Source organism: Gottfriedia sp. NPDC058432 (assembly GCF_042721555.1).
GTDB lineage: Bacteria > Bacillota > Bacilli > Bacillales > Bacillaceae_G > Gottfriedia.
The window spans coordinates 1-57,671 of sequence record NZ_JBHXLC010000017.1; the positions used below are offsets into that span (position 1 = coordinate 1).

47 protein-coding genes and 3 pseudogenes are annotated in these 57,671 nt (G+C 32.6%); 8 read left to right on the forward strand and 42 right to left on the reverse strand.

Annotation, left to right across the window (positions count from 1 at the left end):
• Nucleotides 1–92: 92 nt before the first annotated feature.
• A pseudogene (locus ACFWM3_RS16455) lies at nucleotides 93–452 on the forward strand (DUF421 domain-containing protein); the annotation flags it as partial.
• 224 nt (nucleotides 453–676) lie between these two features.
• Here the strand turns inward: ACFWM3_RS16455 and ACFWM3_RS16460 are convergent.
• From ACFWM3_RS16460 to ACFWM3_RS16495, 8 genes are all read right to left on the reverse strand, one after another.
• A complete protein-coding gene (locus tag ACFWM3_RS16460) occupies nucleotides 677–1,141 on the reverse strand; it encodes a DUF2231 domain-containing protein (RefSeq protein ID WP_390312130.1) in 465 nt (154 codons plus the stop codon).
• A gap of 345 nt (nucleotides 1,142–1,486) precedes the next feature.
• Entirely contained in the window at nucleotides 1,487–2,275 is a 789-nt protein-coding gene (locus ACFWM3_RS16465) for a sulfite exporter TauE/SafE family protein (protein ID WP_390312131.1), read from the reverse strand.
• 65 nt (nucleotides 2,276–2,340) lie between these two features.
• Complete coding sequence (locus ACFWM3_RS16470; RefSeq protein WP_056465673.1) at nucleotides 2,341–2,568, reverse strand: sulfurtransferase TusA family protein; 228 nt, start codon at nucleotides 2,566–2,568, stop codon at nucleotides 2,341–2,343.
• 26 nt (nucleotides 2,569–2,594) lie between these two features.
• Complete coding sequence (locus tag ACFWM3_RS16475) at nucleotides 2,595–3,722, reverse strand: MBL fold metallo-hydrolase (protein WP_390312132.1); 1,128 nt, start codon at nucleotides 3,720–3,722, stop codon at nucleotides 2,595–2,597.
• A gap of 67 nt (nucleotides 3,723–3,789) precedes the next feature.
• Nucleotides 3,790–4,362, reverse strand: a complete 573-nt coding sequence (locus tag ACFWM3_RS16480) for a sulfurtransferase TusA family protein (protein ID WP_390312133.1) — start codon at nucleotides 4,360–4,362, stop codon at nucleotides 3,790–3,792.
• 41 nt (nucleotides 4,363–4,403) lie between these two features.
• Nucleotides 4,404–4,763, reverse strand: a complete 360-nt coding sequence (locus ACFWM3_RS16485; RefSeq protein ID WP_390312134.1) for a rhodanese-like domain-containing protein — start codon at nucleotides 4,761–4,763, stop codon at nucleotides 4,404–4,406.
• A 13-nt stretch (nucleotides 4,764–4,776) separates the two neighbouring features.
• Entirely contained in the window at nucleotides 4,777–5,256 is a 480-nt protein-coding gene (locus ACFWM3_RS16490; protein WP_390312135.1) for a DsrE/DsrF/DrsH-like family protein, read from the reverse strand.
• A 120-nt stretch (nucleotides 5,257–5,376) separates the two neighbouring features.
• Nucleotides 5,377–5,637, reverse strand: coding sequence for a metal-sensitive transcriptional regulator (locus ACFWM3_RS16495; RefSeq protein WP_390312136.1), 261 nt, complete (start codon nucleotides 5,635–5,637; stop codon nucleotides 5,377–5,379).
• Between the two features lie 681 nt (nucleotides 5,638–6,318).
• On the opposite strand from ACFWM3_RS16495, the gene ACFWM3_RS16500 reads away from it, so the two are divergent.
• Nucleotides 6,319–6,774, forward strand: a complete 456-nt coding sequence (locus tag ACFWM3_RS16500; protein ID WP_390312137.1) for a CBS domain-containing protein — start codon at nucleotides 6,319–6,321, stop codon at nucleotides 6,772–6,774.
• A 226-nt stretch (nucleotides 6,775–7,000) separates the two neighbouring features.
• Here the strand turns inward: ACFWM3_RS16500 and ACFWM3_RS16505 are convergent, their stop codons facing one another.
• The 9 genes from ACFWM3_RS16505 to ACFWM3_RS16545 form a co-directional block, all read right to left on the reverse strand.
• A complete protein-coding gene (locus ACFWM3_RS16505; RefSeq protein WP_390312138.1) occupies nucleotides 7,001–8,218 on the reverse strand; it encodes an MFS transporter in 1,218 nt (405 codons plus the stop codon).
• Nucleotides 8,219–8,316: 98 nt separating this feature from the next.
• On the reverse strand, nucleotides 8,317–9,567 hold the full coding sequence (locus tag ACFWM3_RS16510; protein WP_390312139.1) for a Zn-dependent hydrolase: 1,251 nt from the start codon (nucleotides 9,565–9,567) through the stop codon (nucleotides 8,317–8,319).
• 248 nt (nucleotides 9,568–9,815) lie between these two features.
• On the reverse strand, nucleotides 9,816–10,265 hold the full coding sequence (locus tag ACFWM3_RS16515; protein WP_056465692.1) for a nucleoside deaminase: 450 nt from the start codon (nucleotides 10,263–10,265) through the stop codon (nucleotides 9,816–9,818).
• Between the two features lie 77 nt (nucleotides 10,266–10,342).
• Nucleotides 10,343–11,791, reverse strand: a complete 1,449-nt coding sequence (locus ACFWM3_RS16520) for a cytosine permease (RefSeq protein WP_390312140.1) — start codon at nucleotides 11,789–11,791, stop codon at nucleotides 10,343–10,345.
• Between the two features lie 11 nt (nucleotides 11,792–11,802).
• Nucleotides 11,803–12,753: a carbamate kinase gene (gene arcC, locus ACFWM3_RS16525; protein ID WP_390312142.1), complete on the reverse strand. Its 951-nt coding sequence runs from the start codon at nucleotides 12,751–12,753 to the stop codon at nucleotides 11,803–11,805.
• Entirely contained in the window at nucleotides 12,753–13,943 is a 1,191-nt protein-coding gene (locus tag ACFWM3_RS16530) for an ankyrin repeat domain-containing protein (RefSeq protein WP_390312143.1), read from the reverse strand. Before ACFWM3_RS16530 ends, arcC begins: the two co-directional genes overlap by 1 nt.
• 222 nt (nucleotides 13,944–14,165) lie before the next feature.
• Complete coding sequence (locus ACFWM3_RS16535) at nucleotides 14,166–15,593, reverse strand: YlbE family protein (RefSeq protein WP_056465702.1); 1,428 nt, start codon at nucleotides 15,591–15,593, stop codon at nucleotides 14,166–14,168.
• Between the two features lie 2 nt (nucleotides 15,594–15,595).
• Entirely contained in the window at nucleotides 15,596–17,140 is a 1,545-nt protein-coding gene (gene fdrA / locus ACFWM3_RS16540) for an acyl-CoA synthetase FdrA (protein ID WP_056465704.1), read from the reverse strand.
• The gene (locus ACFWM3_RS16545) at nucleotides 17,137–18,018 is read right to left on the reverse strand and encodes an oxamate carbamoyltransferase subunit AllH family protein (RefSeq protein ID WP_056465706.1); all 882 of its coding nucleotides are present in this window, start codon (nucleotides 18,016–18,018) and stop codon (nucleotides 17,137–17,139) included. The genes fdrA and ACFWM3_RS16545 overlap by 4 nt, the downstream gene beginning before the upstream one ends.
• 361 nt (nucleotides 18,019–18,379) lie before the next feature.
• On the opposite strand from ACFWM3_RS16545, the gene ACFWM3_RS16550 reads away from it, so the two are divergent.
• Entirely contained in the window at nucleotides 18,380–20,098 is a 1,719-nt protein-coding gene (locus tag ACFWM3_RS16550) for a PucR family transcriptional regulator (protein ID WP_056465708.1), read from the forward strand.
• A 33-nt stretch (nucleotides 20,099–20,131) separates the two neighbouring features.
• Nucleotides 20,132–21,013: an alpha/beta hydrolase gene (locus ACFWM3_RS16555; protein WP_390312144.1), complete on the forward strand. Its 882-nt coding sequence runs from the start codon at nucleotides 20,132–20,134 to the stop codon at nucleotides 21,011–21,013.
• 88 nt (nucleotides 21,014–21,101) lie between these two features.
• Here the strand turns inward: ACFWM3_RS16555 and ACFWM3_RS16560 are convergent, their stop codons facing one another.
• The 4 genes from ACFWM3_RS16560 to ACFWM3_RS16575 form a co-directional block, all read right to left on the reverse strand.
• The gene (locus ACFWM3_RS16560; RefSeq protein ID WP_390312145.1) at nucleotides 21,102–22,457 is read right to left on the reverse strand and encodes a L,D-transpeptidase family protein; all 1,356 of its coding nucleotides are present in this window, start codon (nucleotides 22,455–22,457) and stop codon (nucleotides 21,102–21,104) included.
• 661 nt (nucleotides 22,458–23,118) lie between these two features.
• The gene (gene fumC / locus ACFWM3_RS16565; protein WP_390312146.1) at nucleotides 23,119–24,495 is read right to left on the reverse strand and encodes a class II fumarate hydratase; all 1,377 of its coding nucleotides are present in this window, start codon (nucleotides 24,493–24,495) and stop codon (nucleotides 23,119–23,121) included.
• Between the two features lie 267 nt (nucleotides 24,496–24,762).
• Nucleotides 24,763–25,416, reverse strand: coding sequence for an NAD(P)H:quinone oxidoreductase (gene wrbA, locus ACFWM3_RS16570; RefSeq protein WP_390312147.1), 654 nt, complete (start codon nucleotides 25,414–25,416; stop codon nucleotides 24,763–24,765).
• 108 nt (nucleotides 25,417–25,524) lie between these two features.
• Nucleotides 25,525–25,923 carry a DoxX family protein gene (locus ACFWM3_RS16575; protein WP_390312148.1) on the reverse strand — a complete coding sequence of 133 codons (399 nt, stop codon included), beginning with the start codon at nucleotides 25,921–25,923 and terminating at the stop codon, nucleotides 25,525–25,527.
• Nucleotides 25,924–26,610: 687 nt separating this feature from the next.
• Here ACFWM3_RS16575 and ACFWM3_RS16580 point away from each other — a divergent pair.
• Entirely contained in the window at nucleotides 26,611–27,396 is a 786-nt protein-coding gene (locus ACFWM3_RS16580; RefSeq protein WP_390312149.1) for a TMEM164 family acyltransferase, read from the forward strand.
• A 118-nt stretch (nucleotides 27,397–27,514) separates the two neighbouring features.
• Here ACFWM3_RS16580 and fabF read toward each other — a convergent pair whose 3' ends face one another.
• Nucleotides 27,515–28,747, reverse strand: a complete 1,233-nt coding sequence (gene fabF / locus ACFWM3_RS16585; protein WP_056465722.1) for a beta-ketoacyl-ACP synthase II — start codon at nucleotides 28,745–28,747, stop codon at nucleotides 27,515–27,517.
• A gap of 108 nt (nucleotides 28,748–28,855) precedes the next feature.
• On the opposite strand from fabF, the gene ACFWM3_RS16590 reads away from it, so the two are divergent.
• Nucleotides 28,856–29,695, forward strand: coding sequence for a helix-turn-helix transcriptional regulator (locus tag ACFWM3_RS16590; protein ID WP_390312151.1), 840 nt, complete (start codon nucleotides 28,856–28,858; stop codon nucleotides 29,693–29,695).
• 283 nt (nucleotides 29,696–29,978) lie between these two features.
• Here the strand turns inward: ACFWM3_RS16590 and ACFWM3_RS16595 are convergent, their stop codons facing one another.
• The 6 genes from ACFWM3_RS16595 to ACFWM3_RS16620 form a co-directional block, all read right to left on the reverse strand.
• Nucleotides 29,979–30,161 (reverse strand): hypothetical protein, encoded by a 183-nt coding sequence (locus ACFWM3_RS16595; RefSeq protein ID WP_056465726.1) that lies wholly within the window; start codon nucleotides 30,159–30,161, stop codon nucleotides 29,979–29,981.
• Complete coding sequence (locus ACFWM3_RS16600) at nucleotides 30,158–31,180, reverse strand: TIR domain-containing protein (RefSeq protein ID WP_390312152.1); 1,023 nt, start codon at nucleotides 31,178–31,180, stop codon at nucleotides 30,158–30,160. Before ACFWM3_RS16600 ends, ACFWM3_RS16595 begins: the two co-directional genes overlap by 4 nt.
• Nucleotides 31,181–31,426: 246 nt before the next feature.
• Entirely contained in the window at nucleotides 31,427–35,371 is a 3,945-nt protein-coding gene (locus tag ACFWM3_RS16605) for a S8 family serine peptidase (protein ID WP_390312153.1), read from the reverse strand.
• A gap of 1,078 nt (nucleotides 35,372–36,449) precedes the next feature.
• On the reverse strand, nucleotides 36,450–37,016 hold the full coding sequence (locus tag ACFWM3_RS16610) for a hypothetical protein (protein WP_390312154.1): 567 nt from the start codon (nucleotides 37,014–37,016) through the stop codon (nucleotides 36,450–36,452).
• A 591-nt stretch (nucleotides 37,017–37,607) separates the two neighbouring features.
• Nucleotides 37,608–37,898, reverse strand: coding sequence for an SAV0927 family protein (locus tag ACFWM3_RS16615; RefSeq protein WP_056465735.1), 291 nt, complete (start codon nucleotides 37,896–37,898; stop codon nucleotides 37,608–37,610).
• 308 nt (nucleotides 37,899–38,206) lie between these two features.
• On the reverse strand, nucleotides 38,207–38,767 hold the full coding sequence (locus ACFWM3_RS16620; RefSeq protein ID WP_390312155.1) for a GNAT family N-acetyltransferase: 561 nt from the start codon (nucleotides 38,765–38,767) through the stop codon (nucleotides 38,207–38,209).
• A gap of 168 nt (nucleotides 38,768–38,935) precedes the next feature.
• On the opposite strand from ACFWM3_RS16620, the gene ACFWM3_RS16625 reads away from it, so the two are divergent.
• Nucleotides 38,936–39,733: a formate/nitrite transporter family protein gene (locus ACFWM3_RS16625; protein WP_390312156.1), complete on the forward strand. Its 798-nt coding sequence runs from the start codon at nucleotides 38,936–38,938 to the stop codon at nucleotides 39,731–39,733.
• A 118-nt stretch (nucleotides 39,734–39,851) separates the two neighbouring features.
• Here the strand turns inward: ACFWM3_RS16625 and ACFWM3_RS16630 are convergent, their stop codons facing one another.
• The 10 genes and pseudogenes from ACFWM3_RS16630 to azlC form a co-directional block, all read right to left on the reverse strand.
• A complete protein-coding gene (locus ACFWM3_RS16630; protein ID WP_056465740.1) occupies nucleotides 39,852–40,874 on the reverse strand; it encodes an NADH:flavin oxidoreductase/NADH oxidase in 1,023 nt (340 codons plus the stop codon).
• A 286-nt stretch (nucleotides 40,875–41,160) separates the two neighbouring features.
• Complete coding sequence (locus ACFWM3_RS16635; protein WP_390312157.1) at nucleotides 41,161–43,614, reverse strand: Ig-like domain-containing protein; 2,454 nt, start codon at nucleotides 43,612–43,614, stop codon at nucleotides 41,161–41,163.
• A gap of 423 nt (nucleotides 43,615–44,037) precedes the next feature.
• Nucleotides 44,038–45,672, reverse strand: coding sequence for a hypothetical protein (locus tag ACFWM3_RS16640; RefSeq protein ID WP_390312158.1), 1,635 nt, complete (start codon nucleotides 45,670–45,672; stop codon nucleotides 44,038–44,040).
• A 2-nt stretch (nucleotides 45,673–45,674) separates the two neighbouring features.
• On the reverse strand, nucleotides 45,675–46,472 hold the full coding sequence (locus ACFWM3_RS16645; RefSeq protein WP_390312159.1) for an ABC transporter ATP-binding protein: 798 nt from the start codon (nucleotides 46,470–46,472) through the stop codon (nucleotides 45,675–45,677).
• Nucleotides 46,473–46,742: 270 nt separating this feature from the next.
• The gene (locus ACFWM3_RS16650) at nucleotides 46,743–48,860 is read right to left on the reverse strand and encodes a HelD family protein (protein ID WP_390312160.1); all 2,118 of its coding nucleotides are present in this window, start codon (nucleotides 48,858–48,860) and stop codon (nucleotides 46,743–46,745) included.
• Between the two features lie 352 nt (nucleotides 48,861–49,212).
• Nucleotides 49,213–49,662, reverse strand: a complete 450-nt coding sequence (locus ACFWM3_RS16655) for a Ger(x)C family spore germination C-terminal domain-containing protein (RefSeq protein ID WP_056465747.1) — start codon at nucleotides 49,660–49,662, stop codon at nucleotides 49,213–49,215.
• Nucleotides 49,649–50,236: pseudogene (locus tag ACFWM3_RS16660) on the reverse strand (spore germination protein). Before ACFWM3_RS16660 ends, ACFWM3_RS16655 begins: the two are co-directional and overlap by 14 nt.
• A gap of 467 nt (nucleotides 50,237–50,703) precedes the next feature.
• Nucleotides 50,704–52,461 carry an adenine deaminase C-terminal domain-containing protein gene (locus ACFWM3_RS16665; RefSeq protein WP_390312161.1) on the reverse strand — a complete coding sequence of 586 codons (1,758 nt, stop codon included), beginning with the start codon at nucleotides 52,459–52,461 and terminating at the stop codon, nucleotides 50,704–50,706.
• An 18-nt stretch (nucleotides 52,462–52,479) separates the two neighbouring features.
• Nucleotides 52,480–52,812: a branched-chain amino acid transporter permease gene (locus tag ACFWM3_RS16670; protein WP_056465752.1), complete on the reverse strand. Its 333-nt coding sequence runs from the start codon at nucleotides 52,810–52,812 to the stop codon at nucleotides 52,480–52,482.
• Complete coding sequence (azlC, locus tag ACFWM3_RS16675) at nucleotides 52,809–53,528, reverse strand: azaleucine resistance protein AzlC (protein WP_390312162.1); 720 nt, start codon at nucleotides 53,526–53,528, stop codon at nucleotides 52,809–52,811. Before azlC ends, ACFWM3_RS16670 begins: the two co-directional genes overlap by 4 nt.
• 226 nt (nucleotides 53,529–53,754) lie before the next feature.
• On the opposite strand from azlC, the gene ACFWM3_RS16680 reads away from it, so the two are divergent.
• A complete protein-coding gene (locus ACFWM3_RS16680) occupies nucleotides 53,755–55,152 on the forward strand; it encodes an aminotransferase-like domain-containing protein (RefSeq protein ID WP_390312163.1) in 1,398 nt (465 codons plus the stop codon).
• 82 nt (nucleotides 55,153–55,234) lie between these two features.
• Here ACFWM3_RS16680 and ACFWM3_RS16685 read toward each other — a convergent pair whose 3' ends face one another.
• From ACFWM3_RS16685 to ACFWM3_RS16700, 4 genes and pseudogenes are all read right to left on the reverse strand, one after another.
• Nucleotides 55,235–55,714, reverse strand: coding sequence for a GNAT family N-acetyltransferase (locus tag ACFWM3_RS16685; protein ID WP_056465758.1), 480 nt, complete (start codon nucleotides 55,712–55,714; stop codon nucleotides 55,235–55,237).
• Between the two features lie 463 nt (nucleotides 55,715–56,177).
• A complete protein-coding gene (locus tag ACFWM3_RS16690; protein WP_390312164.1) occupies nucleotides 56,178–56,288 on the reverse strand; it encodes a nucleotide-binding domain-containing protein in 111 nt (36 codons plus the stop codon).
• A gap of 34 nt (nucleotides 56,289–56,322) precedes the next feature.
• On the reverse strand, nucleotides 56,323–57,309 hold the full coding sequence (locus ACFWM3_RS16695; protein ID WP_056465760.1) for a proline dehydrogenase family protein: 987 nt from the start codon (nucleotides 57,307–57,309) through the stop codon (nucleotides 56,323–56,325).
• A 32-nt stretch (nucleotides 57,310–57,341) separates the two neighbouring features.
• Nucleotides 57,342–57,521 (reverse strand): annotated as a pseudogene (locus ACFWM3_RS16700) (L-glutamate gamma-semialdehyde dehydrogenase); the annotation flags it as partial.
• Between the last annotated feature and the right edge of the window lie 150 nt (nucleotides 57,522–57,671).

The window sequence follows — 57,671 nt, forward strand, 5'->3', positions numbered from 1 at the left end:
TAACTCTTTTAGTCATAGTAGATTCTCCCCGAATAATTAATAGCTTTAGTCTACTTGACCTTAAATTAATTGTCTAACTCAGTGTAGCCGATTCAAATCAACAACTAAGGGAAAAAGGAATTTTTAACATAGAAGAAGTTCTCTATGTAGTAGTTGAAACAAATGGTAGAGTATCTTTTTTACAAAAACCTCAATACCGAAACGTAACAAAACAAGATTTAAATATACCGACAATACAGGAAAGTAAATTACCTATTGAGTTAATTATGGATGGGGAAATTATCTCAAAAAATTTAAGAGAAAATAATCTATCAGAATTAAGGGTAAAAGAAGAGCTAAAAAAACGTAATCTTCAAACGAAAGAAGTAGTATATGCTGTGCTGGCAGCAAATGGAAATATTTATATCGATACCTACAAAGATCAGATTGCTTCTCCAATTGATCAAGAATGAGCTATTTATTTTTTTGATACGATTATTGAATAGAGTTCAAATAAAAAAGAGCCAATTTAGGCTCATATATTATATAGTCATCATTTAAATATTCAACTAGCATAACTGGTGCAGTAGTAGGTCGCCTTTGCACTAGTTCCTGATCATACCTACCACCAATTTTAATCGATTAACAATTGTTTTTCTTATTCATTTTGTACTACGTTAAAAATTAAGAGGTAATATTATTTAGGAGGATTTACTAATTTATTATGAACTTTAACATTGATACCATCAGTATAAACCATTTTCCCACCATAATATCCTACTGTTAATACTAGAATAAGTGAAGCCAGTGAAAAGATTAAATATAAAAACTTAAGCTTATTAAATAGTTCTTTTTTCTTGAAATAAGTAGAATAAATCCGAAATGCTGCGACAATTGTCACAAACCAACTTGTAAGTATTGCTAATTGATCGTGTATATGCAAGAAAGTAGTATTCCCTCTAGCCATCTCTTCTGGCCCAGTGGAAACAGAAAGCCAAGCGCTAAGTGCTGCAAAAATCCAAAGCCACATACCATGATCTGCTTGAAAGTTAACTTTCTTGAAAAATGCACTCCAAAAATCTTTTAAAACTGCTAAAGTAATAAATGCAATTGGGAAATGAACAAGAATAGGATGAAGATGAGAAGTTACTTCGTTAATCATGTGAAATCCTCCCATTTAAAAAAGTTGTGTATTCCCTTTACGATTACTTTTAATGAGTTTGATTAAAGTGTAAACAATAATTATGAAAATAATATGAAAAATAAATTAAATTTCCCGAAAAAATATTCCAGTGATTATTGCAATTTTTAGGAGGAGAGAATCACTTATTCCAAAAAATTATTTAGTTTTGACCTTGCTCATTAATAGATGGCTGTTCATTTAATCATATAGAACTCCATTCAATATTTATTTAGGAGGTTTCTTCAAAAAATTGTCTAATGCATTTATGGAATAAAATGATAAAGATCTTCTAAAATTTAGAAGATCTTCCTTTTGTATTTTCATTTAAATCCATGTTGCTAAAATAGTAATCCAAATCTTTAAAGCTGTTATCCCAATTAATATAGCAAGAATTAGTTGCAACATTTTTACGTTCAGTTTTTTTCCAATTTTTGCTCCAAGAGGAGAAGCAACAAGACTTGCAATCACAACTATAATCGTTGGGATTATATCTACCTGACCTGTTGTGACCTTACCAATCGTTACTCCTATAGATGAAATTAACGTAATCGCAAGTGATGATGCGATCGTTACACGGGTTGGAATTTTTAATATGGTCAACATAATTGGAACTAATAAGAATGCTCCTCCAGCACCAACAACACCAGCACTTCCTCCAACAATGAATGCTAGTGAAGCTGCAATCCATTTATTAAAAGTAAGATCTTTTTCAATATTTATGTCAATTTCCTTTTTTGGTACAAACATCAATACAACAGCAATCAATGCTAGAAAACCATAAACTAAATTAATCCCTTCTTCAGAAAGAAGGTTTGATCCAAATCCTCCTATAAAACTTCCGACTAATACACTAATTCCCATATATAAAATAATTGTTTTATTTAGATATCCACTTTTACGATAACTTAAAACGCCACCAATCGTAGCAAAAAAAACTTGAATAGCAACAATTCCTGATACTTGATGCGCTGTAAAGGGTGAAAAACCTAATATTGGCGGAACATATAATAGCATAGGGAAGTTTATTATGGCTCCTCCAATTCCAACCATCCCCGAAATGAAAGAACCGATAAAACCAATGAGTAATAATAAAAGAACAAAAGTCCACTCCATTTTTTAACCTCCCTTAATAAAGAAAGAAAGGCGCCTTTTTCTATGCGCCTTTTTAATTATTTTAATTAACACTTCTTAATCCAAAATTTAAAAATATCATTATCTTCTTCATATTTAAGCAACTCATGACCTCCAGATTTTGCCCATGCTGAAAGATCATTTTTCGCTCCTTTATCCGTAGCATGAATTTCTATTACCTCACCAGATTCAATTACATTAATCGCCTTTTTTGTTTTTACGATTGGCATAGGACATGCTAAGCCTTTTGCATCTAATACTTTTGTAATTTTCATTTTCTATATCCTCCTAAAAAATATTATTATCGAACTGCGCAACGATTTGGTCCAATTTCCATTTCACGTTGTTTCTCAACATCTGGAGTAATTTTCCCCATATTCGTTTCACGAATTTCTTGATATGCATTTGGTTGTGGTGGTAAGTTTTCAGTTACAATTTTTCTAAATTCATTTTCATCTGCAATGTTTAAACCGTGGTTTTTTGCAAACAAATTACCCAATTTTTCTGAAATACTTCCATCGTCATTTAGCTCATCAATAATCATAAAGTGAGCAGGAAGTACAATTAATTCCTCTGATAATTCTCTATAACGTGTATATAAGCTTTCTCTTAAATCACCAACCCAATCTTCAGCCATACCAGCTAAATCAGGGCGTCCAATTGAATCAATGAATAAAATATCTCCAGATAATAAGAACTTTTCATCTACTACAAATGAAGTTGATCCAATAGTATGACCTGGTGAGTAGATTGCATGGATGTTAATTGATGTATTACCTATCATCACATTGTTACCACCTTCTAATGGTGAGTATTCGAATGTAACTTCTGTTGCATCTTTTGGTGGTAACCAATATGTTGCATTCGTTTTTTCTGCAATAACACGTCCACCTGAGATGTGATCCGCATGTAGATGAGTATCAAATACATGTGTAATTTTTACACCTTTGTTTTCAGCAAAATTTAGATAAACATCAGCCATTCTTGTTGAGTCAATAATAGCTGCCTCTCCATTTGAGACAACCATATAAGAAAGACATCCTTTACCGATTCGAACAAACTGATATATTTCACCACCATCATTTAAGTTCCCAATTTTTACAGGCTCTAAATACTCACTCCACTCTTTCATACCACCTTTTAAATATGAAACAGTTAAACCTGCATCTGATAGCATATCTGCAACCATAATTGATGAACCTTCTTTTGCGCATACAACTAAAACATTTTTATTAGAAGGAATTTTATTCAAAATTTCTTCAACACCATCTAGTAAATCAAAATATGGTACATTTAAATGGTCAAAATTCTCTCCTTCAATTTTCCAGTCATGAAAATCTGTTTCATTTCGCACATCAAGAATAAATAGTTCTTCCTTATTAAAAACTTTTTTCGTTACTTCTTTTGCTGTCATTGTATTTACAGTCACTTCATTACCCCCTACGGTATATTTTAATTTAAAAAAATATAACAAATCTTCATTGTCTAAATAATAATTAGTTTGTGATTGAATTTGTCTCACCAGTCCACTGACTCATACCTGGTAATACATTCGATACATTTGAAAAACCATTTTCTGTTAACTTTTGTGCTGCTAGATCACTCCTACTTCCAGTTCGACAAATAACATAAATTTCAGTTTCTTTCTTTAATTCATGTAATCTTTCCTCTAATTCACCTAATGGAATTGAAATAGCATTATGAATATGATTAAAAGCATATTCCGCTGTTTCTCTTACATCTAAAATGATCATGTTTTCATTACTTTTTAATCTCTTATCTAATTCTTCATTCGTTACAACAATTGGATGCTGTTTTTCAATTGTTTCAGTACTTGATAACTTTCTTAAATAATGTTTTAGAACTTCTCCTTCTTCAATTGTACCTAGATATTGATGTCCTGCACTTTCAGCCCATGCTTTTAAATCAGCCTTTGATCCTTTATCCGTTGCCTGAATTTCTAACACTAAACCTTCCTCAAGCTCTTTCATCGCTTTCTTTGTCTTAACGATTGGCATAGGACATGCCAATCCCTTTGCATCTAATAACATATTCACTCTAATATTCATCGTTTAATCTCCTCAATTTAATAAAATTATAATGAAATCTTTTATTTCCAAAGACTCATGCCGCCTTTTACATTTGTAACTTGATTAAATCCTTGTTTCTTAAGCTTTTTACTTGCCTTACTACTTCTCATACCACTTTGACAGATCAATACAACTTCTTTTTCTTTTGAAAGTTGATTTAGTTTTTCATCTAATACTCGCAGGGGTATGTTTTTAAATCCACGAATACTTTTCGCACGATACTCAGCAGGTGTTCGTACATCGATAAATTGTTTATTTTTATCATTTAATTCTTTTTTTAACTCAGTTGTAGAAATTTGTCTAACTCCTTTTACCGATAGAAAACTTCTAACGATCAATACAATTAGAAGACTTGGGATGATATATTTTAAATATTCCATCTACTCCCCCTTTTTAAATAAATAAATTGACATTTCCTTCTTCTGCATCAGCCAAATAAGCTGCTACACCTGCATACTCAATTTGATCTAATAGTTCTTTTTGTTGTAGCCCTAACAAATCCATTGTCATCGTACAAGCTACAAGCTTTACATCTTGTTCTTGTGCCATTTCAATTAGCTGAGGAAGAGATAGGGCATTATGTTTTTTCATTACATTTTTTATTAGCTTTGGACCGATTCCAGAAAAATGCATTTTAGAAAGTCCCAATTTATCTGCACCTTTTGGCATCATTTTACTGAACAATTTTTCCATAAATCCTTTTTCTACTGCAATATTTTCATCCTTTCGCAAAGCATTTAATCCCCAAAAGGTATGGAAAATCGTTACCTCATGGTCATAAGCAGCTGCTCCATTTGCAATAATATAAGCTGCCATTGCTTTATCGTAATCTCCACTGAATAACACAATTGTTGTTCTTTTCTTTGCTGACATTTGATTACCTCCAAAAATATTTATATACCCATAGGGGTATTGAATTAAACAAAAAAAATATACCATATACCCCTATAGGTATAATATAAGCTAAAAAAATTTAAAGTCAATAATTATTTTTTATCTACTTTTTACTAGCATGTTGACTGCATCTTTAATAACTTCTTTCGTCTTAACCCCATTTTTTTCTGCGACTAACATACATTCAACCAAGTTAGAACTTACTAATACTCCAACCGTACGATCGACTGCTGAGCGAACAGCTGATAATTGAGTTACGACTTCATTACAGTCTTTATTTTCTTCTATCATCCTCAATATTCCTCGTATTTGTCCTTCAATTCGCTTAATTCTATTTTTCATCTTATCGTCATATCTCATATATTTCCTCCTTCCTAACATTTTATATTACTTACAATCACATGTAGTCAATGAATACCCTATAATTTTAAATCCTTTTTTTCTAAGAAATCGAATACTTATATTTTTTTCAAGTTTATTTGAAGCGACAATATGAATTTCATTAATTGAAATATCTACATATGATCTTTTTAAATAGCCGATAGGAATATTCAATGCATTAATAATAGGCATTTTATTAGATTCATTATAATCTCTTACATCTATAATTTGAGTTGATTTTTTACTTATAATAGAAGATAAATTTGTACATTTAATATGCCAAATTGGAAAATACCTAATATACAGTTTTCTTATGATTAGACCAATTATTAATGTAAAAATAACAATCAATTTGATACCTCATTTTCAAAAAAAATATATTACAAAAATGATTATATACCCCGCAGGGTATTAAATCAATTAATTATTATTAAACATAAAAAAATCTTTTTTAAAGTAAGCATCGCACAATAAAAACGAAACTTCATGACGCTCCTTTTTAATTCTAATTGTGATTTTTTTTACTTATCCTTTTTTATAATTAAGTCCAGAAGAGAAACAATTCAATATTCTCAAACGCTTTTAAGAATCACTAAAACATATTCTGCAAAAATTAGGCAAACTTATAAAATGAAGCAAAAACTTATTAGGAGAATGTTTATGAAAGCATATGAAATAATGATTGAAGATGTTTTTAAAGTAAACGGAAATGACACGGTTAGATCATTCATTGAAATATTTATTAACAACCGGATTAGCGGCCTTCCTGTAGTCAATGATCGGAACGAAATTATAGGGTATGTAAGTGATGGTGATATACTTAGATATATTGGAAAGCATGAGGATCGTATTATTAATGTTTTCGCCTACATGGCATATGTTCAAGGAGATAATGAGGCATTTGAGGATAGAATACAAACATTGTTAAATATGAACGTTCTTGAAATCGCTAAAAAAAAGGTTATCAAAGTTTCATGGGACGAAGAAATAGAGAATATTGCGGCTATTTTAGGAGAAAAACGAATAAAAAAATTGCCAGTAGAACGTAATGGAATTTTAGTCGGGATTATTAGCCGTGGAGATGTTATTAGGCATTCATTCAAATCACTTATGTAACATTCATTTAAGAAAAAGAAACAACGAAAAATCTATTTACATAGTTTTTGCATTAAAAGGAAGGTAGTATTACAAATGTAGGAGTTGATGCTGACTGACATGCATCAGCGGCCTCTCAGTAGGCTCAACCCCTACTTTCTTCATAGAAAATTGTCAGCTTATCTACCAAAAATTCCAAATAAAATAAAAGGGGAAATCCTCCCCTTTTTTTCACCTATTCTTTCAATTATAATGCCTGATCCTTTACTCCTCTAATATCTTGAGTGATTTTTCTACTCTTCTTCCCTACCCACCTATAAGAAACAAAACTACTAATTAGTAATACGAATGCTCCAAACAGATAAGGAAGATTGATATGTATATCGAATAAAAAACCAGCAAGTATTGGCCCAAAAATTTGGCCAAGGCTCATATAGGCATTGTTTAATCCTGCTACAAATCCTTGTTCATTTCCAGCTTCCCTCGAAAGCAATGTGTTAATTGTTGGACGTAAAATGTTATTAAATGTGAAATACAACATTGTTATGACCATTACATAAAAGAAATTTCCCGAAAATAGCAAGCACACAAGTGAAATGCCTGATAATAAGAGCATGCTGCTAATAATCGACTTTTCTCCAAATCTTTTTGAAAGACGGTTCGTCAATACCAATTGGTTGAATGTACCAATCAATGAACAAACCATAAACAAGATGGATATTTCTCTAGTCGAAAATCCATAGCTTTGAGTTACGAACAATGGATAGATTGCTTCAAAGTGAGTTAGTCCGAAACTTAGTGCGAATATCAATAACAATAAGATAAAATAACGAGATTTAACGGATTGTGCAAGTTGACGAAAAATATTTTCTTTCTTCGGTTTTGATTTTAAATGCACAAGACGTTCCTCTGCAGTTTTGGATTCGGATAATAATCGTAAGCAGCTAATTACCGCTAAAGAACCAATCGTTGCAGACGCGAAGAAAGGAGTCCTCGTACCAAACTCAGCTAGTAATCCACCTAAACCCGGACCAACAATAAAACCAGACGACATGGAAGCACCTAAAAATGACATCGCTCTTGGCCTCTGCTCTTCTGTCGTGATATCAACGACATAAGCCATGATGGATGGAATCAATGCAGCAGCGCCCATTCCTCCTATTAATCTTGAAACAAGAAAAATTGAAAAATGATCTGCAGTAGTGGCCAATATATTTGAAATAACGAATAGACATAGTCCAACAACAATCATCGGCTTCCGTCCGTATTTGTCCGAGAAATCGCCTGCAATTGGCGAGAACAAAAACTGTGTTAAGCCAAAGGCAGATACTAAGTATCCTGCTGCTTTTCCGCCTGCTCCAAAATCTATTAGAAGCTCAGGAAGGATTGGAATGACAAGACCAATCCCAAGCATTGCAAGAAACATATAAGTTAGCAAAAACGGTAACGCAGATTTTGTTGACATGTTTTTTTCCCTCTTTTACTTGTATTACTAAAAAACAAATATAATAGTCTTTGTCTTTGTGAAGAACTCCGAATTCTGCTACATTTGGTTTGATCTAATTAATTTGAAACCGAAATATCGGCTTTTGCATAATGTAAAACCGCTTCTTCTAAAACATCGATACCAATTAAAATATCATCAATATCAGTAAATTCGTCAGGATGATGGCTAAGACCATCCTCAGATGGAACAAAAATGAGACCTACTGGGGCAAGTCTAGTCATATTCATTGCATCATGTCCTGCACCGCTTTGCATCACTTGAAAAGGAAGATCCTTTTTAATACAAATGGATTGTAGACCATCAATCAGTTCAGGCGAAAGCAATACAGGCTCTTCGGAACTAATAATGTTCTTTTCTATTTCTAACATTCTATTTTTTTCAACATTTTCGATTGTTTTTAATAAATGATCCAAAACGAACTTTCTTGATTGTACTGAGGAAGATCGAATGTCGATTTTCATTAGTACTTCTCCTGGAACTACATTCATTGCACCAGAATGGATATCCAAAACACCAACTGTAGCAACAGTACCATGTTCTTGTTCATGAATTGCAACTTTCTCAAGCTCTAATGCAATTTCAGAAGCACCAAGAAGAGCATCTTTTCTCATATTCATTGGAGTCGTACCAGAATGAGACGCTTTTCCGTTTATGTTTACTAGTAATCTAATAGGTGCTGCAATTCCAGTAACAACCCCAATTTTTTTATGATTATTGATTAATATTGGACCTTGCTCAACATGAAGTTCAAAAAACGCCTTAAATTCATCATTTACTCTACTTGCTTCATCAATACTATTAAAGTCAAGGGCACAGTGAGCAAATGCTTTTTCCATTGTAATACCATTACGATCTTCTAAATGACGGTACTTCTCTTTTTCAATAAGCCCAGCCATCGCTTTACTCCCTACAGTTGATACCCCAAAACGAGATGATTCTTCACAAGCAAATGAGATAATTTCAATTGGATGATCAGTCACAATATTTTTTTCATTTAATCGACTAATAACTTCGAGTGCCGCAATGACGCCTACTACTCCGTCATATTTCCCACCTTCGTAAACTGAATCTAGATGAGACCCTATAGCAACCGGAGCTAGATCCTCTACTTTACCTTCTCTTCTTGCTATAACATTTCCACATTGATCCATTCGGATATCTAATTTTTCTGCTTTACACATACGAATAAATGCGTGTGTACAAGTTTGTTCCATATTCGAATAAGCCAGTCTTGTAATTCCTTTTTCCCCAGTGTTATATTGACTAATTTTATTAAAAAGTGTTAAATATCTTTCTTTACGATCCATGAGATATCTCCTGTCCTGTTATTTATCTTTTTTCCTTCACTTAACGGGAAGTAACCCTCCACAAATAGAAATTTCATTTTATTAAAGGGATATTGGTTGCAAGATGTCCCTCATGAAAAGTTTAATTTTGAAATGGTAAAATCCGACTCCAATATCGAAAGAGCCGGACCGTGGTTTTTTTTGTAAATGAACCAGTAGTAAAGCTCTCATAATGCCAGCTTTACTTAAACAGGTAGTGTATAAAAAGATTATTTATTTATTTTGTGAAAATGTTCAAATAAATTATCACATTCTTCTCTCTTCTCAACTTTAATCATGTCAAGAACGCTTTTATCTTCACCAGTTAAATATTTGCGAAGATGTAAATCAGAGAAGCCGTGAACATCAGCATCTTCTGAAGTGTTGCAATAGTATACTTTCTTAATGCCAGACCAAATAATTGCAGCTACACACATTGGGCATGGCTCACATGTTGCATAAATTTCACAATCAGATAAGTCCATCGTATCTAACTTCTTGCAAGCTTCTCTGATTGCAACCATTTCTGCGTGTGCAGATGGGTCAGTATCTCTCATCATCGTGTTACTAACAACTGCGATAATTTCATCGCCTCTAACAATTGTTGCGCCAAAAGGTCCTCCAACTTTATTATTCATTCCTTCGATTGTTGCTTCTGCTGCCATTTTCATGTAATCCATTAGTAAATTCCTCCTATTATAAATGGATATAGATGTGTCATTTGTTGCCTATCAACCTATGAATCTATACTACTCAACTATTTCAATTTGTTCTTTTTTCCAACTATCGAATATAAAATTAACGAGACAATTAATCCACTAAAGAAAGCGAATTCGTTCATTTTCACTAAAAAAGGAACATTCTTAAGAAAAGCACCTGACATCGGAAGGATAAAACTAATGGCCAAAACAATCATCGCACTAGTATTGTAACCATTCTTATATTCCCCATTACTGCCATTTGGTATATAAATATGATTTAGATTCATCTTTCTTTTTCGGTGAATATAGAAGTTTGAAAGCATAATACCTGTTATAGGTCCGAAGATCGAACCAATAAAGCTATAAAAGTAAAATAGTGTCGCCGGGCTAGATACGAGCTTCCAAGGTAAAATTAGTGTTCCAATAATAGCTGTTAAAATTCCCGCTGATTTTACTGTAAACACTTTTGGGAAAAGCGCTGTCATTTGTAAACCAGATGGTAAAAGGTTAGCAAACACAACAAACGCTATAGCACCAACGTTTAATGCTAATATTAAAACAAGCACAGAGAAAGTATTTTCAATTTTATCAATCGCATGAACAATATTGAAAATTGGTTCACCAAAAGCAATTTCAGTTCCTGCAATTAATGAAACACAAGTGATGGCAAAAAGAATATAGGATAATATAAATCCTAATGGTAGTCCAATAATGAAATCCTTTGGACTTTTCGCTCGATGGGTAAAATCTGAAATATTTACAATCGGACCCGCCCAGTTAGATACTAAGGCACTCACACAGGCAATAAATACTAATGGGCTACTTGTTGGATGCTTTGGAACATAATCAAAAATTGGTCCAAATCCCCCAGCCATATTAATCGCCCAAACAGCTGCACCAATGATAAAGATGTAAACAATAGGTGAAGACCAGCTACCAAATTTGTTAAGAACATTCATCCCACCTAAGAAAAGCAGAACCGTAACTGTCCATAATATTACGTATGAAATCATCGTTGGAACCGTTAATCCAAGTAGATTAAAGTCGCCACCTATCGTCATATAGTTTGGGAAAAATCTTGCAAAAATGACATTCAATGATTCCGCTCCGACAACAGTTGTCGTACCAAAAAATACGATCCCCGCGATCAGACCACGACATAATGCTGGGATTATAGCTCCTTTTTCCCCAAACGTTTCTCGAAGTAACATTGTAAATGGCATGCCATACTTGGATGCAGCATAACCATTAAGACAATATAATGTTGCAACGATAATCGCTGATAATAAAACAGCTGATATAACTTGCTTCGTATTTAGGCCGAGAACAAAAAATCCTGCTACTGTCATATATGACATAATATTATGAACTGCACCCATCCAAACGGTTATATAGTTGGACATTCCCCAATCTCTTTGATTTGGCAATTTAGGTAACAGTTCTTCAGAATATCCATAAGATTTATAGATTTCATGATCACTGGTTGCTAATTTAGCTTCTTCCATCATTAACACCCCTAATTCACAATATGTGTACCTGCTTGCTCATTCATTGCTTCTTTCAAGCTTTCAGGATTCGTAATAATTACTCTTTTTCCATTATTTTGTAAGAAACTTAAACTAGCCTCAATTTTTGGTAACATACTTCCTGGGGGAAAATGATTTTCAAGGACATATTGTTTTGTCTCTTCTACTGTAATTTTTTCAAGTGCTTTTTGATTTGGTTTACCAAAATTGATACATACCCTTGGAACTCCAGTTGTGACAATTAACGTCTCCGCATGAATTTGTTCTGCTAAAAGGCTTGTAGCAAAATCTTTATCAATTACTGCGTCAATACCTTCGTATGTTTTATCATCTTTTTTCACGACCGGTATTCCACCGCCACCTACTGCAATTACCACGTAACCATCTTCAATTAATGAATAAATTACCTCTTTTTCAACGATATCAGTTGGTCTCGGTGATGGAACTACTCTTCTATATCCGCGACCAGAATCTTCAACAAAAACCCAGTTTGGATGATCCTTTTTCATTTCTTCAGATTGTTCTAATGTAAAGAATGAGCCAACAGGTTTCGTAGGATTTTTGAAATTAGGATCATCTGCACTTACTTCAACTTGTGTTATAACAGTAGCTACTTTCTTATTGATCCCTCTTTTTGCGAATTCGTTCGTTAACGCCTGTTGTATTTGGTATCCAATACCACCTTGTGTATCTGCTACGTTGTTAACAAGAGGAACCGTTGGCATACCTGCTACCTCACTAGCAATCTCAGATCTTTGTAAAGCAAATCCAACTTGTGGACCATTACCATGAGTTACGACAATTTCATAGCCTTCTTCTACCATATCTGCGATGTTGACAACCGTTTCTTGAACGGCTTCATATTGGTCTTGGGTTGTGTTGCGGCCATTTTCTCTAACTAGAGCATTGCCTCCGATCGCAACGATCACTAATTTCCCCATTATTTACCCCCTAAATGTTTAAATTCTTTAATACTTAGCAAATTGAGAGATTGCTCTTTATGAAGATGATATAAAGAATTAGTTGGATCATTTTCAATAGCATTTTCAATTGCTTCTACAGCTTCTTCATGTCTCTCTAGCGATCTAAGACTATTCGCTTTATGAAACGAAAAATCATATCGATTTGGTTGTAGTGCAAGAAGTTTATTCATTTCTTGTACAGCTTCTTCATGTCTTCCAAGTTCTCTTAAATAATTTGATTTATGGTAAAGATAGAAAGTTTCGCTAGGATCGAGTTGGACAGCTTTATCATATTCGCCTAAAGCTTCATTCGGTTTATTCATTAATCTTAAGCAATTTGCAGTGTAAAAATAAAAATCAAGATTTTTTGGATCAAGAGCTAGGACATTGTTGTATTGTTCAAGTGCTTCTTCGTATCGTTTTAATTCTTGTAAGAAATACCCTTTGTAGTAGAGTAAATCAAAGTTTTTACTGTCTAATTCAAGCGCACTATTTATTTCTAAAATGGCTTCCTCATATCGATTTGCCTTTGCCAGTACTTTTGCTTTCTTAATCGACTCATTCGTTTCGACGTATTCTTTATTAAGAATTTTTACAACCTTTTGCTGATTCAGGTCAATAGCATGTTGTAAAGATGATTTTCCGTCTCGATCTGCTAAGTTACAATCTGCACCAGCATCAACAAGTAATTCGATTACGTCAGAATATAAACGGCCTCCATTACCTAAAATAACTGCCTCAAGTAATGCCGACCAGCCTAATTTATTGGCATGATTAACAGGAACTCCTGCATCTAAACAAATTTGTACAGTCTTTAAGTAGCCTTTTTCACTGGATGGTAATAAAGCAGTTCCACCAAATCGATTTACGCTATTTAAATCTGCCCCATACTTTAACATCATGCTTACTATTTCATGGAATCCATTTGCTCCAGAACAAATAAAAGGTGTTAATTGGGTGATATCTCTCGTATTAACGTCACTACCAGCTTCCAATAACCGTTTTACAATTTCGATCTGATTTTTTTGGGTAGCCGCCATTAATGCTGTACGACCATCAGAATCCTTATACTCAACACTTACTCCTTTGGATAAAAGCAGTTCGACTGCCTCTAAATCTCCTCGTTGACTTGCGAGAATTAATTCTGAATTTAAGGATTGATTTTCCATAACATTTCTCTCCCTCTGTTGTTTTCTTATATGAAATGGATGGCAACATTTAAAATCCAAGGATTGAATTTTAGGGCCTGACACTTATTTTTTTGGTCAGACCCTAAGAATTAACTAAGACAATCTGCATGGACTACTCCCCTAAAGACAACAGTTGGAGAGTTGTTTAAAATTCGAATGATTCAAAGTACGTTTTCGTAAAATCACTCGAATAACAGGTTATTATTGGATGTTTTCACTTAAAGTTAATAAAGCCTTTTCAAACGCTTCAACTGGTGGATACGTGATCCCTGCACCAATCATGCCAATACCTGCTTCCTTATGTGCAATAGCCGTGTTGATGACTGGCATAATACCTGTTTGAATTACTTTTCTTACATCTATTCCTGTTGAGATCCCCATGAAATCTAATAAAGGAATCGTTACATTTGGATTTTCATCCGTTGTGATTTCTTTCATTTTTGTAGAAAAGCCAATTGCTTCATCAACTGTTCCACCTACTAGTGCGACAATCGCAGGAGCTGTCGCCATCGCAAAACCACCGATTCCGTATGTTTCTGTAATCGCACTATCTCCAATATCTAAACCTGAATCTTCTGGTTTGTATCCTGCAAACATTGGTCCTACAACCTTTTGTGCTGGTCCAGTAAACCAAGTGTTTCCAGGCATACCACTTACACGAATACCGAATTCTACCCCATTACGTGCCATCGTTGTGACAATCGTACTATTTTCAATACCATGAGCAGCATCAAGAGCACATTTACAAAGCGCCATCCAAGTTGGACCTGAGAAATAATCACTGCTAGCAACGAAATCAAATACTTCACGCTTTTGTTCTGTTGTAAAATCTGTTTCCAAAATATATGGCGTCAAAGCTTGAATTAACAAAGCTGTACCTGCATTGTTTCGATTATGACACTCATCTCCCATATGAAGAGCTTGTGCAAGCATTAATCGTAAATCAATTCCATTTTTATTTAATTTCATCGCATCTCTTAAAATAGGTCCAAATACATCGCGCATCCAGATTAAACGATCAACAACACTTTGATCATTTGCACCCATTCTTAAGATTTTTGCCATCTGTTCACTTAAGTTTGTATAAGCGATATTTCCGTATGTTTTATTCTCAACAATGTGCATGAACATGGAAGCGGATGTTACACCGGCCATAGAACCTACACAATTGTGTTCATGGCATGGTGAGAAAGTAATTGCACCTGAAGCTGCAACTTCGTAAGCTTCCTCTAAATCTTTTGCTAATCCTTCATACACAATTGCTCCTGTAACCGCCCCTTTCATCGGGCCGCTCATCTTATCCCAAGTAATTGGTGGACCAGCATGAAGAATCGTATGCTTTGTCATTCCTGGAACACAATTAATTGCTTGGTCGAAGCCAATTAATACTGGTTGTGAATTAATAATACGTTCTACTGCTAATTTATTTGCTGCTTCAATTTTTTCCATTACGCTTGGATCTTCTAATTTATCTAAAGCTGCAATTAGTTGAGGGTTTCCTCCACCTGGTGGTGTCCATTCTAAATGAGTTGCACTAGCATTTTGCTTTAAAATATCATCTTTAAAAAATTCAATTCCAACGTTTATAGCAGAAATTTTACTATTAAAAAGTTCGTTAATTTTATTCATGACTATTCTCCTTTCACTACGAATTCTCTTGCTAACAACCCAGCGTTAGTACTGCTACTAGCGTGTGTAACCCCTGCAGCTAATAACTTGTTCACTTGTTCATCGAAGTTTTGAGGGTCTAAATCTGTTCCAAGTACGTATCCAATAATCTCTAAGTGTCTACCTTCTTTTTCAGCTAAGTCCTTCGCTTCGATTATTGCAGGAAGCATTACGCCAACTGGATCCTCGTGAGAACCATAGCCTAAAACAAAGTCCATTACGATAACACCAACTGATGGATCCTTCGCTTCTTGTAAAAATCTAGCGATACGAGTGGACGGATCAATCATTGGATGAGGTTTTCCTTGTGTAAAATCATCATCACCTAAGTCAATAAAAGTATGTTCCTGACTAACATTAATGTCTTTTAAAAGGTAATCAGGATTTTTTTGGATATTGCTATATACATTGTCAAATTTATCAATCGCTGCATACATCGCTTCGTCACATAATGTACCGCCACAAAATAATCCACGAATATATTTTTGTTCTGGCGTTAATTTTGCACGAACCTCTTCAATTAGAGGAATATTTAAAGCACGTTTGTTCAAACTGCTTTCATCAGCTCCAGCTAAAAGTACTGCCTTAAGCGCTGCTTCTTTAGACATTTTCGCAAAATGTCCTCCAGCTTGAACTACTTTTTCTTCATCTCCACCAATGAACCAAACGACAACTGGCTTTTTGCATTGCTTAATTTGGGCTAACACTTTCTCTTCTACACTTGGTGCTGGTGGCTTAGAAACTAGTACGATTACTTTAGTAGACTCATCTTCGTCTAACGCTTTAATCGCATCTAACATCATAATTCCGCCAACTTCTTCGCTTAAATCACGACCACCAGTTCCAATTAACTGGGTAATTCCACCACCGAAATCATGGATTCGAACACTAACCTCTTGACTACCAGTTCCAGATGCACCGACGATTCCGATATTTCCTTTTCTTACAGCATTAGAGAATGCTAATCCCACATTACTAATAATCGCTGTTCCACAATCAGGACCCATCATTAATAAACCTTTTTCATGAGCAAGCTTTTTCAATTCGATTTCTTCTTCAACGCTTACATTATCGCTAAATAGCATGACATGTAGATCATTTTCAAGTGCTTTTCTTGCTTCTCTAGCAGCAAATGCACCATTAACAGAAATCACTGCTAGATTTGCTTCGGGAATACTTGTTGCAGCAGAAGTAATCGTTGAATAAATGATCTCGCTTTTCGATTTTGATGTATTTTTTTTCGTTAATAATTCTTCAATTTCCACGAAAGCGTTTTCACACAATTCGTCAGTTTCAGCTTTTACAACAATGATCAAATCACTGTTTTTTGCTTCTTCAACTTCAGGAGTATTCAGACCTACATTTTTAATTACTCCTTTATTCATTTCAGTACCCATCGCAATGATCGCTTGGTCAATACCTTCTATTTGGTTCGCTTTCGTTGATAAAGACATTAAAGATACTGAATCAAAAAATGTATTTGGCTTTACCACAACTTGTACAGTCATACTCTACCTCCAACTTTCATTTTTGCTTCTAACCCACAGATAAGTCCTAAGGCTATATCTGTTCCGGATGAAGACCCGATATTTAATACTTTAGTTAATGCGAGAATCAAATCTCTTTCTGTTCCGTTTAGTAAGGAATGAATTAAAAGAATAATAGACTCTCTCACTTTACCGATTGATGCTTTTTTAATAGCCATATAACTTATTTCATTTGTTAAGCTTTTCGCTTTTTTAACCACTTCTTCACAAAATGCTTTATGTGAAAAGCAAGGGCTCGTATTAAAAATGGTTAATAATCCAACTAGAAAATCATCACCAGATGGAGTTAAGCCAGGACCGAGGCCAATTAGTGAAACGGCATGCTGTAAGGTACTAGTCGTCTGGTTGTTTACTAAATCATTCATTAGCAAACCCGTTCTTTCTTGAAGCAGTTTCGACATTTGCTTTTCAAAAGAAGTCTGAAAAATAGATGCTTCTTTTATTCCGCCGCTTTTACCATGGTGGTCGATGAAATTCTTCATGAATTCGAAATTACCTTTCAAACCTTCGATATTATCTGGTAATAACGGAAGGATGCTCTCCCATTGTTCAACATTCACAATGTGGATCGATAATTTATTAGCGATGTGTAGAATTTGATTTTCTACATAAACAGTGTCGTTTATTTCTAAATCCAGCTTGTCAAAACATTCGACATCAATAACTAGTGTATTTGGCCCGTTATCAATTTCGTTGCATGCGACGGTGTACAATTCACCATCTTCTATGCAATGAAAATTGAATGTCCGTTTAAATAAACTGTGAACAAAACCACTCATATTTGAATTTTTAATTTTTTGGATAAAATCGACATCGCCAGATTTTGCTGTAAATATCATTGAAGTCACCCCATCATTCTGGAAGAAATCTTATTTTCAAACCTGTACACCACTCTTCATTTCTTGTAAAATCCATAAGCGGCTTGCATATGATAAAATTCGCTAAATTGTTACAAAATAAGCTAGAAAAAAAACATCTTTTAGTCAATTTGTAGTAATTTGATTATTAAACTTCTTTGCTTTTTAGAAAAAAAAACAAAGATTTTCTACAAAATAATTGACGATTAGCTAACCTTACGTGATTATTTTAGTATGCAAACCTCATATCGTCATCGTTTAGAAAAACCAAAAAACAAGGATGTCATTTAGGCATATTGCACAAATATATGTGAGTAAATTTTGTCGAAGGAGTTGAAAAAAGATGTTGACAATAAAAAATCTATTAGAGATAAAAGCACTTGCTGGAATTAAAATTGTTGGAGGAGAAAAGGGCATTAATAACGTTATTTCTCTCGTTAATATTATGGAAAACCCTGATGCGTTTGACTGGTTGTCGTCGAATGAATTACTTCTATCAACTGGTTATATATTTAAAGATCAGGAAGAACTTCAAAATAAAATTATTAAAGAGTTATCAGAAATAAACTGTTCTGGGCTCATTATTAAAATGAAACGATACTTTGATCAAATTCCCCAAAATATGATTGATCAAGCAAATAAGTATGGTTTACCTCTTTTAGAGCTACCATTCGAATATACATTATCAAATGTAATATCGATTATTAATGAAAAAGCATCAGGTAGATATGATTTGTTGAATCGAAAAACGTTAGACATGCATAATACACTCTTTAGTATTGCGTTAGAAGGTGGAGGAATTAACAGAATTGCTTCTACATTGTCTGAAACTGTAAACAATCCAATTCTGATTGTAGACGAAAATTGGGATTTGATTCACTCCTCAGAACACAAAGATAATCCGATCTATTTAGACTATTGTCTTAATCTCGTAAAAGATCGCCAAGTGTTCCATAAAGAGTTTATCGATTCAATTCCGCATAGTATTAGTCAAATGAAAAAGCTAATAAAACGGATCTATTATCTAGAGGATTTAGAAATTAAATGTAGAATCCTGCCTATTGGGGTTGCTAATGATATTTTTGGATATATCGTTGTTTGGCAAACTGTACATGAATTAACAGAATTTGACTATATTGCTTTAGAGCAGGCATCTACGATTATAGCGCTTGAGATGATCAAGCAAAGAGAAATAGAAGGTGTGAAACAAAAAATTAGAAATGATTTCTTTGATGATTTATTAAATGGAAAAATAACATCAAAAGAATCGATTAAAACTCTTAGCGACTTACATGGACTAAATCCAAACTATATGTATTACTGTATGGTAATTAATATAGAATCTGATGAACTCACAAAAATTGAAGACATGGTTGACAGAAGATATAAACTAGAAAATACAGCAAGAAAATGTGTGGATCTTGTTTATGAGAATTCGAGTCTTACAAATGGAGAAATTACATGCTTTCATCGAAATAACCGAATCATTATTTTGATTGGACAAAGCGAATACAAACCTTCTATTTCCTTAAATGAAGCAAAATTATATGCTAATTCTATTCTGGAAGTCCTTCATAAAAACATTAACAAAACGACTTTTTTAATTGGAATAGGTCGCCAGTTTAAGACGATTAGTTCACTTCACAAAAGTTTTTCCGAAGCTCATGAAGCCATTAGACTAATGCAAAAATTTGATAAAAATGAAGGAATATCCCATTTTGAGGATTATGCTGTTTATCACTTTCTAGATTCAAATATAAAAGATTTGCAGTTAGAAAATTTTTTTATGAAATCACTGGGAAAGGTACTAGAACATGATAATCTTCACGAAACTGGTTATATTCAAACACTAGAAAACTATTTCAATCACAACCAAAATTTAAGTGAAACAGCAAAGGCAATGTTTTTGCATAGAAACACTCTTATTTACAGAATTGAAAAAATCAAGGAAATCTTAAATACAGATTTAAAGAATCCAGATGATTTGCTTCAAATACAGTTAGCTTTAAAAATTTATCAACTTTTACAAAAAAATCTTCCACATATTAACAATGACATATAATTTATTTTAAAACTTTTAGTTGGACGTGAACGTATGAAAAAAACAGTTATTTACAAAAAAAATGATCAATTTTCACTTAAGGCAGACTTTTATGAAACGAATCGTGAAAACGCTCCTGTGGTTATTTATATCCATGGAGGCGGCCTTATTTGGGGAACAAGAGAAGACATTGCAAATGAAATGATACAGCTATACACAAGCAACGGGTTTTCGGTGTTTTCGATCGATTATAGGCTTGCACCGGAATCTAAACTACCAGACATACTTGAAGATATTCAAGATGCACTGCTTTGGATTGTAACTGAAGGACCAAATCATTTTTCGATCGATCCAAAAAAAATCGCTGTAATAGGAGGTTCTGCTGGTGGTTTTCTTGCCCTTTGCACTGGAACATTTAAACTTAAGCCGCGTGCAATCGTTTCTTTCTATGGGTATGGAGATATTAGTGCTAGTTGGGCGACAAATCCAAGCTCTCATTATTTGCAATATGATTTAGTTCCGAATGACATTGCTGCAATGCTTCAATCTAATAGGGTCATCTCAGAAGGTTCGATTGAAAAGCGCTTTTTAATCTATTTACATGCAAGACAACAAGGAGTTTGGGTTCAAAAATTAACAGCGGTTGATCTAAATACAAATAGAAATCAACTTCTTAATTTTTGTCCCATTAATCACATCACAAAAGATTACCCACCTACTTTTTTTTTACACGGCACGAATGATAAAGATGTTCCGTACGAACAATCTGTATTCATGAGAGGTGCCCTTTTAAAAAATGGAGTGAAAACAAAGCTCATTACTATTCCAAACGGAGAACACGTATTTGAAAAAGATTTCCATCTCCCAATCGTTCAAGATGCATTAAAACAGATGATTGAATTTCTCAAACTGACTTTACTAGAAAAAGCTCAATAAGAGTCCTAAGTTTACTTTCGGGCATTAAAACGTAAAAAGGATGTCTCATTGTCAAAAAATTCGACTATGAGGCACCTCTTTTCTTTACTCATGCGATTGAAATTCCATAAGAACGGGCAATTTTCCCATTCGAAATTGGAGAATTTGCAATAATGACTGTTGTCCCTACGTTAACTTGTTCAAAAAGCCATTGGATTTCACTATTATGCATTCGAACACAGCCTGAACTTACTGATTGTCCAATTGAAGTTTCTTTATTGTTTCCGTGAATACCATATGCAGCACCAACGCTTAATCCTAGCCAGCGGTTACCAAGTGGATTCCTAGGATCGCCTCCAGGGATATTTCCCTTGTACCATGGGCGGTTTTTCACTTTGTTTGAGATTACAAATTTCCCAGTAGGTGTAGGTGTTGATGACTTACCTGTTGCAACAGTAAAGGTTTTTACAAGGTTACCATTACGATAGAAAGTTAGTTTATTCGTCTTTGAATTGATAATAATCAATTGGCCAGTTGATAACGATGGATTATTTTTAATCGTACTTACCTCTGGTGTAATATAATGTGATACGCGCAAAGTAAATGGTTTACTCTGATTGTTACTTTGATCCAAAACGATTACCTTGAGAATTGAATTTGCTTTTTGTTTACTAATTTTAACAGTGAACTTTCCAGTTGAGCTAACTGTATTATTACCGATTAGATTTTCATTCATATATACTTTAACAGTTGCGAAAGGCTCAGATCTTCCTGTTACATTCTGTGATTGATCAGTTATAGTAGAAAGAGAAGTAATGGATGGTGCAATCGAATCTTTTACAATTACAGTAATTGGTTTACTTTTTATTCCTTCACTAACCCCAATGATGCTTATTTTAGTAAATTCTTTCAATGGTTTAATAGCATCATTAAATTCACCTTTATCATTTGTTATCACGGTATTAATTAATCTAGAATCTTCATATATTTCAACCTGACTATTCGAAAGAAATAACCCCTTTATAGTTGTTGATTGATTTGTTACTTGATCAATAGTTGGTGTCGGTAAATCTAAAATTGTGAAACTGATTTTTTTATCAGGTATTACTAGATTTTGATGATCAAATCTAATTGAATCAAGTTTATATTCCCCTCTTATAAATGAACTTGTAATCTTCATTTTTCCAGAAAAAGAGTTCTTAGATGTTTTTATTAAAGAAATATCTTTTCGATTTGTACCATTTAAAAATGATAATGAAACTTTTTCACCTCTTTTTTTCGTTGTTAAACCAATCTCAATTGTCTGACCATATGTAGACTTTGTCGTGCTTAAGTTCACATGATCTATATAATTAGAGAACTCATTATTGTTAAAATTAAGCTTAAATGTAGTGGCATTCGCTTTCTGTATGAGGATGAGAATTAATAACATTCCCAGAAGCATCCATATAATTTTGTTAGGCATTAGCTCTCTCCTTATTTATATTAAATTACTTAACTAAAAGCATTTTAAGATTCCAAAATTCACTTTTGTTAAGTGTAGAAACGTAAAATTTCAGCAATTTATATTTTCATGTATCACACTGCTGAAAACTTATATATGTATCATAGTTTTTAAATGTATCAATTTTTGTCATCGGTTGTTTCAAAGTTGTAAACATTTCGCATTTGGCTTAAAAGAAAATTAAAAATAAAAAAGCCCAGAAAAGATTCTTGGCTTTTTTATTGACGTATTCTTTTTTGGGGGGCATATGTAAAAAAGAAACATTATTAAGTCTTTTCTTTTTTTTACAAGTTACTTACTATAAATGGGATCGTGATTACTGTTATTAACATTAAAATCCAATTGTGTTTTTTAAGTTTATCTTCAAATTTTTGCATCTCATCTGCTGAAATTGTTTTAATGGGCTTCAATTAATCCGCCTTCTTTCTGTTTAATTAATATTTAAGGATAAAGTGATTATAATCTATTGATGTGAACTTAATGTGAATTTGTGATAATTTTTTTAATATTAATTTACTTCTTTTATCTGTTCCCACATAAAGAATGTGAGGAATGATAAAAAACCTGTTGCCTCTTTAGTGGGCATCAGGTTTTTTGATTCTATATAATGATCAATCTCTGACTAAATCATATTTTCTGGTTTTATCATTCGATCGAATTCTTCTTCCGATAAATAACCGGTTTTTAATGCAGCTTCTTTAAGTGTCAAATTTTCGTTATATGCTAACTTCGCTATTGTTGCTGCTTTTTCATAACCAATATGAGGATTTAATGCAGTTACGAGCATAAGTGATCGATTTAGATTTTGTTCAATCACTTCTATATTTGCTTCTATGCCTTTTGCACAATGATCGTCAAATGAACTGATTACGTCTGAAAGTAATTTAACTGACTGTAGAAAATTATAAATAATGACTGGTTTGAACACATTCAATTCAAAGTTTCCTTGACTAGCAGCAAAGCTTATTGTCACATCATTTCCCATAATTTGAGTTACAACCATTGTTAGCGCTTCAGATTGGGTTGGATTTACTTTTCCTGGCATAATTGAACTTCCAGGTTCGTTTGATGGAATAGTTATTTCACCTATACCACTTCTAGGACCGCTTGCCATCCAGCGGACATCATTCGCAATTTTCATTAAATCTGCCGCCAATGCTTTTAAAGCACCATGAGTATAAACGATCTCATCATGACTAGTTAATGCTTGGAATTTATTTTCAGCAGAAATAAAATGAATTCCAGTTAGCGAACTAATTTCCTCAGCCATCATCTTTCCAAAATCCGGATGAGCATTGATTCCTGTACCAACAGCAGTCCCACCAATAGCTAACTCTGCAATAAATTTCAAACTATCTACGATCATTTTTTCACTTTTTTCAAGCATACGATACCAACCACTTATTTCTTGACCTAGAGTTATTGGTGTTGCATCTTGCAAATGTGTTCGGCCTATTTTAATAATCTGTTTAAATTTATTCATCTTTTCATTAAATGTAATTTGTAAGTTTTTTAATGCAGGAAGCAACTGTTCATTTACTGCAAGTGCACTTGAAATATGCATTGCTGTAGGGAAGGTATCATTCGAACTTTGAGACATATTAACATCATCATTTGGATGAATATTTTTATTGTTTCCTTTTTCTGCTAAAAGCTCGTTCCCACGGTGAGCGATCACTTCATTAACATTCATATTTGTTTGTGTACCACTTCCCGTTTGCCAAACAACAAGTGGAAAATGATTGTCAAGCTTACCTTTTAATATGTCATCTGCGGCACCAATGATTGCATCTGCTTTTTCACTATCCAATTTTCCTAGTTTTTTATTTGTAATTGCTGCACTCTTTTTAATTAGAGCTAAAGCATAAATTAATTGAATAGGCATTTTTTCAGTACCAATTTTAAAATTCTCAAAACTTCGCTGCGTTTGAGCTCCCCATAGTTTATTTACGGGTACTTTTATTTCACCAATTGAATCTTTTTCAATTCGATAATCCAATTTTTTACCTCCTAGTTTATAATCAGTAAATCATATGTAAAAAGATGGATTCCAAGTAATCATTTTGACAATGGTTACAGTAATGTTATGTAAGAATCGAATGATTTTTACTATTATTCGAAAGTATTAAGATGTAAAGTTGACTTCAATTTAGAAATTTACCTTTTAAATTTTAGTGAATTTAAAACTTTAATTAACTATATAAATTATGTATTTTAAAATATAAGTAAAAGCTAATCGAAAAAATCTCGATTAGCTTACTCATAATTATTGATTTACTTTTTTTACCATTTCAGCTATTGTAACTGTACGTTTTGACTGATGTTTTACAGCGGCTTCTACATCCTCAATCATTTTTCCATCTTGACCAACAGTAACACTAGTTCCATATGGATTTCCACCTGCTCCAAATGTTACTGGATCTGTATATCCAGGAGTAGCTACAATTGCACCCCAATGATACATAGTTGTATAAATCGATAGAATTGTTGCTTCTTGGCCTCCATGAGGATTTTGAGCAGAAGTCATTGCACTAACCACTTTATTTACAAGTTTTCCATTAAACCATAGACCACCAGTTGTGTCTAAAAACTGTTTCATTTGTGCTGGCATACCACCGAATCGTGTAGGTACACTAAAAATAATTGCATCTGCCCATTCTAAATCTGCTAAAGTAACTTCCGGAACTTCCTTTGTAGCTTCTAAATGTCCTTTCCAAACCGGATTACCTTCGATCACTGATTGTGGGGCAAGTTCCGGTACTTTAAGCACCTTTACTTCTGCTCCAAGTTCTTTCGCTCCATCTTCAGCCCATTTTGAAAGCTGATAATTTGTTCCACCCATACTATAATAAATCACTGCTAATTTTACATTTGTCATCTTTTCCGTCTCCTTACCAAATAATTTGGATAAAAATCCCATTTAGTACACCACCTATTATTACTCTTTTTTATAATCTAGATTCATTTTTAAATAAAATATAATTAATTTGATTTATTTTTGTAAAATCAATGTTGCTACTGAGTTAAATTAGAATAAAAATGCATCTAAAGCATATTTACCAGGACCGATTAAAGCTATACCAATCGCAACTGATAGCAATGTTAAGTTGTATTCATATCCGTTAGCTGTTACCCATAAACCATTTGGCCCATGAACTTTAATAATTGCCATCACCATTGTTCCAGCAATCATGATTCCTGCAAGTGGAGTTAATAATCCTAAAGCCAACAATAATCCACCAATTAATTCTGCTAAACCTGCGAAAAGTGCAACAACTACCCCCGGTTTCATGCCAATTGATTCAAACCATCCTCCTGTACCTTTTAAACCATGACCACCGAACCAACCAAATAATTTTTGAGCACCATGACCCACAAAAAGTAAACCGATTACTAAACGAATAATTAATAAACCAATATTTATCATATTAAAATCCTCCTATTTTTATCTCTAATTCGAGATATTATATTAAAAAAATGATAGCTTAAACACATTATTACTTACTTTTTTAAGTTGCACTATCTTTAGCTCATCAGAATAAATGAATCAAAAAATTTTTGAGTAGACTCATCCTATATTCAATAAAATCCCTTAAACTGTTAATGTCACATGTATTACACAATTGACTTTAAGAACAGTAATTACTTATAATAAACCTCTTTGTCTTTATTATTTATGTGCACCTCCTGAAATTTGTTTCGAATTAAAATATCTTGAATCTGAGATAATAATAATACGTATAAACTTGATTGTCAATATGATTAATCTAATTTGAACTATATAAAATTATTTATTTTATGAAATGAACTCAAGTTTACCTATTTTTAGTTTTCTTATTTCATTTCTTAATACAATGAACTGATACATATTAAGGAAATCGCTTTGTTCTCCCCTTTTCTATAAATAACTATTTTTGTACAAGTTTAGAGTGATCATTCTAGGTTCTTTCTAAAATTTTTTTGAATAAATCATTAATAGGTGTTGATTACTTGATGTTTTTAGTTTGATCGCTTAATGATACGTTTTTTGCCGGACGAATTACAATTAGAAGTAATGGGGGTAAATCGCGTTGAAAACAAGTGTATTTTACTACATGAAGGATAGTATAGTTCAATGACCTTTCAAATGTGGAGTCCATTCCATTTTTTATTTATGGCAAGTCCATTTCTATTTGTCACTTTGTTTTATTTTCTATTTAGGCGCTGTAACCATCAGACGTTACGTTTGATTGGGATGGGGTTCTCTTTTATTGGGATCGCTCTTTTAGTTGGTCGGAATATAGAAATTTATCACAAAATGAATCAGATCTCACCTGAAGAAATCCCATTACAAATTTGTCATTTCGCTAATTTTATTTTATTTTTTGCTTTTTTATTTGAAAGTGAATTGCTATTTTCAATTGCATTTTGTTTCAACTTTCCCGCTGCTTTAGTAAGCATAATATTTGCTAACGGTCTTTCAAACTATCATACTCTCCTTACATGGCAAGGAATGGCGTATCTTTGGGGGCATATGCTAATCGTAGGAATTGTTTTGTGGGCGTTCTTCAATAATATGGTTGTAATTAATTTAAAAATTTTGCGAAAAACAATGACGCTCATCATTGCATTGTACATTTTATCAATCTTTGTAAATAATTTGTTTATGAAATGGATGGAGCCTTTTACATCTAATTACTTTTACACAATGGCTCCAGAAAAAGGAACACCATTAGAATATTTTTACAATCTAGGTAAAGAAACAACAACTTTCGGACTTCACTATAATCTAGTGTATTTATTGCTCCTACTTCTAGTTGGGCTTTTTGTTGTTTTTTTCTTTTATTTAAACTATCTATTTTTGAATTTATTAAAAAACAGTAAAATGAAGAATCTTAATGAGCAGCTTTATATGAAGTAGGCATAGAATTATGGTCTATTTAAAAAGCAAAAATTTTTGTTGTATTTTTTCACTAATATAAAGCCTCTTACTTATAAGAGGCTTTTAGACTGTTGATAAATAGAAACTACAATTTAACTTAAACGTACTTTTTCAATACAATGGCAGAATTATGACCACCGAAGCCGAATGAGTTTGAAATACCAATGTTTAATTCTTTTTTCCTTGGCCCTTTTGATACATAGTCTAAATCACAAACAGGATCTGGCTTGGTTAAGTTGATTGTAGGAGGAATAATCCCTTCTTGAAGACTTTTTACTAAAGCTATCGCCTCTACTCCTCCTGCTGCGCCAAGCATATGTCCTAGCATTGATTTGTTTGCTGTAACTGGAATATTATAAGCATGTTCGCCAAACAGTTTTTTTATTGCCAGCGTTTCAGAATGATCACCGAGTGGGGTACTTGTTGCATGTGCACTAATGACATCCACATCTTGTAATGCTATTTCCGCTCTATTTAAAGCATTTCTCATCGCTAAAAACGCTCCTCGACCTTCTGGGTGAGTTGCAACCATATGATATGCATCTGAACTTGCTCCATAACCAATTACCTCACATAAGATTGGAGCATTTCTATTTACTGCGTGTTCCAATGATTCTAACACTAAAACCCCCGCACCTTCACTCATTACAAATCCATCTCTATTGGCATCAAAAGGTCGACTTGATGAAGCAGGTTCTGTATTAGTTGATAATGCCTTAGCGTTTCCAAAACTAGCTAAAGATAATTGAGTTATAGCAGCTTCTGTACCACCCGCAAAAATAACATCTGCTTCTCCGTTACGAATTGTATTGAATGCTTCTCCAATTGATGAATTTCCTATAGAACATGCAGTTACTGGTGATAAAGATGGACCAAGTGCACCTAATCTTATACTTATTTGAGCTGCTGCCGCGTTTGATATCATCATCGGTACTAAACTTGGACTAACTCTCCCTGGTCCTCTCTCATTTAATAAATTTACATTTTCGATAAAGGTATTAATCCCACCAATTCCGGATCCTACATATACTCCTAAACGTTCAAGGTCCATTTTTTCTAATTGTAATTGTGAACTTTCCAAAGCTTGTTCAGCGGCTGCTAAGGCAAATTGACAAAAACGATCTAATTTTCTTGCTTCCTTTCTTCCCCATCTTTCTTCGGCATCAAAGTCACGGACAATACCTGCTACTTTCGTTTTAATATTTGATACATCAATCGTATCAATCGTAGTGATACCTGATTTTCCGTTAATTAAGTTATTCCAAACTGTATCTACATCATTTCCTAGAGGAGAGATAACTCCCATTCCTGTAATAACAATTCTTCTCATCATAAGTTCTCCAATCGTTTTTTCTTTATTTTAACGTGTATTTATCCTATTACAAGTTGTAGTTTATCCTAGTATAATTTATACTACGTTCAGAAAGGAGTGTATGAAATGAATCGAGAAACACGACTTGAAGCACTGTCAGAATTTCTAAAAACTCAGCGTTCAAAAATAAATCCGCAAATGGTAGGATTACCAGTTGGTACTCGCAGAAGAACCCCTGGTCTTCGTAGAGAAGAGGTTGCCGGGTTAGCAGGAGTAAGTACCACATGGTATACATGGCTAGAACAAGGAAGAGATATAACGGTATCTAATTCCGTATTAGACGCCATTTCAGATGCATTACAATTAAATAAAGATGAACGAAATTATTTATATGCACTTGCATTACCAGAAGCTGAAAAACGCTCATTTTCAAATGAAGAAGATACAGTCATTAGTCCAGCTTTGACTAAAATATTAAATGAACTTCGGAACTGTCCGATCATAATTTCAGATCGAAGGTGCCATATAGTTGGTTGGAATCCGGCAGCTGCTCACGTATTTTTAGACTTCGAACAAATTCCAAAAGAGGAACGAAATCTTATTCAATTGCTCTTCTCCAGAAAAGAATTTAAAAGTTTAGCAGTGAATTGGGAGCATTTTGTGAAAGGCTTTTTAGCAATTTTCCGCACTTATTACGGACAATATGTAGGGGATCAATGGTACACTTCCTTTATTAATGAGATGGAACAAAATTTCCCAGAATTCCATGAACTCTGGAATGAGAGCGAAGTTAGTTCGGCGCCAGATGTATTAATTGAGTTTCGACACGCAAAAGCAGGAAAAATGCTTTTTAACTTAACATCCTTACAAGTCCAAGGAAACATTGATTTAAGATGTAGTGTTTATACTCCTGTTGAAGATACAAATACAGAATCTAAATTAAGAAAACTGATGGGTAATGAGTAGATTTTTAATGTACAAGAGTTTTGGAGATTTCCAATGTCTTTTTTACTTACTCATGAAGGCCTTATGAGTCACTTTATTTCATATTTTTGTCTTTTTACTTACTCATGAAGCTCTTATGAGTTACTACTTTTAAACTTTTTACCTTTTTACTTACTTATAAAGGCCTTATGAGTCACTTTATTTCATCATTTGCCTTGTCACTACAAATCAGTTTTAAAAAAATAGTAATTAAGATCATATAAAAACAAAAAAAAGGGTAACTAATTTTAGTCACCCTTTTGCTTTAATATGCATTCATTTGATCTGGAGTTCCGTATTCTGCTTTACGACGAAGAACAACAATTGCTCTTTCAGTTTTACCATTAAAATCAGCAAGTCCTTTTTGGCCAATACCTTTTTCAACTTTTGGATAGAAATCTTTTTTGGATTCCTTTTTAGCATCATTTAAGTTTATATACCTAGTCATACAGAAACACCTCCAAAAAGTTCGTTTATTGTTTTCATTAATCTTTTATTTCTTCCTAATAGGAAGTCTTTTTCATCTTCAGTTAGATCGATTGCTTCATACTCTTCACTTGAAAAAGTGACAGTTAGTACCATACTATTTTCAATAGGATAGCATATTAAGTATGTATTGTAAAATTCACTTTTTTTAATAAAAATAATTTCGCTATTTAGATAACTATCGATCACAAAGATTCGATCATCAACAATATCTTCATTGACATCAAAATGATAAAAATCGATTCTGGATTTTTTACCAGCAACATGTTTTAAACCGTCAGACCCTTCTACTTTCCAAACACCTACATCAGCAATTTCATAACCTTCGGGTACACTATGCGCCCTTTTCAAATTATCTGATAAGAAGATCGCAACTTTATTTCGGTCTGATTTTAAAAGTTCTAATGTTAGAAGTGTACTAAATTTAGCAACAACTTCACTTTCTTTTTTTTGTACGATTAAATCATCAATTTTATTTTGAAGATCAGGAAATATGCCTTTTTCTCTAATCTTTCTCTTTATTTTAATACAAGCTCCAGCCACTTCTTGAACTATATCCTTATCATCACGTATATCATATTTTAATGAATTAAGACCGGTTAAATCCGAAAGCAAATGATAGTTTAGCGGTTCTATAGAGTTTTTATGTACTATGCCTTTAGTATCGTTTGGCATAATGTAAAAAACCCGTCCTCTTTTTAAACGCCCCCAAAAAAGTCCCATCTCAAACATTGTATTATCTCTTGTTGCTAAATATTTCTCATTTCGAATTTCCATAATATCGTCTGGAGTAAATATGAATACTGCAAAGTCATTTGTATCTAGTTGCTTTTCTAAATCATCCATTGTGTACTCTAGTTCTTCAAAAGCATTCATCCACATTGTGACTTCCGTATCTCTTTTTAGTCCTTCAAACACGGCTTCAACATACTGAATAGCTTCAGCTGAAGAACCAATAAACACTCTTGGTTTCCTCACCATAAATACTAGATCCTCCACTTTTCAATCACTAATTATTACATAATAAATAGGTTGGCCAACGAAATGACCAACTTATTTTTGTTTAATTTTACCAAATTAATAGATAAAACGTCTATATTATTCAAAATATTTCACAAAATTTGTTGCCTTTTTTCCCTTAGTAATGATAATTAAACAAATCTAAGTTCAAAAAAAATCCCGATATACTCAAAAGAGCAATCAGGATTTTTGTTTTGCTAAAGATTATTATTTAACTAAAGAAAACTGAGTTAATTTAAATGAATCTACATTTATTAACTTGTTTGTTGCAGCTTTAGATTTTGTACCAGTAGCAACGATTTTAATTGTGTGAGCTTTATTTGCTAGATTTTGTAGATTAAAAACATTTACTTTATATTTACGGCTAGAAGAGTAAAGGTCAATTTGCTTTATTTTTTTACCATCAATATAAATATCAGCTTTACCCATATTCTTATCTTTTAAAGCGAATACAGTAATACCTGTACCACTAAAATTGTATTGAAGCGATCCAGTAGATCCTTTTGTTTGATTAATAGAGCCGCCAGAAGCGCTCTTATAATTTAACTTACTCCAAGTTCCAGAGTATTTTACATTAGAATCATTGTTTTCTACTGATTTCGTTGTTTGCACTGAAATATTTATACTATATTGGCCAGAGCCTGTTATAGCAGAAGGAACGATATAGTACATTCCAGTTTTTGTTGGTTTAAAGACAATTTTTTCAGTAGACGTGCTACTAGCAGACTTTTTCAATTCTTTCGTACCATAAATAGTTGATGTTCCAATGTTGTATAATGAAAGATCAAAGTTTGCATTAGTAGGGCCTGTTAACGTAATTTCATATGTTTTGCCCGCGACTAAGTTTTTAGCCCAAACATCTTTAAAGTCGTTTGCGGCAGTATTAAGACTTCCTTTTGCAGTACCTGTTATAAATTGTCTTCCATTAATATCATCATCGTAAACGTACGAAATTGGTGATGAAAAAGGTGTTTCTTTATTATTTGTATTAATAGTTACGACATAGTCGTATTTTCTGCCTGGTTTTGCAGTCTTATCCATATAAGGTGCTGTCTTGGTGTTATTTATTTTTGTATAGTTTTTTTCCGTAGACTCTTTGCGGTAAATATTATATGAGTCAGCCCAGCTCTTAGCTGTCCATGAAATAACAGGATATTTCATTTTAGTGTCAAAAGATGTTTTCAATGTAATAGGATTTTCTTTTACAACAAATTTATCCAAATTGATCCCAGTAGCTGATTTTCTTGCCGCTGGATCACTTTTTCCAGTCCACACTATTCTTATAGAGTGATTGCCAAAAGTATTAAATTCATACTTCAATAAACTTTGCTTCGATTTGAAGGTGCTATCATAAAGCGATTTTGATGCAAACTTATTGCCGTCTATATATACATCGGCAATTCCTTGGGAAGGATCTTTAAAACCTTGCCATTCAATGCTAGACCCGACAAAAGAAAACCTAACTTCTCCTTTAGAATTAAGTACCCCTGCCATTTCTTCTGAGAATTGTGGATTCATTTTTGGCATCCAATCTCCATCTAAAGTCACAAAGCTAGAATCATCTTCATACGATCCATCGAAATTACCAGTGTAAAGTTTATAGTTTCCTGTACCTTTGTAATCGTGGACATTTAGAAAATAAATGCCAGTTCTAGGAGCTATAAAGTTTATCTTTTCATTTGATGAATTGACGTTCTCTGAGTATGCAACCATTCCATTTTTATTATTTACGCTAGTTGTGGATTCATTGTAAACATACAAATCAAAATCGGTTCCTGCTTCACCATTTAATGAGAATGTGATTCCTTGTCCTTCTTTTAATGACAATGCATAAACATCGTCTTTATCACCAGCGTTATTAGGTGTTTTTTCTTCTAATCTGCCATCTTTAACAAATTTATCTAATTGAACACCTGGTGTATCATTGTCATCAAATTTATCAAGATCCGATGCTCTAATAATATTTCCAGTACCTACAAGTCCTTTTAGGTTTTCTAGCTTCTTTCCTTTTGCACTAGTATATAGTTTAAGCATCTCTGGTGACATGTTCGGATTTAAACCTAATAAAATAGCAGCAGCACCCGTAGTATGTGGAGTTGCCATAGATGTTCCACTATAATAATCATATGCTTGTGAATAATCAGAAACATATTCTGAATTTATGACTGCCTTTGAATTATTAGATTGAAGAAAATCAGCGAAATAGTATGGAAAATCATACCTATTTACATTTAAATTAGTATTTTTATAGATTCCACCAGATAATCCTTTTACATTCAAACTTGGACCCATATCTGGGTATACATTTAAACCTAAAGTATCCTTAACAAATGGTGATTTTTCTTGTCCTGATAAGGCGTTAACACCTGATAATAATAATTTACCACCATTTGAAAGATAATTTTTTAACATGTCTGTATCAGATTTAGTTAAAGTTGTACCTTCATCAGATATTATTCCAAGCCCGTTACCAGTATACCAAACTACAGCTTCGTAGGAAGATAACTCGGTACTGCTCTTGTAATCTGAAAGAGAGGATTCAGAACTTATTGTTACTTTATCCACGTTAGGCAACAGTTCATTATATATTGGTGAATAGTCTTTAAATATCTTTGAAAGTTCTGGTTCGTTGAATAATTGAGCAAGATCATGTTCATCATCTTGAACAAGTAAAATTTTCTTTTTATCCGTTATATCTAAATAACTTAAAGCTTTGTCAAAAGCAGCTTGTCTTTCTGAGTCTGTAGTTTCTTCGGACCCTATTTTTTCGTAGCCTATTCCATCAAATATTGCCTTGTAATTATCTCCAGAAATTTGTGCCGATGCTCCAGCTCCACCTTTAATATTCAATTTTGCTATAATTTCATCGATTGGGTATTTAGGAACTGAGCTTAAAATGTCAACTCCAGGAGCAGCAACATCAACAGATTCCGCACCATAATTTGAGAAAGGTGCTAAGTTACCTTTGTTATCAACAGCAGCTACAGATAAGATATTAGAACTTTCATAGCTTGCAGGATAAGCTCCCTCTTCATCATTATCCATTCCATCATTACCTGCAGCAGCTACAAATAAGCTATTGGAATTTTCAATTGCTTCTTCAAGTAATGGATCGTATTCTCCGCCACCCCAGCTGTTATTTGTGATTTTAACTCCCATATTCTTAGCATATTCGATCGCATCAATAGCATCTGCCGTTGTTCCACCATCAGGACCAATGAACTTTAATGGTACTATTTTTACGTTTGGAGCTACACCAACGATTCCTTTATTATCTTTTGTTAATTCTGCAGCAATTGTACCTGAAACATGTGTACCATGTTCATCACCATCAAGTGCATCATAAACAGAATTATCGTCGTGATAAAAATCCCAGCCATTTACATCATCAACATAACCGTTATGGTCATCATCAATACCATTACCAGGAATTTCCTTTGTGTTTGTCCAAATTTTTCCTTTTAAATCTGGGTGGTTAATATCCACGCCCGTATCAATTACACCTACTAATACTTCCGGTAACTTAGAACCATATTGTTTCCAGCTTTCAGGTGCGTTTACATCAATATCCTTTATTCCTTTGCTGCCATTAATCGTCTGTTCGTGATTATCCAGTCCCCATAATTTACCTTCTTCAAAATAGTTAACCGTATCTTTAAAGTCAGAAGCATAATATTTGTAGTTCGGTTGTACAGATTCAACGTTTGGATCCTTTTTTAGTTTAGTTATGTAATCACTAGTGCTTTCACCAGTTGGAATATGTACTACTTCAGCGTTTAAATTCTTTAATTTCTTTGAAGACTTTAAAGAATATTTTTTCTGAAGTGAAGTGATTTCACTTGAAGTCACTTTCTTTTTATATTTAACAATTAATTCACCTGGTTGTTCATTATGTTTATTTACTGACGATTTTTTTAATTTATCTCTTAATTTTGTTTCAATTTTAGATTCTGCCTTCTTAGGGAGTACCTTACCACTTACTTTTGGTACTTCCTTCATTTGGCTTTTTCTAAGGTTTTTACCAGAGGTTACCTGATTAGTAACTGTACTATTAGCTCCTGTTACTGAAGCAGCTTGAACTGTTCCAGAATAAATACTTGAAAATAAAAGAATTGTTGATACAGGTAAAGCTAAATAATTTTTTTTCTTCATAGTTGAGCCCCTTTATTTAATAGATTCAAAGAAAATAAACTATACACAAATCTGTAACTATTAAATATTAATCCATTCGTTTAAATGATGGATTTAATTTTAAATGTAGTTACATTAGTTCCAAATCAAAACGATCAACCCCCTCCTTTCCCTTGGAATTATTTTCTAGTAATCACTTAATAATACCTTTTTGTTTAATCAAAAATAGAACTTTTGAATTTGATAATTGATGTTTTTGGGAATTTTCAAGGTCTAATTACCTGTTAATTAATTAACGTAGCAAGCGTTTTTACTCATTATTAATAGAATAAGAGATATAATTGTAACAAACTCTTATTAATTGTAAGTTATTTAAAATAAAATTAACATATAATAAATTATTTTTATAGATAAATAGAAAAATTTTCCTGAACATTTTTCACCTTAGAACTTTTTTATAATTTGTTTTCATCATTCTCATTCCCCTTTTTCGATCGATTGAAAACTTATATAAAAATTTCAAACTCACCTCCTATTCCTTTCGCCACGATTTTTAGAATGCTTTGTCATTCTAAATTTTATATTTATTTCACTACTACAATAAGATTAGTAATATTTAACTAACCAATCTTCTAAGTAACTAAATATAATTAAAATTTTACATACACCAGAATTTAGAGTAAATTGGGGGAATAATGCAGGGTTCAAAGAACATAAAAAATGGGCATTTCGATTAAAAATATTGTCATTTAAACAATATTTAAATAGAATTACTAGATAATTTGAGGGAATATATCTATTTTTTATTGAAAACACCTAGTTTTTTGTTTTGATTATTACTTATATTTGGGGAAATTACTAAATTAAATGATATTTTGTGAAGCAGCTAAAATAATGTGTCGAAATGTTTTTTTAAATTCTTTGTTCTAAAATAAAAAAATAGGTAACAAGATAGTAACCGGTTCTCTTCTGGGGGACAAAAGATAAAAAAAGTAAATAAAATAGCATAATTTAACACAATAAAAAGCATTGGTATTCGCACCAATGCTTTGTTTTTTTATTTACCTATCTACAAAAAAATAGTATAAATTTTCGGCTACTATTTTTTTAATTTAAAATTAGCAATTTCTTTTCCGCCTGATGTTACGATTAAAGAACCATCTAAAGCATTTTCTTTTAGTTTTTCTAGTTTGTTTGTTGACGGAACTCTCACAGGAATTTCAGTAGTTTCCTCGGTTACACCTAAGTCAAATGTAAGAATGTATTTTCCAATCTTATTAGATTTAATTCCCCCATCAAACTGAACACCATAACCTAAGCCCGTTTCATCATACGACGAAGGATTAAATATATTAAATCCTATTATATCTTTGGAAATAGTAGCTAATTTTTTGCTAGGAACAAACTTTACCTTTAAAGTCGTATCTGCTGTACCTCCGATTTGTCGATTTCCATTATTTTTAATTTTAAATTCGTAGAGTAAAGCTGTTGGAATAAGCTCTTGTCCCTTTTTATCACCCTCTGTTAAAATGGTTGAGCCAACATATTTTTTATCATTAACAATGTCAATTTTTTTACTTACAAGGTCTAAAGATGGCTTAGATGAGCAAGCAGTTAAGAGAACAAGTAGCAATGTTGTACTTAAAAGTTTAATAAACAATTTCATATTCCATCCCCCCATTTAATACCATTCACGCTTATTTTATCATAAAAAATTTCCTTTTTTCAGAAAAAATCATCTTAAATATAAAATATCCTCATTTGTAAATATTTTATTCGCTATACCTAAACGATGGGTTGGTGTTGGCTTTTGCTTATATTCTGTATTATAAGTCAAACAAAAGTTGTAATAAGTTAAAGTTCTAAGGAAGGATTGCACAATAAATTGGTTCTATAAAACGCATTATTTTAAGGATAAATAATGCGTTTTTTAGCATCAATTTTAACTATAAAAATCGCTTTAATTACACAATGTACAATAACTATTGTACATTGTCATTTTAGTGCTATTTGATGAACCATTTATACTGAATTAATTAAACAAAAAGCGTAATATCAATAAAAATAGACCATTTCGATACTGTGAAATGGTCTGCGATTTTAAATGCGATTTCTATATTTTGTCTCCGTAAAGAGAACCAGTTAGCAAAATAGCTACTATCTTTTTTTAGTTATGAAACCGAACATGTACTTCTAAAAAAATTCACTTCTTAATACAAATTAAAAAGAGTCTCCCAAAAATGGAGACTCTCGCTTTTTAATATTGATCACTAAAAATTTTTTGGTCCAAGATGGAATGAAAAAACGATTCAATTTCTTTAATGTCTTCAGCTGCAATTCCAAGCTTTTGGTCCCAGTGTTCTGGATGGTCAATATCTTCTCTGCAAAGTAATACCATTCTTCCACTTTGAATAGAGACAACCATTGCTTTCCCTAGAAACTTTTCCGAAAAGATAACAGCAAAGTCGTAGCGATGGCTACCTGCAGCGATACAGTAATAATGAATGTTTTGGTTTTCTTTCTCTTCCGATATAATGTAGAAATTCATCCCTACCACTCCTTTTTTTTCACTATAGTTTTTACTTTGAGCATCTTACAATTAAATCGATCTACTGCATCGATTTTTTAAAAGAAAAGAGAATAAAAACTCTCTTTCTTAATTAATTAGATAAAATTTGCCAATTTTCCTTTATTTTTATTGAAAAAATTTATGACAAAGTAAAAATTATGTCATAAATGCTTCTAAATTATTTTCAAACCAGAGTAAAATTGATCTTTATTATAGAATTATTTTTCAAAAAAAAGATAAACAGTAAACTGTCTATCTTAAATTAAACAAAATATTAATTTAACAAATTAACTTTGTGCAACCTTCTCTGCAAATTCTTCTTCTAAAATTGCCAAACAAACATGATCATACCACTGATCTCTAATCTTTAAGTTTTTTCGATAGTATCCTTCCTTCACAAATCCAACTTTCTCAAGGACGCGTAAAGACCCTAAATTTTCAGGATTAACTTCTGAAGTCACTCGATGGAATTTCAAATCATCAAATGCAATTTTTAAAGCAATTTTCAAAGCTTTCGTCATATATCCATGGCCATTAAATTTTTCTCCAATTTGGTAACCAACCATACAACTTTGTTTAGGTCCTCGTGTAACAAAAATGAACTGTACTTCTCCTATTAAAGTTAAATTATCGTCTTCTTTAACAAAGATCGCAAAATCATATCTACTATCTTCTGCACTTTTTTCCATATACTCTTTTATACTATTCATTTGTCCTTCAACAGTGTAAAAGTCCTCTTTCCTTAACGTAGGAGACCATTTTTCAAAATGTTCTTTATTTTCCACATGTAATTGTAACTTAGCCTCTGCATCCTCAAATATATATGGGCGTACGATAATTTCTTTCAAAAAAACCCCTCCAATAAACTATTCTATATCTACTGTTAGTAATCCATCTACTCTTGTTATAAAGGGAAGATTTAATTATGAAAATTTTTAATAATTAAATTTTACCATAAAATTTATAAAAATGTTATTTCTTAAACATTAATGGACAAATTAAAAAGGGGTGATACCATGGAAACTAAACCACTTTTAGAAGTTGAAAAATTGGCTTTAAAGAAATTAAAAATATTTGAACAAAGCCATCTCCGCTACGTATTAAGAAGTATGCTTGCAAGTATGTTTATTGGATTCGGTGTAATGGTAGCTTTCAAGACAGGAAACGGCTTTTTCTTAGTTAATTCTCCTGTTGCTTACCCAATCGCAGCATTAACATTTGGTTCAGCAATTGTGTTAATTTGGTATGGTGGTGGAGATCTCTTCACCGGGAATACATTTTATTACACATATGCTGCATTGAGAGATAAAATGAAGTGGCCTAAAGTTTTAGAGTTATTGATATATAGTTATGTAGGAAATGTTTTGGGGGCTTGTCTTTTTGCTTTTATCATTTATACTACTGGACTTTTTGATGCTCCTGACTCAAGTGCATTTCTATTATCAGTTGTCGAACATAAAATAGATAATTCAATTTTTCATTTATTCGCAAGGGGCATCTTGTGTAATTGGCTCGTGTGTCTTGCCTTTTTCATCCCAATGTCTTTTGGTGAAACTGAAAATCTAACAAAAATTACTGCGATGATGTTATTTGTTTTTTGTTTTTTTATGTCCGGTTATGAGCATAGTGTTGCCAATATGTGCTCCTTTGCAATAGCACTTGTAATTGATCATCCTTCCACTATTTCTTTTTCAGGTATGATTCGAAATCTAATTCCTGTTACGATTGGAAATCTAATTGGTGGAGAATTTATGATGGCAGTTATGTATTATTTTGCTAACAAACCATTTTTTGATGAAGTAAATTCAAAATAAGGTTTTTAATGATCTAAATTTAGAACTTTGTCTACATATCTAAAAACTAACCAAGTTTTATAGCTTCATTAAATCAAAAAGTACGCTGGTCAATCAGCGTACTTTTCATATTTTATTCTTAATATGCTCTTTCATAAGGTTTTGGAGTCAAAGGTTTCCCTTCAAGAAGGATAGAAGCTTCATTCGCCCAATAAGGATTGCTTAACATCCCACGACCAACAGCGATTAAATCCGCTTCTTCATTTCCAAGTATAGATTCTGCAAGATTTGCATCATCTAATTTACCTACTGCAATTACAGGGATTTCTACTTCTTTTTTAATCTGTTCAGCCAATTTGACTTGATATCCAGGATGAGATCCAGGTCTACCTCCTGAACCGATTGGACCTTCACCACCAGATGAAACGTGGAATAGATCGACACCTGCATCACGGAATGCCTTAGCCATTTCGACAGAATAATCTAGTCCATAGCCTCCATCCACGTATTCTAACGCAGAAATTCGCATAATAAGTGGCATGTCAGCTGGCATTACACTTTTAGCTGCTTTAATGACTTCTTTTCCAAATAAAAATTTATCTTGACCATATTCATCTGTTCTTTGATTCGTATATGCAGATGCAAATTGATGGATAAGATATCCATGTGCTCCGTGAAGCTCAATCGTATCAACCCCTGCAAGAACCGCGCGCTCTACACCTTTTTTGAACTTTTCAACCATTTCTTTCACTTCTAGAGTTGTTAACTCATGTGGAGTTTTTGATTTCTCGTTAAAAGGTTTTGGTGAAGAGGACACTGGAATTGGAGCATCTTCTGCTTTACGTCCTGCATGAGCAATTTGAATCGCAACTTTTGCACCATATTTATGACATTCATCGATAATGCGCTTAAATGCTGGTATATGATCATCACTCCAAATTCCTAGGCAATAATCTGAAATGCGCCCTCGATCTTCAACATTTGTCATTTCGATAATGATTAAACCCGTACCTCCGATTGCACGACTAGTATAGTGAACGAAATGCCAATCTGTTGGAATCCCATCTTTTAAATGGACTGAATATTGACACATAGGTGGCATTACAACACGATTTTTTAATTCTAATCCTTTGTATTTGAATGGTTTGAATAAATTAGACATAGTCAACGTCCTCTCACATACTTTTTATTTAAGCTACAATCCCATATTATCCCAATCAATTCAAAAGTTCTATTTAATTGCTCAACTCATTCATTTATCTTACCCAAGAAATATAAAATAAAAGGTAGAAAACGAAATACCTTCTATTATTTAGTATTGGTTGAATTATTATAAAAGAAATTGACAAAAAAGAGGATTAAGTCCTAAATACTATAGGATTCAATCCTCAACTTTTATTTTTAAAAATCTTTAACTTTTTGATTACTATTAATATAGTTTATATACTTCAATTGATCTTAAAAGAAAGTGGCTTTGATTTGTTTCCAGCGAGATCTTTTGCTATTATGGTAACGATTTGTCCTTTCTTTTGTGGAGGAATGTATAAATCAAACCCTGCATCTCTAACACTTGACCAATTGTGTGCAATTAATTTTGTACCTTTTCTCACTTCAATTTCCACATGGTGTTGCGTTTTTCCTGAAAGCATATACCATTTTTTTGTTTTTACAATTTTTTTACTCATTGTAAAAGTTGGAGGTGTTTTATCGATCACGGTCAGATATGTTTGACCCGAATAATTTCCGCCTTTATCTTTAAATTTCACATACAGTTCTGTCCCTGCTTTTTGCTTCGGAATGTGAATTATAAAACTACCGTCCGATGAGACAGTGCCTGAGCCAATTAGTTTACTAGGATGCATCGAGTAAACAAGAACTGTAACCCCTGGTTCTCCTTTTCCAGTTACTTTCCCTTCATAATCAGTTGCATAAGGTTTTAATGGATTCGCAGGAGGTGTTTTATCTTTCACAGTTAATTTAATTGGTGGCGAAACATTCCCACTATGATCCTTCGCCTGAATAGAGACTATTGTCCCCGCTTTTTGTATCGGATAATTGATAAAATATGTTCCATCTTCTTTAACGGTGGTTGTGGCGATGATTTTACTATTTGCCGTAAATGTAATGGTTGAATAAGGTTCTCCTTTTCCAAGCATCCCATTTGTTCGGTCTGACATTTCTTCTACCTCTTTGATTGTTGGAATTGTAACGTCTTTAATAGGGATAAATAGTTCGTTTTCACCTGTATTACCATTTAGCACTTGTAATTCATCTATTCGCATCCTGAGATAGGTGCTGTACACATGCCCCTGTATTGGGACAGAGAAATGCCCGTTTTCGTCACTTTCACCAACTCCAGCAAGTTTCTCTTGGGCTTCGAGTGGATTAAACGTATAAAAATGAATATGAACGTTTGGTAGAGTCTGCCCACTTACTGTTTTTCCATTATTGTATATCTGATCAACCGTTGCATAAGGTTGAAAGGTTGCTTTTAAATTATAGTCTTGATCACGACCATACTCTCCGTTTGGCGATTGAACGGTCAACTTATAAGGATAGATATTTTCATTAATCAAATAGGTATAAACAGTCTCGTCCCCTTCTTCTCTCACAAACGTTGGTTGTAAATAATAAGTCATTCGAAGATCAAGTTGTTCATTAAAATTAGAACGAAATCGTAGTTGAAGAATCCCTTTTCGATCAACTTTAGGAATCGAATAAAAATCAAGATCATGTAAATAGTCCATTTTCCCGTCATAGACTTGATCAAAATTAATAAATGAAGGATTTTTTCCATTCGTCCACTCGTCTGACTCTGGGACATCAGTTCGTCGAATCGTATACATCCCGTTTTTCATTGCATCGTTTTTTCTTTTGAATTTCACATAATACGTACCCGGCAATAAATAACCATCGTACGGATAGTTTTCATCCGTCGATACACTAGAATAAAAATTTGAATTGACGATTTCGACATCCGCACTCTGAGTGTCTAAAACGACTCGAGTACGTTCAGGTACACTCACTTTGTACCAGTCAACGTCAAATGAATTGGTAAAGGATGCGTGATACTCAACATCGGGTAATAATTCAGTTGCTTGCTGTCTTATATTATTTGGTTCACCCTCGGCGTTTTGAGAAAATTCATCATTTGTCGGAAACGAGACTTCTAGCTTGTAGTCAACTTCTTTTGAATGATTGGTATTCGGTGGTGTAACGGTTATAAAATATGTACCTGGTTCAACGAGTTCATCGATTGAATTACCATAAGTCGTTTGGTCATCTAAATACCACTTGCTTCCATCTTCATTTTCCAACCAGATTCCATAATCGAGTGTCTGTGAAACACCGGATATTGCAGCGAATAATTCACCTGATTTTTCTACTGTTATTTTATACACATCACGATCGTAAGCGTCTTCGATATAGCCTGAAATGGTTTCTCCGCTTTGAAGAGGATAAGCAAGGCCTTTTACATCATTTGGTTCGTAGACTTGATTCCAAGTCGGTTGATCAGTAGGTAGAATGATTTTATACTGATACGAAATCGGATAATCGATATTGATAGGACCACGGATTTCTAACGCATACGTTTTTCCCTTTGAGACCTTAAAAACGGACGGATTTCGAACCGCATCAACAAGTTTGCCATTTTCATCGTAAAAGTACGCACTAGTCTTCGCTATCGGTGAAATAGAATAAACTGCTATTTCACCAGAGGCATCCGGTGTAATCTCATACCGATGAATCTCATTGAATGAATTAAGTTGTCCATCTATTTCATTTGTGTCACTTCCCGTGTAAACGTAAACTTTTTTGTCCACCGCTTCAGCTACAGCATTGTTTGGTAATTGTGCTACTAATAATATAATCAGGACGAATAAGTAAAATCGAGTTTTCATGTTTGCTCAGCTCCCCATTTCATAGTATAGCAATAAATTTGACTGAATTATATAACTTCTAGAATCCAATGGTAAAAAGTAATTATTTATTTAAAACGTGAAATTATCTTTATTTCTTTAGAAGTAAACTCGTTAAATATGGAGTTTTCCAAGATGATTTACTCACTCTTCTCATTAGGCTCACTTGAATTAAAGTTCATAGTTTGAATATTAAAAAGGACTGTCATTTTTTTTTGACAGTCCTTTTAATATTATTAGATTGATTGATAAGTTCTTCTTAAATAGTTCCATAATAATTAAGAACTGCATAAAAAAAGAATTACTTTTTCATTACATTTTTACTGTTCAAATAAATCACATTTAATTGAACAAAAAAATCATAATTAGAAACTATAATAACTATTAATCTTTAATTTCTTCGTTTCAAAAATTCCAAATCGTTTTATAAGCATGTTTCCATGAAAAGAACGTCACAATAATTAACAATACTAAATAAATCAATACACCAAATGGAATAAACGTTATTCCCCAGTGAATTAAGGCCAAAATCCCCCCTAAAACTAAGGCAATCATTATTTTAATACCAGAATTTTGTTGAGCATCCTCAAACGACTCTGAAAATGGGAGTGATCCTTTAAGATAATTTGAGCAAATAACGGTATATAAAATTGAGCTTACAAAAACAACTAATATATCAGGAATTATTTTAATACCAAAGATTCCGATAAAAATTATACTTAAAATTAAATAGACAGGAAAATATAGATTTGCGATAAATACTTTTAAAGTTGCACTATATAATGGTGCGAGGTTTGATACTGGCGCTGTTTTATAGATCCAAGCTCCTTTATATTTCCCGGAATATTTTAGCATGGCGATTGCATTCGGAATGATTAAGCAAGACATATAAATCGTTAAATAACTCTTGCTTAATACTAAATGATGATAAGAATAAATTTGTAGTTGATTAAATAAGAAAACGAATGGGAGAACGATTGATAATCCTAATGATGGATAAACCTTTAGTCTAAATTCTCTTTCATTTCGCATCATATTATCTGCGAATTTAAAAAATACCTTTTCCTCATTATTACTACAAATTACTCTAGACAGCCAATTCTTCCACTTACTGTCTTTTTTACGATTAATGCCACTATTATTTGTTAATTTTTGAAGATTTTTCTCAAAGGATGGGATCAATAAACTATAGAACATGATCGCAATAATAGGGATTATAACTGCTAAAATAGAAAATCCAATAAGATATGTACTCGTGTTACGATTTAAAATTAACTCAAATGGCGCGCCAAACCAAATAGGGGGAATAAGAAAATGATACCAAGTTGGCGAAAATGACATATCTAGATTTACAAAGCTAAATGCTCTACCAACAAGTTGATAACCTACAGCAATTGAAATTGATAGTCCGATTTGGACGTAATTGATAATATCTTTTAACTTTTCACCATCAAAAAATCTTAATATGAAATAATAGATAATCGACGTTAAGACAACTATAAATAAATTGACGAGAAGAAGCTCTACGATTGCTAAAAACAAGAATAATAATCCGTGTCTAAATGTCCCAACTATTACTGGCAAAGCTGTAATTGATGTTGTTATTAATATAAGATAGATTGATATATGTACCATTTTTGCAGCAGTAATCGTCTTTTTTCCAATTGGTTTTGTATGTAGAATTCCCTTATCTTTCACATCAAGTAAGACATTTGAAAAATCCGAGATCATTGATGTCATGATGAGGAACATAATAATGCCAAAAAAAGCGCTCATTTCATATACATAACTTTTTCCAAGAAGCACTAAAGGAATGAGCATCAAACTAAGTAAAGCATACACTCCTAATGATTTTATGATTCCATTTTCTTCGTCTTTCTTTGTTTTCTTGTTGTTTTGATTAAAAATGGTCGGTGTCCTACGACTATCCATTGTTAATTTTACCGCTAAAATTTTACGCATGATTGGATACTCAACACCAAACAATTCAAATAGCGGTCGAAAAAAGTCTAAGATTTTTAACATAGGGAAATCCTTCATCGTTATCCCCCCTTAACAATGGATACGAATTCCTCAGCTAAAGCTTGATGTTCATTAAATCCTGTAAGCTGATTAAAAATCTGTTCCAATGATCCTTCTTCATTTTGCTCCTTTAATTCTTTAAAACTACCATCTGCTACGATTTTTCCATCATTGATCAATATAATTCGATTACTTATTTTCTCTACTACATCCATAATATGTGATGAATAAAAAATTGTTTTTCCATTAGCAGCTAGAATGTCTAGAATTTCTTTAAATACCATTACACTATTTGCATCAAGCCCACTAAGTGGCTCATCCAAAAATAATAGGTCAGGATTATGTATTAAACTTGAAATGATTAGGACTTTTTGCCTCATCCCCTTTGAAAAAGAAGCAATTCGCGATAAGTAAACTTCCTCCAAACCAAATACCTTCATTAACTTCATAGCCTTCTCATCAGCTTCGTCAAAATCCATCCCGTATAACTCGCCAACGAATGTTAAATACTCTCTAGCTGTAAGATTATCGTATAGTTCAGCAATTTCTGGAACATAACCAATTCTCTTCTTATATTCAACATGCTGATCCGAAATTTCCTCCCCAAAAATCTCAACCTTTCCAGAGTAATTCCCTTCTAGTCCTAATAAAATTTTAATAGTCGTACTTTTTCCTGCTCCGTTTGGCCCAATATAGCCAATAATTTGTCCTCGATGAACAGTTAAATCAATTCCTTTTAATATTGATTTTGCACCATAGTCCTTCTTTAGATCCTTTAAGCATAATACGACTTCTTGTTTTGTATCGATGATGGTCACCTACTTTTTATTTAATACTTCCATATTAATAGACTACTAATCTTATTGAAAAGAGTAGGATTTACCATATTTTAGGAGATTTATTACAATAATAGAAGAATTATATGTCTATTTTAAGGAAATTGAAAATGATTCAATAGTTTTAGAAAATTCATTTGAGTCAATATAAAAAAGCACCGATCTGCAAAATCGATGCCCTTTTAATATTGTATTAAATAATTGAAAATGCTGTTTAATTTTAGCGCTTAGTTAAAATAATGAGTATTGTAATTAAACAGTCTGAATTGGTGATTTTTCAATTAGTGGAGATTTATTTCCAGAATATAATACAGTCAAATTGTGAAGTGCTCGAGTACATCCAACATAAAGTAACTTAGCGTCTTGTTTCGTTTCTTCATAATGCACGTCATCTACATCGACAAGTAGTACCGCATCAAATTCAAGTCCTTTAGAAAGATACACCGGTACTACCGAAATTCCACCTTCGTATTTTCTCTGTTTTGAATGAATAAAAGATAGTTCTTCTCCAGCTACGGATAATTCACTATGTAAAATTGCACACTCATCTTCAGTACGGCCAATAATTGCAATTGTATCCATTTTATCCTTTTTTAATTGTTGGATAGTATTAATTATGACTTGAATCCGATTTGTATGATCTACTTCTAGAATGTTAACTTTTTCTCCACTTCGAAATACTGGGTTTGCTAAGCTAACAGGAATATTTGCTTTTTTTATAATCTCATTCGCAAAATGAATGATTTCCATTGTGGAACGATAGCTTCTATTTAGCTCGTAATAGGTTACTTCTTTTTCATTGAATACATCTAAAAATTCATCCCATGTATTAATCCCTTGGTACTCGTGAATGGCTTGGGATAAATCTCCTAGGATGGTGAACGAATTCCCAATTGTCATCTGCTTTAATAATGCAATTTGAAACGGTGAAAAATCCTGCGCTTCGTCTACGATTACATGATGAAACTTTTGATTTGACTCAATTCCAAAAAGTCGATTGTGAATATATACTAGCGGAGCCAAATCCTCCTGATCCATCTCTTTCTTTTTACAATTTAAAGATGTAGATTTAATAATATCTGCTGGTATTTCGTCTACAATCGAAGCATCCTTTGTTGTAGTGAATAGAGATTTATAGAAAGTAAGTGGAGTATGCTTTGGCCATTGTTTCATATAAGAATTTAAATATTGAGTTGCTTTTTTCTTTTTTTCTTTTCTTATGTTAGTTTCTTCAATAACCTTTAGCTCATTATCGATCCATTTCTTAAGTCTTGCAACAATGCGTTCTCTCCGTTTAGCAAGTGGATAATGTTTATATTCAATACTAAACCAATGTTTAAGTGTTTCTTTATCAATCATTCTTTTTTTCCATGGTTTGAAATCTTTTTCAGGAACAGCTGAGGATTCATATCTATCCATACATTGATCAATATATGACATAAAATGCGTTGAGCCTTTCCATTTACCTGGACTATTATGGTTATTTTCAGGGCGGTTCGCACCAGTTGCGAACCATTTGTTTAGGTTTTCTGATGAATCCTTTTGTTTTACTTCATGGTCGAGTGTATTTAATGCCCAATCAGAAAAAGTTGTTTGTTGAATGCCACCTACTCCTAACTCTGGAAGAACGTTTGAAATATAATCTAGAAACATATTATTAGGTGCAAAAATAATCATTTTATCTGCCCTTAATGTTTCACGGTATTGGTAGATCAGAAATGCAAGTCGATGAAGAGCAACAGTTGTTTTTCCACTTCCTGCTACTCCTTGAATGACTAAAGGTGTATTTTTGGATGAACGGATAATATCATTTTGTTCAGATTGAATAGTAGATACAATATCCTTTAAGCGATTATCTTTGTTTTCACTTAATCGATATAGAAGAAAATCATCAGTAGTTGATACATCTTGATCGCCTTTTACATATGTATCTACAACGCGTTGGAGATTTTTTTTGCGGATTACTATATTTCGTTTTAAATAGATTATACCTTCGATAATTCCTTCAGGAGATTCATAATAAGCAAGTTCGTCTCCTCCTGTAAATGAATAAAACATACTTGCAATTGGAGCACGCCAATCAATTATCAATGGATTTTCTGTCGCTTGTTCTGAAATCCCTACTTTTCCTATGTAAACTGGTACCGACTCTTTATGCTCCTCTTGAAAATCCATTCGACCAAAATAAGGTTCGTTTTTTGCTAAGCGAAGATTTCTTCGATTTGTTTCTCGAATTCCTTCAAGCACTTGTTCGGTTACATCACTTCCAGTGTAAACGGGAATCCCTTCAAGTTTTGTAAGCTGCCGTTCCATTTCAGATAAAATTGTGTTTAAATACTGAAGTTCTTCATTATATTGTTGTGTAGACATTTTTCTACCCCCTTTATGTAAATAAATAGCCGAATTTTCAGACGGAAAGCTATTGTATCAAGAAGTATATTAAAAAGTAAAGAGATTTAAAAAATAAAATATTTGTTTATCATTTGGTTTTACTTCAAAAAATTTACAAAAGCTCATATACGTAAGCAGTGTAAAATAAAAAAGATGAACCTGTAGTAAACAGAAATCATCTTCTTTCTGAGACTTAACGTTTTCTTAGGTTCTTCTCTAAAGGGCATATTCTACAATCGAGACTTTTTTTATTTTTAATAGCCAAAATATCATGTTTTATTTATCTTATTCCTCATCAAATGAATTTTTCATATTTCAATCTTTAATTCCTTTACATTGATAACCCTTTATCAACCAAAATAATTTTAACCTTAACCTTAATTTTTGATTGTTGAAATGCACCAACCCAATTATCTTCTACTTTTTTCCATTCTGAGTATTTAAATGATCTAGCAAAAAGACCGAGGCCAATTGGGTCCAACTTGTCATTTTGGAAGGATTTAACAAGTTGATTTAGTTCTTTTTGTAATTCATTTTCTATTTCCTTTTTTAACTTTCCTTGCGAATTGTCATTTAATTTTATTGGAGATTCTGTTATTGCTACCGGTAATTTGAGATTTATAGTAAATTGGTATTTACCACCATCATATTTTTTTTTTACATTCCTTTTTATATCAGTAATATAAAAACTGATTCTGCTATTTGGGATTGTATTTTCATTTTTGTTGTGTTGTTTCGCATTTAACCACATTGCTAATTGTCCTTCATTATGCCGCTTCATCTGGTCTTTCTGTCGTTAATATTTGCGGAAATGGTGAAAATTGATTTCTCTCCATTAATTGAGCCAGTTGATTTGCATTTAACACTGAATCTACTTTTATTTCTGAAATTCTATTTTCTACAGATAATAGGAGATTCTCATCAACTACACGATCTAAATAAGCAATTGACACAATGCTTCTATTCTCATTTCCAATTTCAGTTTATTTTGTTCGAAAATCTTTATTTTGAATAAATCTACGGAGCAAGGCAATGTTAGCTTGATATGTTTCAACAAAAGAAATTCTTGAACCTTTCAGCGAATTATCGATATTTGGTGGCATGAATGTTCTATGAGGTGGATTCTCTGTAGAATAAATAAAAGCAGATGAGATGCCGTCTAAAAATAAAATGCTCTTACCATCTAATATAGATTTTTCGATTTTAGGAATTCGAATCGTACTTTCCGTATTATTATTTACGAATATCTCGAAATCTTTTTTTTGCGAAATAATATTATTAATAAATGAATCAATTTTTTGGTCATTTACTAGTCCAGATAAATAAATTAAAAGTGCAGGCTTTTCATCAATCATTAGAATTTTTTTTACAAGGTCAGATGTAGGGAAAATTGATTCTATGATTTCCAAGTTTTCATTAATATTTCCTTTGGGATTTATTGTGAATTATGGATATTATTTTTCTTATTTTTTTCGTTTCTTCCATTTAAATGATCCACTTAATATTTCATCCCTTTACTAAAAACTAGAACTATTTTAGATAAATCAACCTGTCAATTACGACTCTAAAATTATCCTAATTAGTATGTGCATCTTTGCTGCATTTCATGATTGAGAGTTTAAATAATGTGTATAAAGAAATTTTTATTAAATTGTTTGTGAAATAAATACTAATTTAACGATAAGAATTCGATCGTTTTGTACGATAAATTAGAATTAGATCATCAACCTCAAACAAATAAAAAGGCATGAATCAGATTAATTTTCGGATTCATGCCTAAGATACTGCAATATATTATATTTTTTTATTAAAGTTAGTTGCCTCAAATTATTTTTTGTGAAGTTTCCCTTTTTGTTGGAGAAACTAGAATTTCTTTATTTTTCACATCATATAATCCACTCGGAGTTAATCGAATAAATGGTAAATGGGTTGCAGAAAAGAATAATAGCGTAAAAGCAGGATCATCGTATTTATATCCTTTTTCTTTTAACAATTCAATCATTTTTTTCTCAATTTGGATTAAGCTGTCCATTTCTAATTCAGACATGCTACCTTTTAAAGCTAAAGCTATTTCATGAACAACTTTGTCCTCTTCTACAAGTACCATGCCACCACCTATTTCTTTCATTCTTTCAAAAGCTTTCAACATATCTGATTTTCTTTTGCCTAAAATTAAAATGTCTCCAGTACCAGAATAAGAACTTGCAAATCCACCCAAATGTTGAGCAAATCCTTTCACTAGCGAGTTTAATCTCCAAGAACCATCTCTTCCAACCATTAAAAGAAAACATTCATCATGTTCATATGATAATTCATCACTTTCTACATCAATCATACTTTCATATGGTTTTGTAATGACATTATTTATCAAGTTTATACCATATGAGTTTGAAGGACTCAGATCTTCTTTTTGTATAGCCCATTTTAAATCTAGTTTAGAGAATTGATATTTCTCCCAATCGATTGGTAAATATTGATTGATAGGGTTCCCATCTTTCTTGACCCATTGACCTTTTGCTAAAACACTTCGAGGTGTTGGGTTTTCTTTACTGTCTAGTAGATTAATATTTGCAATTCTTCCTGTGGCGATTGAACCATGTAAATGTTCCATATTATAATAGCAAGCTACATTATAACTTGCCATATTATATGCATCAATTAATGGTATTTCGTGACGTATTGCTATTTTGATTAATTCATCAGTCATCCCCTTTTCATAGAAATAAGGATGTGAACCGTCAGTCGTAAAGAAAAAACGATCAAATTTTTGAATACCAAGCTCTTTAATTTCCTTTAAAAGCACTTCTAAATCAGGTCGTATCGAGGAATGTCTTAATGAAACCATATAGCCCTGCATTAACCGCGAAAGTACTTCTTTTCCTGTCATTGATTCATGATCGCAATCTGCACCTAATAACATTAATTTAGCTAAAGTGCGTTCTGAAGCTCCAGGAAAATGTCCTTCGACTTTCTTATTTAATTTTTTAGTCTCCTGTATCCAGGTTAGCATCTGATCGTCACCATTTAGGAGCTTTGGCCACGCAGTAAGCTCTCCACCTTGTAAAACTAATTCATTTTCGAGCCAAGTCATAACATCTTGCGAATTAAATAGCTCATCATTTTTCGGTAATTCAGTTTGTGCATCGAAACGGCACCACCAATACATGCTTGTTGGTATATATTTAAAATCATTCAATAATTCAAAAGCAGCTTGACTAGGCAATTCTAGGAAAAATTTCAGATTATCGTTTATTAATGTTGTTGTACCGAATTGTCCAGCATGTTTTGCTAATGTTAGAGGATTATAGAGTTGATATGGATGAGCATGAGGTTCAATATATCCTGGCACTAAATATTGCCCTTCACAATCTACCACTTCAATTTCATCTAGATTTTCCGGAAGATTTTCTCCAACATAAACAATCCGATCTTGATAAACCCATATATTCGCATGTAACCATTGGTTCAAATATGAATTTAAATAGGTTGCATTTTTTAAGACGATCTGCGGATTAATTACTCCATCAAGAACATTTACTTGGTTTCTAATTTGCTCATTACTCCATCTATAATTTTTCATCATTTCACCCCAATTTTGTTAAAAAACTAATTGTACAAGAATCATATAAACAATCGTACCACCTGCGATCGAAAGAAGCATCATTCTCTTCCATAAATGGAGAATCGCAACAACAAATACTGAAATAAACTCTGGAATACCGTGTGTACCTGAAAATACATTTACATTCTTAAAACAATAGATGACCAATAGTCCAATTACCGCAGACGGTAGAACTTTACCTAGATACTGTACATACTTCGGTGTAGCTTTCCCCGGTGGAAAAATGATAAATGGCAGAAATCTTGTAAGCATTGTACCTAAAACAACCATTGATACTGTGATAATTTGCTGTGTTATATTCATCGTCATACGGATACCTCGACTTTCTTAGATGGTTTAGATGGTTTTCTAAGCACACTAAGTGTAATAAGAATTGAAAGCATCGCAGGAATAATGAAGTTATTTCCACCAAAAATAATAAGACAAATGGTTGAAAGACCAACCCCTGTTATTGCACTAATGTGTTTTGTCTCTTTTTTCCATTGCTCAATGAAAATAACAACAAAAAGGGCAGTCATTACAAATTCAAGACCTTTAGTATTGAATTTTACAAGTGAACCAAAAATTCCTCCAATTGCTGCGCCAATTACCCAATATAAATGATTAAGGAATGTAACAAAAAACATAAACCAATTCTTATCCACGTTATCTGGTATATCAGCGGTATAATTTATCGAAAAAGTCTCATCGCAAAGTCCGAAAATTAAATAGATTTTTTTCTTACCAGTGCCTTTATATTTATCTAACATTGAGATTCCATAAAACAAATGTCGCGCGTTTACCATTAAAGTTAGTAATAGTGCGTTAAGTGGATTAAAGTTCATCAGTAATAAGTTTGCTGCAATAAATTCCATGGATCCTGCAAAAATTGTTAGCCCCATCAATATCGGATAAATCGCACTGAATCCTAATGAATTCATAAAAATCCCATATGCGATACCTAAAAATAAAAATCCTGCAAAAATGGGAATAGTGTGTGGAAAAGCAGAGCGAAATGCCATCCAAAGTTTGTTTCCTTTTTTCATACTTTCACATCCTGTATCGTTAAATTTATTATAATTTAACATACAGAATCCATACAAAAAATGAAATAATTGTATGGATTACAATTTTCTAAAAATTAAATCAAGTACAAATTAAAGAGTGTTTACCAACTATCTGCTCAGTTATGAATAGATTTGTATTTTTAGATTTCCATACAAAAATGATATAATTGTATGGAATTAAAGATTAGAGGTGAACTATGCTAGTATGCCAGTAAATTCATTTGATAATTACCCAATGTCTTGGAAACCCGACAAAATGACTTTAAAACGTCCTTTTTATAATTCCATTGCGCTGCAACTTGAACAAGATATTCTTAATGGCTTTCTAGCTCCCGGTACAAAGTTACCACCGCAACGAGAATTAGCGGATTTTCTTGACTTAAATTTCACGACAATTACTAGGGCCTATAAAATATGTGAAATAAAAGGTTTAATCTATGCGATTACAGGAAGTGGAACTTTTGTTGCTCCAAATGCTGCCCATTCAATAACCATTTCAACAGATAAAACAGCAAATAGTATTGATCTTGGCTTTGTGGCTTCTTTTGAACAAACGAATAGTATTGTGACTGAAGCAATTCAGAAAGTAGTCAGTAAAAGTTATTTAGATCAATTATTAAATTACAATGATCCTACCGGAATCCCACATCACAAGGCAGCTGCACTAAACTGGATGGAAGCTTTCGGCATTAAAGCTGCTCAAGATAATTTAGCGATTGTATCTGGTACTCAAAACGCTTTGGTCATTGCTTTAGCTAGTTTATTTGAGCCAGGTAATCGTATTGCAACAGACTTTTACACCTTTTCGAATTTTATAGAGTTAGCCAAAACGCTTCACATTCAATTAATCCCTATTCATTCCGACCAATTTGGCATGTTGCCAGATGAACTTGAAAAGCAATGTAGCCAATTAAATATACATGGCATATTCCTAATGCCTTCTTGTAGTAACCCAACCACTATAATGATATCTGACTTTCGAAAACTTGAATTAGCTTCTGTAATAAGGAAGCATCGTTTAATTTTAATCGAAGATGATATACATGCATTTATCACTGCGGGAGTAATATCTGATTACAAACAACCAATGTATAACCTACTTCCTGAACAAAGCGTATATATTTGTGGTACATCAAAGTCCATCTGTTCTGGATTAAGAGTTGCTTACTTGGTTTTTGGGGATACATTACGCGAAAAAATTCTAAAAGCTATTTTTAATCTTAACGTAAAAACATCATCTCTTGATGTTGAAGTAATTACTGAACTGATCTTATCAGGAAAAGCGCATGAAATCGTTCAACAAAAGAAACAGTTAGCTGAAACTGTAAACAAAATTTATACATCCTATTTCCCTGTAAATAAGTTTGGTCATCCGCTTAGTTTTTACCGTTGGCTTCCTATTCATGGAAATAGTACTGGGGTAAACTTAGAAGCGGATTTAAAAAAACTAGGTGTACGTGTATTTCATTCTGATCGTTTTCTAAGTGGACAATCTTCTTCTGAAAAGTATTTACGTATTGCACTTTCATCTACCCATTCTTTAGATGATTTAGATTCTGGATTGAATGTTCTAGCTCAATATCTCGACAAACAGATGAAATAATTGCGATACAACAAATGCGTTTGAAAAAAAGGAGCTGAATGACAATCAGCTCCTTTCAGACTATTAATTTATACTTTTATATTTATTTAAAGCGAGAAGAACTAACCTTTAAGTTATAATCAGTAATCTCAAATCCAAGTTGTTGATAGAGGTTCAATGCTCCTTGATTATGACCAAAAACGTGTAGACATACGTCATCTACTCCTAATTCATTAATTTCTTTTATACACTTACTCATCGATTCTTTACCGAATCCCTGACCTCTATATTCTGGATAAATAAGAATTTCATATAAATAAGCATAATTTGCCTCTTGTTTTAAATTAATAGAATACCAAATATAGCCAATCGTTTCTTCGTTTAAAACGATGTTTTTCAAATAGTTATTTTCAGTATTTTCACCTTCTGGCAATAAAGATTGAAAAGCTGCCTTAGATTGTCCTAAAGCTGTTTCTTCTTTCCAACTTCCATTTTTCACTTTATCATTCGCAAAATTCACGGTTGCTATTTCTAGGAACCTCTGAAAATCTTGATTATTCATAAGTGTTAAATTTAAAGTCAAATTAGATCATCCTTTTCATTTGAATAATTTTTAAGCTTAAAGTCCCCATTAAGTATTCAATTTCATATCAGAAATATCCTTTTTTGATCGTCAGACTATGAAAATAGGACGATAGTTTTGTTGCACAATTAGAAAACGCATTTAGATGAAATGAAATAAGCTGGAATAAATTTTTCTCACTAAGTTCCATTCTTTTATCAAGGTTCTGTTAAAGTAAAATCTTGAAATTTAATATTTGAAAAAGGACTGTCTAAATTTTGACAGTCCTTTTACGATCTTATTGAAATAATGCTAGCGTTAGCTCGATAAGAAAAGCTATGTTTGAACACTGAGAAATACCTATTCTAGTATAAATTAATTAAGAAAAGATGGTAATAAAATCACCTCATTAAACAAAAACGAATACAAATTAATTGTAAAAAACAGGGGAACTCGATCACTAGTTTTATTATTTAATAGATTGTTACTGGTTATGATCTCTTGCTACACATTCACCATTTTTTACAATATAGCACTCTACATAATGATCACAATGAAATTCATGCAAGTTTGTTGTTGTTGTGAATTCAGCCAACTTCGCTTTAAATTATGAACGCTTTATTTTTTTATTATTTCTGTTTTTTCTTGTTTACTTTAGATAATCTTCCTAATGTAAAGGCACCGACCGCTAAGCCAATCATGGTGTTGTTTTTTTTATTAAAGACCTGTTTTGCTACAAGGTTTAAGTTTTGTGGTCTTTCCGCAAGCCGACGCATAAAGTAACCGTACCAATCTTTTCCAAATGGCACATAAGTGCAGAAATTGCAGCCTTCACTTGCTAGTTTCAACTGAAGGTCTTTTCTGAAGCCATACAGCATTTGGATTTCAAATTTATCGTTCGGAATATTATTTCTTTTTACAAAATCTTTAACATGTTGGATGATTTTGTGGTCATGTGTTGCAATAGAAGTGAATTTTCCATTTAACAAGTGCCATTCTATCAACTTTATAAAGTTTTTATCAATATCTTTCTTGTCCTGGTACGCATATTCCTCAGGCTCTTTATATGCACCTTTTACAATACGAAGGCGAAAATCTTTATACTTTTCGAGATTTTCTTGTGATTGATAGAAGTATGCCTGGATAACGGTCCCTACATTATCATACTCCAAAGAAAGCTCATCTAAAAGATCAAACGAAGGCTTTAAGTGTCCATAATCTTCCATATCAATATTAACAAAAATCCCATATTGATGTGCCTGGTGAACAATTTCCTTTAAATTACTCAAACAAAAAGAGTACTCAATGTCCAAGCCCAATTGAGTCGGTTTTAACGAGATATGTGCATCTACTTTATTCTTATGAATAGCTTCGATGACTTTCAGAATTTGTTCTCTAGCCTGAATTGCTTCTTCCTTTTTAAAGACAAATTCCCCTAAGTTATCGACCGTACATGAGATCCCATGTTTATTTAGCTCTTTAATGCTTTTAATTACTTCTTCAATATTTGTACCAGCTACAACACTTTGCGCCCCCATTTTTAAACCATACTTTTTAGCGGCACTGTTAAGAATTTGGTTTTGTGATAGAGCCATAAAAAAATCTTTCAATATCATATTGATTCCTCCTATATTTTCCTGCTACCTAAATCTTTATTAGCAGGGTTAAATGATGTTATTTTGTGATCCGTTATAATTTTTTCCCCGCCAATTATTAGGGGATATTCTTTCCTAAGCTGTGAGTTTACAAGATTTAATGCTTGATTAAACGCGTTTATATTCTCCTCTTTTGAAAAGTCTGTAAAAGGTTCGTGTTTATAAGATAGCATGTTTTTCCCCCCTCAAATCCTTTGTTGCTTTATTTAAATGCAATTTTTGTGCCAACTTAAAAAACTACTTTATACTTGATTTTTTCGAAAATTGTGTAAACCAAATGTTTACAAAAGTGTAAACAGAGTGTAAAATATAAACACTTTTGT

Excerpts from the sequence above, each read along its gene's own strand:
- ACFWM3_RS16460 (WP_390312130.1), bottom strand. The coding sequence starts at position 1,141 with ATGATTAACGAAGTAACTTCTCATCTTCATCCTATTCTTGTTCATTTC.
- ACFWM3_RS16465 (WP_390312131.1), bottom strand. The coding sequence starts at position 2,275 with ATGGAGTGGACTTTTGTTCTTTTATTATTACTCATTGGTTTTATCGGT.
- ACFWM3_RS16470 (WP_056465673.1), bottom strand. The coding sequence starts at position 2,568 with ATGAAAATTACAAAAGTATTAGATGCAAAAGGCTTAGCATGTCCTATG.
- ACFWM3_RS16480 (WP_390312133.1), bottom strand. The coding sequence starts at position 4,362 with ATGAATATTAGAGTGAATATGTTATTAGATGCAAAGGGATTGGCATGT.
- ACFWM3_RS16485 (WP_390312134.1), bottom strand. The coding sequence starts at position 4,763 with ATGGAATATTTAAAATATATCATCCCAAGTCTTCTAATTGTATTGATC.
- ACFWM3_RS16490 (WP_390312135.1), bottom strand. The coding sequence starts at position 5,256 with ATGTCAGCAAAGAAAAGAACAACAATTGTGTTATTCAGTGGAGATTAC.
- ACFWM3_RS16495 (WP_390312136.1), bottom strand. The coding sequence starts at position 5,637 with ATGAGATATGACGATAAGATGAAAAATAGAATTAAGCGAATTGAAGGA.
- ACFWM3_RS16500 (WP_390312137.1), top strand. The coding sequence starts at position 6,319 with ATGAAAGCATATGAAATAATGATTGAAGATGTTTTTAAAGTAAACGGA.
- ACFWM3_RS16505 (WP_390312138.1), bottom strand. The coding sequence starts at position 8,218 with ATGTCAACAAAATCTGCGTTACCGTTTTTGCTAACTTATATGTTTCTT.
- ACFWM3_RS16510 (WP_390312139.1), bottom strand. The coding sequence starts at position 9,567 with ATGGATCGTAAAGAAAGATATTTAACACTTTTTAATAAAATTAGTCAA.
- ACFWM3_RS16515 (WP_056465692.1), bottom strand. The coding sequence starts at position 10,265 with ATGGATTACATGAAAATGGCAGCAGAAGCAACAATCGAAGGAATGAAT.
- ACFWM3_RS16520 (WP_390312140.1), bottom strand. The coding sequence starts at position 11,791 with ATGGAAGAAGCTAAATTAGCAACCAGTGATCATGAAATCTATAAATCT.
- arcC (WP_390312142.1), bottom strand. The coding sequence starts at position 12,753 with ATGGGGAAATTAGTGATCGTTGCGATCGGAGGCAATGCTCTAGTTAGA.
- ACFWM3_RS16530 (WP_390312143.1), bottom strand. The coding sequence starts at position 13,943 with ATGGAAAATCAATCCTTAAATTCAGAATTAATTCTCGCAAGTCAACGA.
- ACFWM3_RS16535 (WP_056465702.1), bottom strand. The coding sequence starts at position 15,593 with ATGAATAAAATTAACGAACTTTTTAATAGTAAAATTTCTGCTATAAAC.
- fdrA (WP_056465704.1), bottom strand. The coding sequence starts at position 17,140 with ATGACTGTACAAGTTGTGGTAAAGCCAAATACATTTTTTGATTCAGTA.
- ACFWM3_RS16545 (WP_056465706.1), bottom strand. The coding sequence starts at position 18,018 with ATGATATTTACAGCAAAATCTGGCGATGTCGATTTTATCCAAAAAATT.
- ACFWM3_RS16550 (WP_056465708.1), top strand. The coding sequence starts at position 18,380 with ATGTTGACAATAAAAAATCTATTAGAGATAAAAGCACTTGCTGGAATT.
- ACFWM3_RS16555 (WP_390312144.1), top strand. The coding sequence starts at position 20,132 with ATGAAAAAAACAGTTATTTACAAAAAAAATGATCAATTTTCACTTAAG.
- ACFWM3_RS16560 (WP_390312145.1), bottom strand. The coding sequence starts at position 22,457 with ATGCCTAACAAAATTATATGGATGCTTCTGGGAATGTTATTAATTCTC.
- wrbA (WP_390312147.1), bottom strand. The coding sequence starts at position 25,416 with ATGGGATTTTTATCCAAATTATTTGGTAAGGAGACGGAAAAGATGACA.
- ACFWM3_RS16575 (WP_390312148.1), bottom strand. The coding sequence starts at position 25,923 with ATGATAAATATTGGTTTATTAATTATTCGTTTAGTAATCGGTTTACTT.
- ACFWM3_RS16580 (WP_390312149.1), top strand. The coding sequence starts at position 26,611 with ATGACCTTTCAAATGTGGAGTCCATTCCATTTTTTATTTATGGCAAGT.
- fabF (WP_056465722.1), bottom strand. The coding sequence starts at position 28,747 with ATGAGAAGAATTGTTATTACAGGAATGGGAGTTATCTCTCCTCTAGGA.
- ACFWM3_RS16590 (WP_390312151.1), top strand. The coding sequence starts at position 28,856 with ATGAATCGAGAAACACGACTTGAAGCACTGTCAGAATTTCTAAAAACT.
- ACFWM3_RS16595 (WP_056465726.1), bottom strand. The coding sequence starts at position 30,161 with ATGACTAGGTATATAAACTTAAATGATGCTAAAAAGGAATCCAAAAAA.
- ACFWM3_RS16600 (WP_390312152.1), bottom strand. The coding sequence starts at position 31,180 with ATGGTGAGGAAACCAAGAGTGTTTATTGGTTCTTCAGCTGAAGCTATT.
- ACFWM3_RS16605 (WP_390312153.1), bottom strand. The coding sequence starts at position 35,371 with ATGAAGAAAAAAAATTATTTAGCTTTACCTGTATCAACAATTCTTTTA.
- ACFWM3_RS16610 (WP_390312154.1), bottom strand. The coding sequence starts at position 37,016 with ATGAAATTGTTTATTAAACTTTTAAGTACAACATTGCTACTTGTTCTC.
- ACFWM3_RS16615 (WP_056465735.1), bottom strand. The coding sequence starts at position 37,898 with ATGAATTTCTACATTATATCGGAAGAGAAAGAAAACCAAAACATTCAT.
- ACFWM3_RS16625 (WP_390312156.1), top strand. The coding sequence starts at position 38,936 with ATGGAAACTAAACCACTTTTAGAAGTTGAAAAATTGGCTTTAAAGAAA.
- ACFWM3_RS16630 (WP_056465740.1), bottom strand. The coding sequence starts at position 40,874 with ATGTCTAATTTATTCAAACCATTCAAATACAAAGGATTAGAATTAAAA.
- ACFWM3_RS16635 (WP_390312157.1), bottom strand. The coding sequence starts at position 43,614 with ATGAAAACTCGATTTTACTTATTCGTCCTGATTATATTATTAGTAGCA.
- ACFWM3_RS16640 (WP_390312158.1), bottom strand. The coding sequence starts at position 45,672 with ATGAAGGATTTCCCTATGTTAAAAATCTTAGACTTTTTTCGACCGCTA.
- ACFWM3_RS16650 (WP_390312160.1), bottom strand. The coding sequence starts at position 48,860 with ATGTCTACACAACAATATAATGAAGAACTTCAGTATTTAAACACAATT.
- ACFWM3_RS16655 (WP_056465747.1), bottom strand. The coding sequence starts at position 49,662 with ATGAAGCGGCATAATGAAGGACAATTAGCAATGTGGTTAAATGCGAAA.
- ACFWM3_RS16665 (WP_390312161.1), bottom strand. The coding sequence starts at position 52,461 with ATGAAAAATTATAGATGGAGTAATGAGCAAATTAGAAACCAAGTAAAT.
- ACFWM3_RS16670 (WP_056465752.1), bottom strand. The coding sequence starts at position 52,812 with ATGACGATGAATATAACACAGCAAATTATCACAGTATCAATGGTTGTT.
- azlC (WP_390312162.1), bottom strand. The coding sequence starts at position 53,528 with ATGAAAAAAGGAAACAAACTTTGGATGGCATTTCGCTCTGCTTTTCCA.
- ACFWM3_RS16680 (WP_390312163.1), top strand. The coding sequence starts at position 53,755 with ATGCCAGTAAATTCATTTGATAATTACCCAATGTCTTGGAAACCCGAC.
- ACFWM3_RS16695 (WP_056465760.1), bottom strand. The coding sequence starts at position 57,309 with ATGATATTGAAAGATTTTTTTATGGCTCTATCACAAAACCAAATTCTT.